The sequence below is a fragment of the Streptomyces sp. NPDC005866 genome (assembly GCF_040629895.1).
Taxonomy (GTDB): Bacteria; Actinomycetota; Actinomycetes; order Streptomycetales; family Streptomycetaceae; genus Streptomyces.
Window position 1 is genome coordinate 133385 of record NZ_JBEXWP010000010.1, and the last position, 55433, is coordinate 188817.

The 55433-nt window shown below is 71.5% G+C and carries 55 protein-coding genes and 1 pseudogene (2 of these 56 running past the window's edge); 35 read left to right on the forward strand and 21 right to left on the reverse strand.

The features are described from left to right. The 3 genes in view from ABZ396_RS17150 to ABZ396_RS17160 are tightly spaced (at most 38 nt apart) and all read right to left on the reverse strand, a layout consistent with a single transcriptional unit that may run on beyond the window. Positions 1-1012, reverse strand: the 5' portion of a protein-coding gene (locus tag ABZ396_RS17150; RefSeq protein WP_358918307.1) for a low specificity L-threonine aldolase. The gene continues 59 nt to the left of window position 1, outside the view; 1012 of the gene's 1071 nt are visible here — the first part of the coding sequence; it begins with the start codon at positions 1010-1012; the stop codon falls past the left edge of the window. After that, a complete protein-coding gene (locus ABZ396_RS17155) occupies positions 1009-1758 on the reverse strand; it encodes an SDR family oxidoreductase (protein ID WP_358918309.1) in 750 nt (249 codons plus the stop codon). The genes ABZ396_RS17150 and ABZ396_RS17155 overlap by 4 nt, the downstream gene beginning before the upstream one ends. Positions 1759-1796: 38 nt before the next feature. Continuing rightward, complete coding sequence (locus ABZ396_RS17160; protein ID WP_358918311.1) at positions 1797-3194, reverse strand: DUF6421 family protein; 1398 nt, start codon at positions 3192-3194, stop codon at positions 1797-1799. A gap of 412 nt (positions 3195-3606) precedes the next feature. Between ABZ396_RS17160 and ABZ396_RS17165 the strand changes: the two genes are divergently transcribed. After that, positions 3607-4290: a glycerophosphodiester phosphodiesterase family protein gene (locus tag ABZ396_RS17165; RefSeq protein ID WP_358918313.1), complete on the forward strand. Its 684-nt coding sequence runs from the start codon at positions 3607-3609 to the stop codon at positions 4288-4290. 22 nt (positions 4291-4312) lie between these two features. Here the strand turns inward: ABZ396_RS17165 and ABZ396_RS17170 are convergent, their stop codons facing one another. Then, complete coding sequence (locus tag ABZ396_RS17170) at positions 4313-4852, reverse strand: N-acetyltransferase (protein ID WP_358918315.1); 540 nt, start codon at positions 4850-4852, stop codon at positions 4313-4315. A 107-nt stretch (positions 4853-4959) separates the two neighbouring features. Between ABZ396_RS17170 and ABZ396_RS17175 the strand changes: the two genes are divergently transcribed. Beyond that, positions 4960-5352, forward strand: coding sequence for a VOC family protein (locus tag ABZ396_RS17175; RefSeq protein WP_358918316.1), 393 nt, complete (start codon positions 4960-4962; stop codon positions 5350-5352). 76 nt (positions 5353-5428) lie between these two features. Then, positions 5429-6193 (forward strand): VOC family protein, encoded by a 765-nt coding sequence (locus tag ABZ396_RS17180; protein WP_358918318.1) that lies wholly within the window; start codon positions 5429-5431, stop codon positions 6191-6193. 171 nt (positions 6194-6364) lie between these two features. Here the strand turns inward: ABZ396_RS17180 and ABZ396_RS17185 are convergent, their stop codons facing one another. Then, positions 6365-6925 (reverse strand): MarR family transcriptional regulator, encoded by a 561-nt coding sequence (locus ABZ396_RS17185; RefSeq protein ID WP_358918319.1) that lies wholly within the window; start codon positions 6923-6925, stop codon positions 6365-6367. Next, a complete protein-coding gene (locus ABZ396_RS17190) occupies positions 6922-8577 on the reverse strand; it encodes an FUSC family protein (protein ID WP_359184898.1) in 1656 nt (551 codons plus the stop codon). The genes ABZ396_RS17185 and ABZ396_RS17190 overlap by 4 nt, the downstream gene beginning before the upstream one ends. Before the next feature lie 207 nt (positions 8578-8784). Between ABZ396_RS17190 and ABZ396_RS17195 the strand changes: the two genes are divergently transcribed. The 5 genes from ABZ396_RS17195 to ABZ396_RS17215 all read left to right on the forward strand — a co-directional run bounded on the left by ABZ396_RS17195 (position 8785) and on the right by ABZ396_RS17215 (position 12865). Continuing rightward, positions 8785-9327, forward strand: coding sequence for a DUF5134 domain-containing protein (locus ABZ396_RS17195; RefSeq protein WP_358926977.1), 543 nt, complete (start codon positions 8785-8787; stop codon positions 9325-9327). A 97-nt stretch (positions 9328-9424) separates the two neighbouring features. Further along, positions 9425-10360, forward strand: a complete 936-nt coding sequence (locus tag ABZ396_RS17200) for a M56 family metallopeptidase (protein ID WP_358926976.1) — start codon at positions 9425-9427, stop codon at positions 10358-10360. 56 nt (positions 10361-10416) lie between these two features. Then, on the forward strand, positions 10417-11085 hold the full coding sequence (locus ABZ396_RS17205) for a phosphatase PAP2 family protein (protein WP_358926975.1): 669 nt from the start codon (positions 10417-10419) through the stop codon (positions 11083-11085). Positions 11086-11343: 258 nt separating this feature from the next. Next, a complete protein-coding gene (locus ABZ396_RS17210) occupies positions 11344-12066 on the forward strand; it encodes an HAD-IA family hydrolase (RefSeq protein WP_358926974.1) in 723 nt (240 codons plus the stop codon). 136 nt (positions 12067-12202) lie between these two features. Beyond that, complete coding sequence (locus ABZ396_RS17215; RefSeq protein WP_358926973.1) at positions 12203-12865, forward strand: helix-turn-helix domain-containing protein; 663 nt, start codon at positions 12203-12205, stop codon at positions 12863-12865. Here the strand turns inward: ABZ396_RS17215 and ABZ396_RS17220 are convergent, their stop codons facing one another. Then, complete coding sequence (locus ABZ396_RS17220) at positions 12866-13375, reverse strand: DUF6214 family protein (RefSeq protein WP_358926972.1); 510 nt, start codon at positions 13373-13375, stop codon at positions 12866-12868. It lies immediately after the preceding gene. 186 nt (positions 13376-13561) lie between these two features. Here ABZ396_RS17220 and ABZ396_RS17225 point away from each other — a divergent pair, with 186 nt between their 5' ends. The 3 genes from ABZ396_RS17225 to ABZ396_RS17235 all read left to right on the forward strand — a co-directional run bounded on the left by ABZ396_RS17225 (position 13562) and on the right by ABZ396_RS17235 (position 17530). Beyond that, positions 13562-14908, forward strand: coding sequence for an FAD-dependent oxidoreductase (locus ABZ396_RS17225; protein WP_358926971.1), 1347 nt, complete (start codon positions 13562-13564; stop codon positions 14906-14908). 136 nt (positions 14909-15044) lie between these two features. Further along, entirely contained in the window at positions 15045-16403 is a 1359-nt protein-coding gene (locus ABZ396_RS17230) for a nucleobase:cation symporter-2 family protein (RefSeq protein ID WP_358926970.1), read from the forward strand. Between the two features lie 341 nt (positions 16404-16744). Beyond that, on the forward strand, positions 16745-17530 hold the full coding sequence (locus ABZ396_RS17235) for a DUF5995 family protein (RefSeq protein ID WP_358926969.1): 786 nt from the start codon (positions 16745-16747) through the stop codon (positions 17528-17530). 159 nt (positions 17531-17689) lie between these two features. On the opposite strand, the gene ABZ396_RS17240 is transcribed toward ABZ396_RS17235, so the two are convergent. Continuing rightward, the gene (locus ABZ396_RS17240) at positions 17690-18445 is read right to left on the reverse strand and encodes a PaaX family transcriptional regulator C-terminal domain-containing protein (protein ID WP_358926968.1); all 756 of its coding nucleotides are present in this window, start codon (positions 18443-18445) and stop codon (positions 17690-17692) included. Positions 18446-18516: 71 nt separating this feature from the next. On the opposite strand from ABZ396_RS17240, the gene ABZ396_RS17245 reads away from it, so the two are divergent. Then, a complete protein-coding gene (locus ABZ396_RS17245; protein WP_358926967.1) occupies positions 18517-20178 on the forward strand; it encodes an acyl-CoA dehydrogenase family protein in 1662 nt (553 codons plus the stop codon). A 127-nt stretch (positions 20179-20305) separates the two neighbouring features. After that, positions 20306-22285: a HEAT repeat domain-containing protein gene (locus ABZ396_RS17250; RefSeq protein WP_359184905.1), complete on the forward strand. Its 1980-nt coding sequence runs from the start codon at positions 20306-20308 to the stop codon at positions 22283-22285. Positions 22286-22314: 29 nt separating this feature from the next. Here ABZ396_RS17250 and ABZ396_RS17255 read toward each other — a convergent pair whose 3' ends face one another. Then, positions 22315-22908 (reverse strand): hypothetical protein, encoded by a 594-nt coding sequence (locus ABZ396_RS17255; RefSeq protein WP_358921885.1) that lies wholly within the window; start codon positions 22906-22908, stop codon positions 22315-22317. Between the two features lie 274 nt (positions 22909-23182). Between ABZ396_RS17255 and ABZ396_RS17260 the strand changes: the two genes are divergently transcribed. After that, complete coding sequence (locus ABZ396_RS17260) at positions 23183-24271, forward strand: exo-alpha-sialidase (protein ID WP_358921887.1); 1089 nt, start codon at positions 23183-23185, stop codon at positions 24269-24271. 75 nt (positions 24272-24346) lie between these two features. Here ABZ396_RS17260 and ABZ396_RS17265 read toward each other — a convergent pair whose 3' ends face one another. The 4 genes from ABZ396_RS17265 to ABZ396_RS17280 form a co-directional block, all read right to left on the reverse strand. Next, positions 24347-24553 (reverse strand): hypothetical protein, encoded by a 207-nt coding sequence (locus ABZ396_RS17265; protein ID WP_358921889.1) that lies wholly within the window; start codon positions 24551-24553, stop codon positions 24347-24349. A gap of 39 nt (positions 24554-24592) precedes the next feature. After that, positions 24593-25468, reverse strand: coding sequence for a glycoside hydrolase family 76 protein (locus ABZ396_RS17270; RefSeq protein WP_358921891.1), 876 nt, complete (start codon positions 25466-25468; stop codon positions 24593-24595). Further along, complete coding sequence (locus tag ABZ396_RS17275) at positions 25452-25598, reverse strand: hypothetical protein (protein ID WP_358921893.1); 147 nt, start codon at positions 25596-25598, stop codon at positions 25452-25454. Before ABZ396_RS17275 ends, ABZ396_RS17270 begins: the two co-directional genes overlap by 17 nt. 108 nt (positions 25599-25706) lie before the next feature. Beyond that, positions 25707-27218, reverse strand: coding sequence for a glycoside hydrolase family 3 N-terminal domain-containing protein (locus ABZ396_RS17280; protein ID WP_358921895.1), 1512 nt, complete (start codon positions 27216-27218; stop codon positions 25707-25709). 282 nt (positions 27219-27500) lie between these two features. Between ABZ396_RS17280 and ABZ396_RS17285 the strand changes: the two genes are divergently transcribed. The 6 genes from ABZ396_RS17285 to ABZ396_RS17310 all read left to right on the forward strand — a co-directional run bounded on the left by ABZ396_RS17285 (position 27501) and on the right by ABZ396_RS17310 (position 33341). Further along, entirely contained in the window at positions 27501-28601 is a 1101-nt protein-coding gene (locus ABZ396_RS17285; protein ID WP_358921897.1) for a phytanoyl-CoA dioxygenase family protein, read from the forward strand. Next, the gene (locus tag ABZ396_RS17290; protein WP_358921899.1) at positions 28583-29902 is read left to right on the forward strand and encodes a DUF6271 family protein; all 1320 of its coding nucleotides are present in this window, start codon (positions 28583-28585) and stop codon (positions 29900-29902) included. The genes ABZ396_RS17285 and ABZ396_RS17290 overlap by 19 nt, the downstream gene beginning before the upstream one ends. 8 nt (positions 29903-29910) lie before the next feature. Next, a complete protein-coding gene (locus ABZ396_RS17295; RefSeq protein WP_358921901.1) occupies positions 29911-31068 on the forward strand; it encodes a type III PLP-dependent enzyme in 1158 nt (385 codons plus the stop codon). Next, positions 31065-31601, forward strand: coding sequence for a GNAT family N-acetyltransferase (locus ABZ396_RS17300; RefSeq protein WP_358921905.1), 537 nt, complete (start codon positions 31065-31067; stop codon positions 31599-31601). Before ABZ396_RS17295 ends, ABZ396_RS17300 begins: the two co-directional genes overlap by 4 nt. Further along, entirely contained in the window at positions 31601-32773 is a 1173-nt protein-coding gene (locus ABZ396_RS17305) for an MFS transporter (protein WP_358921906.1), read from the forward strand. The genes ABZ396_RS17300 and ABZ396_RS17305 overlap by 1 nt, the downstream gene beginning before the upstream one ends. A gap of 208 nt (positions 32774-32981) precedes the next feature. Next, entirely contained in the window at positions 32982-33341 is a 360-nt protein-coding gene (locus tag ABZ396_RS17310) for a GTP-binding protein (RefSeq protein WP_358921908.1), read from the forward strand. A gap of 7 nt (positions 33342-33348) precedes the next feature. Here ABZ396_RS17310 and ABZ396_RS17315 read toward each other — a convergent pair whose 3' ends face one another. The 4 genes from ABZ396_RS17315 to ABZ396_RS17330 are packed head-to-tail and all read right to left on the reverse strand — an operon-like array spanning position 33349 to position 36855. After that, on the reverse strand, positions 33349-34176 hold the full coding sequence (locus ABZ396_RS17315; RefSeq protein WP_358921910.1) for a metal ABC transporter permease: 828 nt from the start codon (positions 34174-34176) through the stop codon (positions 33349-33351). Continuing rightward, positions 34173-35006: a metal ABC transporter permease gene (locus ABZ396_RS17320; protein WP_358921911.1), complete on the reverse strand. Its 834-nt coding sequence runs from the start codon at positions 35004-35006 to the stop codon at positions 34173-34175. Before ABZ396_RS17320 ends, ABZ396_RS17315 begins: the two co-directional genes overlap by 4 nt. Continuing rightward, positions 35003-35878, reverse strand: a complete 876-nt coding sequence (locus ABZ396_RS17325; protein ID WP_358921912.1) for a metal ABC transporter ATP-binding protein — start codon at positions 35876-35878, stop codon at positions 35003-35005. Before ABZ396_RS17325 ends, ABZ396_RS17320 begins: the two co-directional genes overlap by 4 nt. Then, positions 35875-36855, reverse strand: coding sequence for a zinc ABC transporter substrate-binding protein (locus ABZ396_RS17330; RefSeq protein ID WP_358921913.1), 981 nt, complete (start codon positions 36853-36855; stop codon positions 35875-35877). Before ABZ396_RS17330 ends, ABZ396_RS17325 begins: the two co-directional genes overlap by 4 nt. A 98-nt stretch (positions 36856-36953) precedes the next feature. Here ABZ396_RS17330 and rpmF point away from each other — a divergent pair, with 98 nt between their 5' ends. The 3 genes from rpmF to ABZ396_RS17345 all read left to right on the forward strand — a co-directional run bounded on the left by rpmF (position 36954) and on the right by ABZ396_RS17345 (position 38972). Continuing rightward, positions 36954-37124: a 50S ribosomal protein L32 gene (rpmF, locus tag ABZ396_RS17335; RefSeq protein WP_181658604.1), complete on the forward strand. Its 171-nt coding sequence runs from the start codon at positions 36954-36956 to the stop codon at positions 37122-37124. A gap of 5 nt (positions 37125-37129) precedes the next feature. Beyond that, the gene (locus ABZ396_RS17340; RefSeq protein ID WP_358921914.1) at positions 37130-38311 is read left to right on the forward strand and encodes a GTP-binding protein; all 1182 of its coding nucleotides are present in this window, start codon (positions 37130-37132) and stop codon (positions 38309-38311) included. 100 nt (positions 38312-38411) lie between these two features. Then, entirely contained in the window at positions 38412-38972 is a 561-nt protein-coding gene (locus ABZ396_RS17345; protein WP_358921915.1) for a GNAT family N-acetyltransferase, read from the forward strand. A gap of 114 nt (positions 38973-39086) precedes the next feature. On the opposite strand, the pseudogene ABZ396_RS17350 reads toward ABZ396_RS17345, so the two are convergent. After that, positions 39087-40478: pseudogene (locus tag ABZ396_RS17350) on the reverse strand (alanine racemase); the annotation flags it as partial. A gap of 165 nt (positions 40479-40643) precedes the next feature. Here ABZ396_RS17350 and ABZ396_RS17355 point away from each other — a divergent pair. The 7 genes from ABZ396_RS17355 (at position 40644) to ABZ396_RS17385 (ending at position 45962) form a co-directional block, all read left to right on the forward strand. Next, the gene (locus ABZ396_RS17355; RefSeq protein ID WP_358921917.1) at positions 40644-40946 is read left to right on the forward strand and encodes a hypothetical protein; all 303 of its coding nucleotides are present in this window, start codon (positions 40644-40646) and stop codon (positions 40944-40946) included. Between the two features lie 71 nt (positions 40947-41017). Continuing rightward, on the forward strand, positions 41018-41338 hold the full coding sequence (locus ABZ396_RS17360; protein WP_358921918.1) for a metalloregulator ArsR/SmtB family transcription factor: 321 nt from the start codon (positions 41018-41020) through the stop codon (positions 41336-41338). A 189-nt stretch (positions 41339-41527) separates the two neighbouring features. Beyond that, entirely contained in the window at positions 41528-42412 is an 885-nt protein-coding gene (locus tag ABZ396_RS17365) for a DUF1684 domain-containing protein (protein WP_358921920.1), read from the forward strand. 175 nt (positions 42413-42587) lie between these two features. Further along, positions 42588-43076, forward strand: coding sequence for a transcriptional repressor (locus ABZ396_RS17370; protein WP_358921922.1), 489 nt, complete (start codon positions 42588-42590; stop codon positions 43074-43076). Positions 43077-43252: 176 nt separating this feature from the next. Beyond that, complete coding sequence (locus tag ABZ396_RS17375; RefSeq protein ID WP_358921923.1) at positions 43253-44191, forward strand: zinc ABC transporter substrate-binding protein; 939 nt, start codon at positions 43253-43255, stop codon at positions 44189-44191. A gap of 74 nt (positions 44192-44265) precedes the next feature. Beyond that, positions 44266-45084: an ATP-binding cassette domain-containing protein gene (locus ABZ396_RS17380; RefSeq protein ID WP_358922012.1), complete on the forward strand. Its 819-nt coding sequence runs from the start codon at positions 44266-44268 to the stop codon at positions 45082-45084. Next, the gene (locus ABZ396_RS17385; protein ID WP_358921925.1) at positions 45081-45962 is read left to right on the forward strand and encodes a metal ABC transporter permease; all 882 of its coding nucleotides are present in this window, start codon (positions 45081-45083) and stop codon (positions 45960-45962) included. Before ABZ396_RS17380 ends, ABZ396_RS17385 begins: the two co-directional genes overlap by 4 nt. Before the next feature lie 111 nt (positions 45963-46073). Here ABZ396_RS17385 and ABZ396_RS17390 read toward each other — a convergent pair whose 3' ends face one another. Then, on the reverse strand, positions 46074-46751 hold the full coding sequence (locus tag ABZ396_RS17390) for a uracil-DNA glycosylase (protein ID WP_358921927.1): 678 nt from the start codon (positions 46749-46751) through the stop codon (positions 46074-46076). A 371-nt stretch (positions 46752-47122) separates the two neighbouring features. Here ABZ396_RS17390 and ABZ396_RS17395 point away from each other — a divergent pair, with 371 nt between their 5' ends. After that, the gene (locus ABZ396_RS17395) at positions 47123-48052 is read left to right on the forward strand and encodes a BadF/BadG/BcrA/BcrD ATPase family protein (RefSeq protein ID WP_358922014.1); all 930 of its coding nucleotides are present in this window, start codon (positions 47123-47125) and stop codon (positions 48050-48052) included. Positions 48053-48194: 142 nt separating this feature from the next. Next, positions 48195-49121, forward strand: coding sequence for a hypothetical protein (locus tag ABZ396_RS17400; protein WP_358921929.1), 927 nt, complete (start codon positions 48195-48197; stop codon positions 49119-49121). Between the two features lie 163 nt (positions 49122-49284). Here ABZ396_RS17400 and ABZ396_RS17405 read toward each other — a convergent pair whose 3' ends face one another. Then, complete coding sequence (locus ABZ396_RS17405) at positions 49285-50316, reverse strand: lactonase family protein (protein WP_358921931.1); 1032 nt, start codon at positions 50314-50316, stop codon at positions 49285-49287. A 100-nt stretch (positions 50317-50416) separates the two neighbouring features. Next, positions 50417-51904, reverse strand: a complete 1488-nt coding sequence (locus tag ABZ396_RS17410; protein ID WP_358921933.1) for an FUSC family protein — start codon at positions 51902-51904, stop codon at positions 50417-50419. 228 nt (positions 51905-52132) lie between these two features. Here ABZ396_RS17410 and ABZ396_RS17415 point away from each other — a divergent pair, with 228 nt between their 5' ends. From ABZ396_RS17415 to ABZ396_RS17425, 3 genes are all read left to right on the forward strand, one after another. After that, entirely contained in the window at positions 52133-52609 is a 477-nt protein-coding gene (locus ABZ396_RS17415) for an Lrp/AsnC family transcriptional regulator (RefSeq protein WP_358921935.1), read from the forward strand. Positions 52610-52624: 15 nt separating this feature from the next. Next, entirely contained in the window at positions 52625-53308 is a 684-nt protein-coding gene (locus ABZ396_RS17420) for an HAD family phosphatase (RefSeq protein ID WP_358921936.1), read from the forward strand. Between the two features lie 101 nt (positions 53309-53409). Beyond that, on the forward strand, positions 53410-55433 hold the 5' portion of the coding sequence (locus tag ABZ396_RS17425) for a beta-L-arabinofuranosidase domain-containing protein (RefSeq protein WP_358921938.1). Its footprint extends 760 nt past the window's final position; only the first 2024 of its 2784 coding nucleotides appear in the window; it begins with the start codon at positions 53410-53412; its stop codon lies beyond the right edge, outside the window.

Below are 55433 nucleotides of genomic sequence, written 5' to 3' on the forward strand. Positions count from 1 at the left end.
TGTCGAAGGCACACATCCAGCGGACGTCTCCGGCGGCCTCGTCCCAGAAGTAGAACCGGAAGCGCTGCTGGAGACGCAGGCTCACGTCGTGCGGCAGCCGCGCGAAGACCCCGTTGGCCTGGACCGGGTAGAGGATCTCCACGCCGTGCACCGCACGGACGCCCTCGGCGAGCCGCTGGGCCATCTCGTTGGCGTGCCGGGCGTTGCGCAGCCACAGGTCCCTGGCGAGCAGGGCCTCCAGCTGTACCGACACGAAGCGCATCTTGGAGGCGAGCTGCATGGACAGCTTACGCAGGTGCTTCATGTGGCTGACGGCGTCCTGGTTGATCACCACGACCGCCTCGCCGAACACGGCACCGTTCTTGGTGCCGCCCAGGGAGAGGATGTCGACGCCGACGGCGTTGGTGAAGGTGCGCATGGGGACGTTCAGGGAGGCCGCCGCGTTGGCTATCCGGGAGCCGTCCAGGTGCACCTTCATGCCATGCGCGTGGGCGTGCTCGCAGATCGCGCGGACCTCGTCCGGCGTGTAGAGGGTGCCCAGCTCGGTGCTCTGGGTGATCGAGACGACCTGCGGCATCGCGCGGTGCTCGTCCTCCCAGCCGTGCGCCTGCCGGTCGATGAGCTCCGGGGTGAGCTTGCCGTCGGGCGTGGGCACGGTGAGCAGCTTGAGGCCGCCCATGCGCTCGGGGGCGCCGCCCTCGTCGACGTTGATGTGCGCGCTCTCGGCGCAGATCACCGCACCCCAGCGGTCGGTGACCGCCTGGAGCGCGACGACGTTGGCGCCGGTGCCGTTGAAGACCGGGAAGGCCTCCGCGGTCGCGCCGAAGTGGCTGCGGATGATCCGCTGGAGGTTCTCGGTGTAATCGTCCTCGCCGTACGCCACCTGATGGCCGCCGTTGGCCAGGGCCAGGGCGGCCAGCACCTCGGGGTGGGCTCCGGCGTAGTTGTCACTGGCGAAACCGCGGACCTCCGGGTCGTGGTGGCGACGCGCGTCGGTCTTCGGAGGGTTCACGGCTTCTCGGTCAGCCACAGACGGTTTCCGTTCACTTCGGGGGCGGGCCTGCTCCAGACGCCCTCGACCGCCTCTGCCAGGTCCTTGACGTCCGTGAAGCCCGCGAACTTCGCGTTGGGCCGCTCGGCGCGCATTGCGTCGTGCACCAACGCCTTCACCACCAGGATGGCAGCAGCGGAGGTCGGGCCCTCCTCGCCCCCGGCCTTGCGGAAGCCGTCGGCCATGGCGAGGGTCCAGGCCTCGGCGGCGGCCTTGGCGGCGGAGTACGCGGCGTTCCCGGCGGTGGGCTTCGACGCGCCGGCGGCGCTGATCAGCACGTACCGCCCCCGGTCGCTGCGCTGCAGGCCGTCGTAGAAGGCCAGGGACGTGTGCTGGACGGTGCGGATCAGCAGCTTCTCCAGCAGGTCCCAGTCGGCCAAGTCGGTCTCGGCGAAGTTGGCGCTGCCGCGCCAGCCGCCGACCAGGTGGACGAGGCCGTCGATCCGGCCGTGGTCCTTCTCGATATGGTCGGCCCACGCCCGGGTCGAGTCCAGGTTGAGCAGGTCGACCGTCTCACCGGTGACCACGGCACCGCCGCCCGCGTAGCGGGCCGCGTCCACGGCCTCCGCCAGGCGCTCGGGATTGTTGTCGGCGCCGACCACGGTCGCGCCCGCCTCCGCGAGCCTGACCAGGGTCGCGTGCCCGGCGGGTCCGCCCGCCCCGGCCACCGCGATCACCGCACCATTGAGAGACCCGTTGCCCGCCATGTGCTTCCCCTCTTGAGCAGTGTCCCGGCGACGGTCGCTCACGCGGCGACCGGCTCGGCGCTGTCCGCCGTGATGCCCTTGGTCTCGGCGATCACGTTCTTCAGTTTCTTGGACAGGGCCTCGTAGAACATGCTGAGCGGAAACTCGTCCGGAAGCACGTCGTCTACGAGCTTTCGCGGCGGCAGGGTCAGGTCCAGGGCGTCGGGGCCCTTGGCCCACTTGGAGCCCGGGTGCGGGGCGAGATAGGTGGCGACCAGTTCGTAGCCGGCGAACCAGTGGACGAGCTTCGGGCGGTCGATGCCGTCCCGGTAGAGCTTCTCGATCTCGGCGCACAGCTGGTTGGTGACCTGCGGGGCGCGCTCCCAGTCGAGGGAGAGCTTGTTGTCGGTCCAGCGGACCACGTCGTGCTTGTGCAGGTAGGCGAAGAGCAGCTGGCCGCCGAGCCCGTCGTAGTTGCGGACGCGGTCGCCGGTGACCGGGAAGCGGAACATGCGGTCGAAGAGCACCGCGTACTGCACGTCACGAGCCTGCGGGATGCCGTCGGCCGCCAGCTTCACGGCCTCCTTGAAAGCGGTGAGGTCACAGCGCAGCTCCTCCAGGCCGTACATCCAGAACGGCTGGCGCTGCTTGATCATGAACGGGTCGAACGGCAGGTCGCCGTGGCTGTGGGTGCGGTCGTGGACCATGTCCCACAGCACGAAGGCCTCCTCGCAGCGCTTCTGGTCGTGGACCATCGCCGCGATGTCCTCGGGAAGTTCGAGGCCGAGGAGGTCCACGGCGGCGTCGGTGACCCGGCGGAAGCGGGCGGCCTCGCGGTCACAGAAGATGCCACCCCAGGAGAATCGTTTCGGCGCCTCGCGTACAGCGATCGTCTCGGGGAAGAGGACGGCGGAGTTGGTGTCGTAGCCGGCCGTGAAGTCCTCGAACGTGATGCCGCAGAACAGCGGGTTGTCGTAGCGGGTGCGCTCCAGCTCGGCCAGCCAGTCCGGCCAGACCATGCGCAGCACGACCGCCTCCAGGTTGCGGTCCGGGTTGCCGTTCTGCGTGTACATCGGGAAGACGACCAGGTGCTGGAGCCCGTGCGCGCGACTCGCCGCGGGCTGGAAGGCCAGCAGCGAGTCGAGGAAGTCGGGCACCTGGAAGCCGCCGACGGCCCAGCGCCGCAGGTCGGTCACCAGGGCACGGTGGTAGCCGGCGTCGTGCGGGAGCAGCGGGGACAGCTCCTCGACGGCGGCGATCACCGCGTCGACGGCCCGCTCGGCGTCGGCACGCCCGGGGGCGCCCTCGGCGTCGAAGTCGACCGACCCGTCCTTGGACTGCCATGGCCGGATCCGCTCCACGCCATCCTTGAGCACGAGCCATGCCGGGTGCTCGACCACCCTGGCCATGAGAGGAACCTGCTCCTCCGAGCCCACCTGCACAAGAATTTCCGTCATGACCCATCCTCCACGGGAGAACCTCGCGTATGGACACCGTATGCATATGGGCTTTCTCCCAGCAAGGGGGACCTCGGGAAATTATCCTGCGGCACTCCGACTTCACCGCACTTTTTCCTGTCTGAAACCGTGAGGGCGCTCACATTCACTACCTCCAGTGATGAGGTGCCAGCTCCCGGGCGGCGCACGGATCCGGCCGGTCAATACGCGGCGGGACGCGCCCACCCCCGAGTGACCGCCGAGGGGGCACGAGCCAGGCACCGGGCGCCCGGCGCACCAATCCCCCGTGTACGCACGGGTTCATCGCGACGGGCGGCCATTAGGCTGCGCCCAGCCGCGTGGACAGCGACGTCCGTCGTACGGGTCCGCGCGCGTGCATCCACCGCCGCCGTCGACGGAAGCGAGTTGAATCTTGAACTTCCTTACCATCGGTCACCGCGGAGTCATGGGCGTCGAGCCCGAGAACACCCTCCGTTCCTTCGTCGCCGCCCAGCAGGCCGGCCTCGACCTGATCGAACTCGATCTGCACCTCAGCAAGGACGGCGCCCTGGTCGTCATGCACGACCCGGAGGTTGACCGCACGACCGACGGCACCGGCCCGATCGCCGAGAAGACCCTGGAGGAGCTGCGCACCCTGGACGCGGGCCGCGGCGAGCGGGTGCCGGTGTTCGAGGAGGTCCTGGACGCGGTACGGACGCCGTTGCAGGCCGAGATCAAGGACGTGGCGGCGGCCCGTGCGCTGGCCGAGCTGATGCAGCGGCGGGACCTGGTGTCCCGGGTGGAGGTGTCCTCGTTCCATGACGAGGCCGTCGCCGAGATCGGCCGGCTGGTGCCGGGGGTGCGCACCGCGCTGATCGCCAGCCGCTACGGCACCGACGTGGTGGAGCGGGCCCGGGAGGCGGGGGCGGCGACCCTCTGTCTCAACATCCGGCGGCTGACCCTGGAGGTGGTCCAGCACGCCCGCAAGGCGGACCTCAGGGTGATCGGCTGGGTGGTGAACACCCAGGATGACCTGCGGCTGGTGCGCGCCCTCCAGCTGGACGGCGCGACGACCGACTACCCGGAGATCAAGCGCACCGCCCGCTTCACCGCATGAGCCGTCACACCGGCGGTGGGTGTCACACCAGTGGCTTGACCAGCAGCTCGAACCGCAGGTCGGCGCGTTGTGGGATGCCGAAGCGCTCGTCGCCGTACGGGAACGGCGTCGTCTTTCCCGTACGGCGGTAGCCGCGCCGCTCGTACCAGGCGATCAGGTCGTCGCGCACGGAGATCACCGTCATGTGCATCTCCGTGGCACCCCAGTCCTGCCGGGCCTGGCGCTCCGCCTCGGCTATGACGACCTTGCCGAGGCCGGCGCCCTGGAGGGCCGGGCTGACCGCGAACATGCCGAAGTAGCCGTGGGTGCCGCGGTGTTCCAGCTGGCAGCAGGCGACGACCCGGCCGTCCCGCTCGACGGTGAGCAGCTTGCTGTCCGGCGCCTTGATGACTTCGAGGACGCCCTCCGGGTCGGTCCGCTGCCCCTCCAGGATGTCCGCCTCGGTGGTCCACCCGGCCCGGCTGGCGTCGCCCCGGTACGCCGATTCGATCAGCGCGACCAGCACGTCCACGTCGGCGTCGGTGGCGTCGCGGAAGGTCAGTGCGGTGGCGGCGTTCTCCATGGGCGGGTTCTCCGATCTCGGGCAGGCTGAGCCAGGCACGAGCCTAACGCCGCCGGTCGGCCACCGGTCCCGGGTACCGGGGCCAGGGGGCACTACGCTCCGGTCGCATGGTGCACGTGCTGAGCAGTCGTACTCTTGTCCACCCCACCGATCCCGAGCGCTCCCGCGCCTTCTACGGCAAGGAACTCGGCCTCCCGGTCTACCGCGAGTTCGGCACGGGCCCCGAGCGCGGCACGGTCTACTTCCTGGGCGGCGGTTTCCTGGAGGTCTCGGGTCGCGCGGACGCGCCCGCCTCCCCCGCCGTGCAGCTGTGGCTGCAGGTCGCGGACGCCGCCGTGACACACGAGGAGCTGGTGGCGAAGGGCGTCGAGATCGTGCGTCCGCCGGTGAAGGAGCCGTGGGGCCTGGTCGAGATGTGGATCACGGATCCGGACGGCATCAGGATCGTGCTGGTGGAGGTGCCGGCCGACCATCCACTGCGGTACCGGCCGGGGATCTGAGGGCGCGAGCGTCCGATGGCCGCTGTCAGTGGCGGGGTCTAGCGTTCGGAGGAGGGATCCCTCTGGAGGAGTGGCCATGGAGTTCGACAAGCCGGTGACGGGCGGCCCCTGCTGGACGGAGCTGGGGACCGACGACCTGGAGGGCGCCAAGCGGTTCTACGCGGAGCTGTTCGGCTGGCGTCCGGAGACGGATCCGCGGCAGGAGGCCGGCGGCTACACCATGGCGCATCTCGGGGACGCGGCGGTCGCGGCGCTCACCCCGCTCTACCAGGACTCCCAACCGGTCGCGTGGAGCGTGTCGTTCGCGGTGACGGACGCGGACGCGACCGCGCGGCTGGTGGAGGAGGCCGGCGGCACGGTGGTCGTCGGCCCGATGGACATCTTCGACGTGGGCCGCTTCTCGGTCGCCCTCGACCCCACCGGCGCCGCCTTCCAGCTGTGGGAGGCGCGGGCCTTCCCGGGCGCCGGGCTGTTCAACGCGCCGGGTGCGCTCGGCTGGGTGGAGCTGGCGACCCGGGACACCGGCCGCGCCAGGAGCTTCTACAGCACGGTCTTCGGATGGAGCGCCGAGGCCTCGGAGTCGTACACGGAGTTCGCCGTCGGCGGGCAGGCGTTCGGCGGGATGGCCGACATGGGCGACCGGTTCCCGCCCGAGGTGCCGTCGCACTGGCTGCCGTACTTCGCGGTCGAGGACGTGGACACGACGACCGAGGCGGCGGTCGCGGCGGGCGGCACCGTGCAGGCCGAGCCGATGACGGTGCCGGACGGCCCCCGTATCGCCGTACTGACCGATCCGCGGGGTGCGGTGTTCGGCGTCTTCCGGGCCGACGAGGAGGGCTGAGCCGGCGGCCGGCTCGCCCAGTGCACACGATCCGTTCGGGCGGGAACCGGTAAGGAGGAGACGGGGACCGGTAAGGAAGGCCAGCATCGCGGTGCGGCTGGACGCGGACGCGGTGGCGCGGCCCGGCTACGGCTCTCCACCCCTCGCCGGAGCGTCCGCGACATCCTCTGGTCAGGCCCGCAACGCGCCCATCCTGCCTTCCAGCCGCCCCAGCAACTCGGCGAGCAGACCGGCCAGTTCGTTCTGTCCGTCGGGGGCGAGGACGGACAGCACGGCCCTCTCGTAGGCGAGTTGCTCCGGCAGGATGCCGTCGACCAGGTCGCGGCCCGCGTCAGTGAGGCGGAGGTGGGCGACGCGCCGGTCCCGGGCGTCGCCGCGCCGCTCGACGAGGCCCCGCTCGGTGAGCTGCTTGAGGCGTTTGGTGACGGCGGCGCCGGAGGAGAAGGTCTCCTTGGCGAGCTCGCTCGGGGTCAGTTCGTGGCCGGTGCGGCGCAGCGCCCCGAGCAGGTCGAACTCGGGACGGCTGAGGCCCGCCCGGCGCAGCGGGGCGTCCTCGGCCTGCTGGAGGAGGGCGGCGCAGCGGTTGATCCGGCCGATGACCTCCATGGGCGCGGTTTCCAGCTCGGGATGGACGGCCCGCCACTGCCGGACCACGGCGGCGACCGTGTCGTTCCTGCCGGCTTCTCTGCCCGCGTCGCTGTCGGCCGCCGGTCGTCCATTGGTCGCCGTCATGGCCGTACGTCCTCCGTAGTCCTCGTGCCGTCCCAGGAGTGCGGTCCCTGGCGTCGTACCGTCGCGGCGAGCGTACGGTGTCCCGACTGCTCGGCGAGCACGACCCGCTCCTGGGGCAGCGCACGCTGCCACCACTCGCCGGACGCGGCGTCGGCCGTGACGCGCAGCTCTGCCAGGGCGGCGGACAGGGTACGGCGGGCGGCTTCCAGGCGGCGCGGGGCCGGGTGCGGCTCGGCCAGCAGGCGGGCGGCCTCCTCGCGGGCCCGCTCGACGGCGGACAGGGCGTGTTCGATGCGGTCGCCGGCCCGGCGGTTGGTGACCACAACGGCGGCGACGAAGCCGACGAGCGCGCCGACCATGGTGTCCAGGACCCGCTCGGTGATCAGCTGCCCGGAGTCCTGGGTGCGGGCGAACTCGGTGATGAGCAGGGCCATCGGGGTGACGCAGACGCTGCCGAGCCAATAGTTGCGGCTGATCAGCGCCTCGGCGCCGAAGTTGAAGGCGAGGCAGCTCAGCACCAGGACGGCCGGGTGCAGGTGGGCTAGGGGCACGACGGCGGCGAAGACCAGGACGCCGAGGAGGTTGCCGACGACACGCTGGATGCCGCGGCTCCAGGTGAGGGTGACATTGGCCTGGTAGAGGGAGGCGGCGGTGACCACCGCCCAGTAGGGGCGCCCGACGCCAAGGGCCAGGGAGGCGTATCCGGCGAGGGCGCAGCCCAGCGCGGTGCGGGCGGCGAGAGGGGCGAGCGGGCCGAGCCGGCGCCACAACGGGCGGTGCGGCGCGGCGCGTTCGGCGTCGAAGCCGAGGAGTTCGTCGTCGGCCCCGGCCACCCGCGGGACGCGTCCGGTGCCGCGCAGCTCACGCGCCCAGCCGCGCAGCCGCTCGGAGTCGGCGTCTGCGGGGGCGGCGAGGGCGACCTCAGCACGGACGACGAGGTGTTCCAGGGCACGGCGGGTGCGGTCGGTGCGGGCCCCGGTGGCGAGCAGGGACTGCCAGGCGGCCTGCACGGCGGCGGCCGCGGCGGCCCGGGCCCGGGCGTGGCCCTCCCCGGCGCCCCGGGTGCCGGCGTAGGCGGCGGTGGCGTTCAGGGCCTGGGCGGTGGCCCGGCGCTCCGGGCCGTGCGGGCGCAGCAGACCGGGTGCCATGCCGACCAGCCAGGCCCAGGCGCCCGCCAGCAGGGCCAGTCCGACATGGCCGGGGACCTGGCCGAGGGTCTGCGGGGCGAACAGGGAGGCGGAGCTGATGAAGGTGAGGACCACGTTCCCGGGCGGGCCGACGCGGGTGGCGTCGCACAGCACCTTCTGTACGGCGGCCATCAGGGCGCCGACGGTGACCAGGCCGACCGCGTCCGTGGTGAGCGAGGCGGCGAGCAGGGCGACGGCGAGGCCGCCGGCCATGCCGAGGACGACCCAGGCCAGGGTGCGGGCGCGGGCGGGGTAGGGGCGGTTGTGGCCGTAGAGGGCGCACAGCGATCCGGCCATCGTGTACATCGCCAGGTCGAGGCGGCCGAGGGCCAGCAGGGTCAGGTTGGGCGGGGCGACCGCGGCGACCCCGCTGAGGGCGGGCTTGAACCAGATGTCGGAGGGCCGGCCGAGGCGCAGCACACCGGTGAGGGGCAGACGGCGGGTGGTCGGGGTCGCGGTGCTCATACCCATCAATTTAGCATGTATTTTACTCGTAAAACACACTCGCCCGGCCGCACGGCTCACGCCGACGACCGCCGGGCAAGGCTCTCTCACCTGCTGTGCTCCGCCGAGTGCTCCCCGTGTACACCTCTGCGCTCGCGTACGCGCCGTACGGGCGGGGCATCGCAACAATCGATGCGACGTCGAGACGTCGAGCGGGGAGGTGTGCGCGTGCACGGACCGGCTTCGCCCGGCTGGCTGCTGGTCGCGCTGTGCGCGGCGACCGGGGCCTACTGTCTGCTGCGGCTGCGCAGCAGCGTCGAGGAACAGCGGCGAGCCGCGGGCGGCGAGGCGCTGATGGGGTTCGGCATGGCCGCCATGGCCGTGCCCGCGACCGTCTTCACACCGCCGGTCTGGGCGTGGCCGCTGTACGCGGCGGTGTTCGGCGCGGCCGCGCTGCGCGCCCTGTGGAGCGCCCGAGGCAGCATGGACCATCTGCACCACCTGGTGGGGTCGGCGGCGATGGTCTATATGGCGGTGGTCATGGCAACCTCCCCCGGCGGCCACCACCACGGCAGTGCCGGAGCCCCGCCGGTGACCGGGCTGCTGCTCCTCTACTTCACCGGCTACGTCCTGCTGTCCGGTGCGCGTCTGGTTCCGGTCGCGGCGGCGGCCGGGACCGGGACGGTCGGATGGGGCGACCGGCCCGAGCTGGCGCGGGCGTGCCGGCTGTCGATGGGAATCGGCATGGTGGCGATGCTGCTGGCGCTGTGAGCGTGGGTGAGGGCACTCGCGGCGCACACGTTGCTTGCGTCACTTTGGCGCAAGTGGCTGTACCCCTGAGCGGTCCCCCGCTCATAGGGTGCTGGCCATGATGGTCCCCGTGGCACTGATGCTGCTCGGCACCCTGACGGCCGTGGCCGGCCCCCGGCTGCTCGCCCGGGCCGACTGGACGGACCGGGAGCCGGTGGTCGCCCTGTGGGTGTGGCAGTGCGTGGTGGCGGCCGTACTGCTGTGCTGCGCGCTGTCGATGACGCTGAGCGCGGCGGCGGCCTGGGAGGTGGCGCGGGGGCATGTGTTCGCGACGGCCCCGAGCGCGGTGGCCGACGCCTATCCGCTCGGTACGGCCGGTCCGTGGGCGGCGACGACCGCGGTGACCCTCGCCTGCGCCGGGCTGTGGAGCGGAGCCATGCTGGTGCGCGAGATCATACGGGCCAGGGTCCGGCGCCGGCAGCGGCGGGCCGAACTCCTGGTCCGCGCACCACTGTTGCCCGGCGAGGAGAGGTCCGCCGACCGCCTCGTGGTTCTTGAGGGCGAGCGCCCCGACGCCTGGTGGCTGCCCGGCTCGTCACCCGAACTCGTCGTCACCACGGCCGCGTTGCGCCGCCTGAAGGGGCGTCAGCTGGACGCGGTCCTCGCCCATGAGCGGGGGCACGCCCAGGCCCGGCACGACTGGCTGCTGCACTGCTCGGCCGCGCTGGCGGGCGGGTTTCCGCGGATCCCGGTGTTCGCCGCGTTCCGCGACGAGATGCACCGGCTGGTCGAACTGGCCGCGGACGACATGGCGTCCCGGCGGCACGGCCGCCTCACCACCGCGCTCGCCCTGGTCGAACTCAACGAGGACCGGGGCGTGTTCGGGCCCGGACCGGCCCCGCACGCCCATCTCCCGCAGCGCGTCCACCGGTTGCTCACCGCCCCGGACCGGCTTCCCGCACGGCACCGGCTGCGCCTGACCGCGACCGCCGCCCTGGTCCCCGTGATCCCGGTGCTGGTGGCCCTCGTGCCGGGCCTGCGCGCACTCGGGTAAAGCCGTAACCATCAGGGGAATTGCCCTACGGGCAATGACTCGGCAAAGATCACGCCATGCGCCCCCCGCCCGGCAGCCACCCTGCCCCGCTCCTCGTGACCGCCGTTCTCGCCCTCTCCTCGGCGCTGCTGCTCGCCCTCGTCGCCGGCGAGTGGCCTCCCCTGGTCGCGCTGGACGAGGACATCGCCGACAACACCCATCGCTGGGCCGTCGCGGATCACGGCACCACCCATGTCCTGCGCATCCTGACCGACTGGGTCTGGGATCCGCTGACCATGCGCCTGCTGTGCGCGGCGGTCGCGGTGTGGCTGGTGTGGCGGCACTCGGCGTGGTGGACCGCCCTGTGGCTGGTCCTGACCTGCGCACTCGGCACAGTCGTCCAGCAGTCCCTGAAGGCCGCCGTCGACCGCCCCCGCCCGGAGTGGCCCGACCCGGTCGACTCCGCCCACTACGCCGCGTTCCCCTCCGGGCACGCCATGACGGCCACGGTGGTCTGCAGCCTGCTGCTGTGGCTGCTGCACCGCTGCGGCACCGGCCGCGCGCTGTGGCGTACGGCCCTGGCCGTGGCCGGGATCTCGGTGGTCGGCGTCGGCCTGACCCGGGTGTGGCTCGGCGTCCACTGGCCCTCGGACGTGCTGGGCGGATGGCTGCTCGGGGCCCTGGTGGTGGCACTGGCGGTGGTGGCTTACGAGTGGGGGCGCGGCGGCCGGGGGCACCCCCACTAGCGGACGATCTCGTTCAGGGCAGGACAGCCGTCACCGCCGCCCGCGATCGCCGGGCGGCCTCGGACGACTCCCGCTCGGCCGCTGAAGGAGGGGTGCTTTCTCCAGCAATTCCGGACGGTCCTGCTCGGCTACCCGGGGACGGGCGCGGCGGGCGCGGTGGTCTGGCGGCCGGCCATCCCGTTCTCGGCCCGATACCCGCCAAGCTGAACTGAGCCGGCAGCCCCCCGGCTCGACAGCTGCCCGGGTAAAGTCCAGCGCATGGCTGCCGTGCTCTTCGACTTCTCGGGGACCCTCTTCCGTATCGAGTCCACCCAATCCTGGCTGCGGGCGGTGCTCGCCGGCTCCGAAACGGCTCTCGCCGAGGCGGAGTTGACGGAGGCCGCGCGGGCGCTGGAGGAGGCCGGGGCACAGCCCGGCGGGGCGGACCCGGTGGAACTGCCGGAGGAAATGGCCGGGTTGTGGGCGGTGCGCGACAAGAGCGCGGAACTGCACCGGGCCGCTTACACCGGCCTGTCCCGCCGGGTGCAGCTGCCGGACCCGGCGCTGCACGACGCGCTGTACGAGCGGCACATGACCCCGGCCGCCTGGACGCCGTACCCGGACGCCGCCGAGGTGCTGCGGACGCTGCGCGCGCACGGGACCGGGGTCGGTGTGGTCAGCAACATCGGCTGGGACCCGCGCCCGGTCTTCCGCACGCACGGGCTCGACGCGTACGTGGACGCCTACGTCCTGTCGTACGAACACGGTGTGCAGAAGCCGGACCCGCGGCTCTTCACGGTCGCTCTGGAGGCGCTCGGGGCCGCGCCCGCCGAGACGCTGATGGTCGGGGACAGCAGGCCCGCCGACGGCGGGGCGGCGGCGCTGGGGTGCCGGGTGCACTTCGTGGACCATCTGCCGGTGACCGAACGGCCGGACGCGCTGCTGCCGGTGCTCGGCCTGGCGGGCGTGGCCCGCCGAACGGCCACGTCCACGCAGGCCTGAGCTGTCGCGCCGTCCGCCCGAGACACTCCCCCGTGTCGCCCCGGACGGACGGCAGCCCTGAACAGGCCCCGCGCAGAGCGGTGCCCACTGCGTCGATTATAGTTGGCTGGCAGCCAGTCAACGCAGGAGTTCCAGCATGTCCCCTCGAAGCGCCGCGGTCAATGAAGAGTTGCGGAGGCGTTCCCGGGAGCGACTGCTGCAGGCCGCGGTCGAGCTGGTCGACGAGCACGGTTTTGAAGCCACCACACTGGGCTCCATCGCCGATCGGGCCGGGTCGGCGCGCGGGTTGGTGTCGTACTACTTCCCGGGCAAGCGCCAACTGGTCCAGTCCGCCGTGCACCGGCTGATGCACCGCACGCTGGAGGACGGACTGGAGCGCGAGCCGCGCACGGAGGACGGCAGGGAGCGGCTGGCCCGGGCCATCGACGCGATCCTGGGTCTCGCGCGCGACCGGCCGGTGCTGATGCGTCAGCACATGGCGGGACTGCTCCAGGCGGAGGGCTTCGTGCAGTGCCCGGAGCAGCGCCGGCTGTCGGAGCTGCTGGGCGACACCGTCGCCCGCTACGGCTCGCAGGACGTCACGGCCGACTACCCGATGCTGCGCGCCGTGCTGATGGGGGCGGTGTACTCGGCCCTGGTGCCGGGGGTGCCGATGCCGGTCCCGGCGCTGCGGGCGGAGTTGTTCGAGCGCTACGGGCTCGACTGGGAGCTGGGCGTTCCTCCGGAGTCCACACCCGAGCCCCAGGACCTGTCCCGGTTCTTCGCGACGGAGGACCGGACCGAGCCCGGACCGCCGTAGTCAGCGAGGTGCGTGACGCGGCGTCAGAAAACCCGCGTCGCACGCCTGCGCGATGAGCCGGAGCGATCGCCGGCGGCTGTGCCCGGTCGCCCACATCACGGCGAGGACGGGGTCGATGCCCTCCTCCTGCGCGGCCCGGTACTCCTGGGCGACCAGCCACCGCCCCTCGATGCCCCGCGGCCAGGCGGGCCGGGCGCGCCGCGGGCCGACGGCCTCCGCACCCTCCGCCTCCTCGCTGCCGTCTTCGCGATCCTCTCCGGCGGGCTCCTCCTCCTGGTACGACTCCATCCCGCACGTCCTGAACAGCGGCTCCTCGATCCAGTCGGCGAGCACCGTCAGATCGGCCAGGGACAGTGCGGGCCGCGCCTTGACGTCCTCGATGGACACCCGGCCACCGGCCACCACGGCGAGCGCGTCGACCCGCGCGCCGTCCTCGAAGGCCAGGCTGACCTGGAACCAGGACGTGGCCCCCGTGTGCTCCTGCACTTCCCAGGCGGGCGACACGGACACCGTGCCGTCCTCCGCACGCCGATCAGAAAGATTAAGACAAGATGCTTCTAACACACACGAAACGTAACCACATGATCACACTCCATACGGAAGGACACGCGTCCGCTTCACCCCAGCGGCCCCTGTCGAGGCGGCCGCGCCGGTGGGATGCTGGAGGCACGAGCCCCTCGGGCAAGGAGTCCTCCTGTGTTGCGTGTCGCCGTCGTCGGCTCTGGGCCGAGCGGGTGCTACACCGCCCAGAGCCTCGTCCAGCTCGACCCCACGGTGGTCGTGGACGTCCTGGACCGGTTGCCGTGCCCGTACGGACTGGTGCGGTACGGAGTCGCCCCGGACCACGAGAAGATCAAGTCGCTGCAGGGCAATCTGCGTACGGTCCTCGAACACGAGCGGGTGCGGTTCCTCGGCGGGATCCGGATCGGCGGCGGTCCCGGCGAACTTCCGGTGGAACGGCTGCGCGAGCTGTACCACGCGGTGGTGTACTGCGTGGGCGCCGCCGGCGACCGGCGTCTCGGCATCCCGGGTGAGGAGCTGCCGGGCAGCTGGTCGGCGACCGAGTTCGTGTCGTGGTACAGCGCGCATCCGGACGCGATCGACGCCGGTTTCGTGCGCGACGCCCGCTCGGCGGTGGTCATCGGCGTCGGCAATGTCGCGGTGGACGTGGCCCGCATGCTGGCCCGGGGCGTGGCGGAGCTGAGCCCGACCGACATGCCGCAGGCGGCGCTGACCGCGCTGACGGCGAGCCGGATAAAAGAGGTCCACGTGGTGGGCCGGCGCGGCCCGTCCCAGGCCCGCTTCACCACCAAGGAGCTGCGCGAGCTGGGCGCCCTGCCGGACACCGAGGTCCGGGTGGATCCGGCCGAGCTGGCACTCGACCCGGCGTACGCCGACCCGTCCGCGCTGCCCGCCGCGCAGCGCCGCAACGTGGAGGTGCTGCGCGGCTGGGGCGAGGCCGGCGCACGTGGTGCGGAGCGCGGCATCTGGCTGCGGTTCTTCCTGCGCCCGGTCGAACTGCTCGCGGACGGCGGGCGGGTGGGCGCGGTGCGCTTCGAGCGGACGGAGCCGGACGAGCAGGGCGGCGTGCGGGGCACCGGGCGGTACGAGACCATCGACACGCAGCTGGTACTGCGTTCGGTGGGCTATCGCGGAGTACCGGTGGACGGGCTCCCCTTCGACGCCGGCACCGGCACCGTGCCCCACGCGGCGGGCCGTGTCCTGCACGGCCCGGCCGGAGTGCCTGGCGACTACGTGGCCGGCTGGATCAAACGCGGGCCGACCGGCGTCATCGGCACCAACCGGCCCGATGCCAAGGAAACCGTGATGTCCCTCCTGGAGGACGCGCCCATGCTGCTCGGCAGGGACGTGCCGGACGACCCGGTCACCGCCCTGCGCTCGCTGGGCATCCAGCCGGTCGAGTGGTCGGGCTGGCAGGCGATCGAACGGGCCGAGGCGGCGCTCGGCGCACAGCTGGGCCGCAGCGTGGTCAAACTGGCCGACTGGGACACGCTGCTGACGGCGGCGCGGTCGGGCTCGTAGCGGGGTCATAGCGGAGTCGACCGCGGCCAGGTGGGCAGGACACGTAGCGGCAACACCACGGAAATCAACAAACTGTTCAAGCCGCTTACGGTCTCGTCCTGACCGGTTGTCGTCCCCCGCCGCCCCTGGAGTCCCCGTGTCCACGACCACTGCCCCCGTCCATCCCGTCGACGAGGTCCCACCCGTACGGCAGCTGGCCGCCTTCGGCCTGCAGCATGTGCTCGCGATGTACGCCGGTGCCGTGGCCGTCCCGCTGATCGTGGGCGGTGCGATGAAGCTCTCGCCCGCCGACCTGGCGTATCTGATCACCGCCGACCTGCTGGTGTGCGGGGTCGCGACGCTCATCCAGTGCGTGGGCTTCTGGCGCTTCGGCGCCCGGCTGCCGATCATGCAGGGCTGCACGTTCGCGGCGGTGTCGCCGATGGTCCTCATCGGTACGACGGGCGGCGGACTGCCCGCGATCTACGGCTCGGTGATCGTCGCGGGTCTGGCGATCATGCTGCTGGCCCCGGTCTTCGGAAAGCTGCTGCGCTTCTTCCCGCCTCTGGTCACCGGCACGGTGATCCTGATCATCGGGCTGTCACTGCTGCCGGTCGCGGGCAACTGGGCGGCGGGCGGCGCCGGTGCGAAGGACTTCGGGGAGCCGAAGAACCTGGCGCTGGCGGCCTTCGTGCTGGCGGTGGTGATAGGCGTGCAGCGGTTCGCACCGGCTTATCTGGCCCGGATCGCGGTCCTGATCGGCATCGCGGTCGGCCTGGCCGTGGCGGTCCCCTTCGGGTTCACGCACTTCGGGGGGGTCGGCGACGCCGACTGGCTGGGCATCAGCACGCCGTTCCACTTCGGCACGCCGGCGTTCGAGGCGTCGGCGATCATCTCCATGCTGGTGGTGGCCCTGGTCACCATGACGGAGACGACCGGTGACCTGATCGCGGTCGGCGAGATGACCGGCCGCAAGGTCGAGCCGCGCTCCCTCTCCGACGGTCTGCGTGCCGACGGCCTGTCGACCGTCCTGGGCGGTGTCTTCAACACGTTCCCCTACACGGCGTTCGCGCAGAACGTGGGCCTGGTCGGCATGACCCGGGTGCGCAGCCGCTGGGTGGTCGCGGCGGCCGGCGGCATCCTGGTACTGCTCGGCCTGCTGCCCAAGCTGGGCGCGGTGGTCGCGGCCATTCCGGCCCCGGTTCTCGGCGGCGCGGGCCTGGTGATGTTCGGAACGGTCGCGGCGAGCGGCCTGCGCACGCTCGCGACCGTCGACTTCAAGGGCAACAACAATCTGACGGTGGTGGCCGTCTCGGTGGCGGTCGGCCTGCTGCCGGTGGGTGTGCCGACGGTCTACGAGAAGTTCCCCGACTGGTTCCAGACCGTGATGAACAGCGGTATCAGCGCGGGCTGTCTGACGGCGATCGTGCTGAACCTGCTCTTCAACCACCCTCCCACGAGGGAGGGTTCCGCGCCGCCGGCCAAGGACGTACCGGCCGGGGCCGGACCCGCCTAGGCTCTGCCGGAAGGGCGCTGGTCACGGCAGGAACTCATGCGGACGGCCGGGCCGGACTCCAGCGCCGGATCACTTCGTGTCGAACAACGCCGTGGGCACCGCGCGGCGCCAGCACCCCGTACCCGGCACAAAAAGACCGTGCCGAGCTCGGACATCACCTACAAGTGACCCTGGGCGGTGGGGCCGTCGCCGGGCCGGGCCGGTCCCACCGCGGAGGGGTCCCGTTTCCTGCCGGGCGGGTTCCCTCCCCGGTGTGCGGTGGTAGGACAGGGCTGTAGTCGGCACTACGGACGACAGCCCGTGTCCGGGCCGAACGAGGGGACGGGGAGAGGGAGTTGGGCATGGCGGCAGAGAACATCGACGATGTCGTGGACAGGCTCGCCGGGATCGTGCGGGAGGCCGGCCGCGGCGGTGACCGGGTCGGGTACTTCGCTGCGCTGTACCGGCAGGTGACCGTCGAGGTCCGCACGGCCATCCACGGTGGGCTGTTCGACGACGGCGTCCGAATGGACCGCTTCGACACACACTTCGGCAACCGCTACTTCGAGGCGTACGACGCCTGGCGTCGTGACCGGAGCGGGCCGCGCTGCTGGCGTGAGGCGTTCGGGCTGCTCGACGACGCCGACACCATCATCGTCCAGCACTTGCTACTCGGCGTGAACGCGCACATCAACCTCGACCTGGCCGTCGCCGCCGCGCGGACCAGCCCGGGCTCGGCCATCCAGGAGTTGCGGCACGACTTTCTGCTGATCAACGACATCCTTGCGCGGGTGGTGCTGGCGGTGCAGGACTCGGTCGACGCTCTGTCGCCGTTCATGTCGCTGCTGGATCAGGTCGGAGGCCGCACCGACGAGCGGATCCTCGACTTCAGTGTCCGTCAGTCCCGCGAGGAGGCGTGGTACAACGCCGTTCTGCTCGCCGGCCAGAGCGAAGCAGAGCGCGCGGCCACCATCGAGCGGCTCGACGTCCGGGCCGCCGTGCTCGCACGGCTCATCGCACGGCCGGGCGGCCTGGTCCGGCCGGCCCTGGAACTCATCCGGGGAACGGAGAGTGGCGACGTACCGGCCGTCATCACGCATCTGGACAACGCCATGGAGCGTCCCGCCGCCCGCCAGGGGACGGGGTGAGGCCCGGCGGGGTGTGTTGACAGGTCAGTCCCGCACACCCGGTCCGTCACGAACCGGAAGTAACGGGGTGGCGGGCCCAGAGGGCGGCGGCGCTCCGCCGCCTCTCCCCCACCGCACACCTGATCGGCCCGATGGGCCTCTGCAAGCGGCCCGGTGACCTCAGTCGGCCAAGTCTCCCGCCGCCTCCCCCAGTTCCGTCCGGTAGGCGGCGTAGGCGGTGCGCAGATCGTCGCCCGGCCAGTCGGCGGGCAGGAGTTCCGGCGGCAGGACAGGATCCGTCAGCAAGTGGCGTACGGCCGCCGCGAAGACCGTGAAGCGGTCGGGTGGGCGGTGGGATTGGGCCGCGTGGGTCAGGAGGGCGCGGGCGGTGGCGGCCCAGGTGGTCAACGGCCAGAGGTGGGCGGCCAGTTCGGGTGCGGGGCGGGACGGACGGGCCGTGCAGGGCTCGGCGATCTCCAGCACGTCGCCGGGGAGGGGCCTGGCCAGGTTCGCCGGGCGGAGCCAGACGCCCTCGCGGAGTTCGGCCAGGCGGAGGGAGGTCAAGCGGGTGCGCTGGTCCGCGCGTTCGGCGGGGCCGCGGCCCGTGGTCGTGATGACCAGCATCTCCCAGTCGCCGTGCCACGCGCGCGTGCGGGGCCGTACCGCCTCGTCCTGGCGGCGCTGGCGGGCCAGCAGCCGGTCGCTCAGGCCGTACACGGCGTCGTCGGACCGGCGCAGGTCGCCGGCCGCCGTCATACGGCTGAGCGCGGCCCGGAGTGCGGAGCCGCCGACCCCGAACGGCTCCACGAGGCGGATCAGGTCCTTCACCGGCAGCTGTGGCGGATGCGTGCCCAGCAGCAGGCTCAGCACGACCGACCGGGCGGACAGCGGCCGCAGGTCGAGGTCGGCGGGCTGGGCGGACACGTTCATGCGCATGGTCACGTACTGTACGTGCGGCTTGATATTGCGTCATTGCTACAGCCGCAGCGAGAGTGCAACATGGGGGCATGGACTCCACCGCCGCGCTTCCGCAGCCGCAGTACGTCACTCACGACGTCACCAATCAGGCGCCGCCGCTCGTCCCGTACGACGCCTCCGACGACCCAGCGCTCCTTGAGGGGCTGCGCCGGGAGGGCGCCGAGTGGGCCGAGGAGGGGATCCGGCGGCTCGGGGTGCGGGCCGGGAGCGCGGAGGCACAGGAGTGGGGCGAACTGGCCAACCGGCACGAGCCGGAGCTGCGCACCCACGACCGGTACGGCAACCGGATCGACGAGGTCGACTTCCACCCCAGCTGGCATCACCTGATGCGGGTGGCCGTGGCCGAGGGGCTGGCGGGGGCGGCCTGGGCGGACGACCGGCCCGGCGCCCACGTCGCGCGGACGGCCGGCGGGCTGGTGTGGGGACACACCGAATCCGGCCACGGTTGTCCCACCTCGATGACCTATGCGGCCGTCCCCGCGCTGCGCGCCACGCCGGAGCTGGCCAAGGTGTACGAACCGCTGCTGACCAGCCGGGAGTACGACCACCAGCTGCGCCTGCCGACCGAGAAGCCGGGACTGCTCGCCGGGATGGGGATGACCGAGAAGCAGGGCGGTTCGGACGTACGGACGAACACGACGGCCGCCACGCCCACCGCCGAGCCGGGCGTCTACACCCTGCGCGGGCACAAGTGGTTCACGTCGGCGCCGATGTGCGACGTCTTCCTGGTGCTGGCGCAGGCGCCGGGCGGGCTGTCGTGCTTCCTCGTCCCGCGCGTGCTGCCGGACGGCAGCCGCAACGCCTTCCGCATCCAGCGGCTCAAGGACAAGCTCGGCAACCGGTCGAACGCCTCCTCCGAGCCGGAGTTCGACGGCACCGTGGCCTGGCTCGTCGGGCCCGAGGGGCGGGGTGTGAAGACCATCATCGAGATGGTCAACTGCACCCGGCTGGACTGTGTGATGAACTCGGCGACCCTGATGCGCAAGACGCTCGTCGAGGCGGGTCATCATGTCCGCCACCGCAGCGCGTTCGGCGCGCGGCTGGTCGACCAACCGCTGATGCGGAACGTCCTGGCCGATCTGGCGCTGGAGTCGGAGGCCGCGACCACGCTCACGCTGCGGCTGGCGGGGGCGGCGGACCGCGCTGTGCGCGGGGACGAGCGGGAGCGGGCCTTCCGGCGGATCGCGACCGGCGTCGGCAAGTACTGGGTCACCAAGCGCGGCCCGGCCTTCACGGCCGAGGCCCTGGAGTGCCTGGGCGGCAACGGCTACGTCGAGGACTCCGGTATGCCCCGCCACTACCGCGAGGCACCCCTGCTGTCGATCTGGGAGGGCTCCGGGAACGTCAACGCGCTCGACGTGCTGCGGGCGCTCGTGCGCGAACCCGGCGCCGCCGACGCCCTGTTCGGGGAGCTCGCCCACGCGCGCGGGGCGGATACCCGGCTGGACGCCACCGTGACCCGGCTGAAGACCGAGTTGACGGAAACCGATCAGGTGGGCGCCCGCCGGCTGGTCGAGCGGATGGCGCTCGCCCTCCAGGCGTCCCTGCTGGTCCGGTATGCCCCCGCCGCCGTCGCGGACGCCTTCTGCGCGACCCGGCTCGGCGGCGACTGGGGGCACGCGTTCGGCACGCTGCCCGCCGGAGCCGGGCTCGACGCGATCCTGGAGAGGGCGCTGCCTGGCGGGAACTGATCCGTCCGCGGGCCGCCTTGGCCCGTGAGCGTCGACAGATCGCACACAGTCGTCGTCCGATTCCGCATCGTTGTCAGTGCCGTGGTGCAAACTCCGGATCAGGTGGTACTTGCCTGGGGAGGACAACGTGTTCACGGGGATCGACGAGGTCGACTGGCCCTCGCTGCGGCACGCGTACGGCAGCGCGGAGGACGTGCCCGGTCTGCTGCGGGGACTGGCCTCGGCGGACGTGGCCGAACGGGAAGTCGCGCTCGACGGGATGTATGGCTCGGTGCACCACCAGGGGAACGTGTACGACTCGACGCTCGCCTGCGTCCCGTTCCTCTTCGCGCTCGCTTCCCGCGCGGAGGTGCGGGACCGGGGCGCCATAGTCGAACTGCTGGTCAGCATCGGGGCGGAGAGCGCCGGTCCGCCCGCCCGGGCCGCCGTGCGCGCGGGTGCCGAGGCCTTCGTGCCGTTGGCCGACGACCCGTGCCCCGGGGTGCGGCGGGCGGCTGCCGGTGCCCTGGTGCGGTTCCTCGACGAGCCGGCGCGGGTGCTGGAGCTGCTGCGTCGGCGGACCATTGTGGAGCGCGACGAGCAGGTGCTGCCGACCCTGGCTGCGGCCCTCGGCCTGTTCGTACGACGCCATCCCGACGAAGCGGCCGGGGCGGTGAACCTGCTCGCCGCGCAGAGCGAGCCGCCGCACTCCCCGGCGATGCGGCTCGCCGCACTCGGCCAGCTGGCCCTCGGCGCGCCGGAGCGGCTGCCCGCCGATCTGGTGCCGACGGCGGTCCGGCTGCTCAGAGAGCGGTCCGAGCGGCGCGCGACGGGTCCGGACCGGGTGGACCCGGACACGCTCGTCGGCCGGATACGGCGGCTGCGGCCGTCGGACGAGGAGGGCTCGTATCTGCTGCGTACCCTGCACCGGGCGCTGGACGACCGGGTGGCCGACCGGATCGCCCTGCTGGTCGGCCAGTTGGGCAGTCCGGACCCGATGGACCGGTGCAACGGGGTGTGGATGTCGGCCCGGCTGTTCCGTGAGTGGCGGGCGGACTTCACCGCGCCCGTCTCACTGATCGGCGCCCAACTGGGCAGCGAAGAGGACCATTTGCGTGACGCGGCCGTCTCGGTGATCGCGGAGCTGTTCTGGCTGGCCGCGCCCGCCACCGACGAACTGCACGCGCTGGTGATCGCGCGGCCCGACCTGTGGGTGCACACCTGGGAGCGCGGCAGACCCTCGCTGGGCGGGCCGCTCAAGGGGCTGGCCAGAAGCGGTGATCAGCGTGCGGTCCCGGTCCTGGCGCAGTTACTGGCGGGCCCGGTGGTTCCGGCCGGCCTGGGCTTCGAGGTGGTCCATCTGGGCCCGGCGGCGGCTCCGCTCGCCCCCGCGCTGCGGCACCGGCTCGGCCAGGTCCCGCTGGACGCGCCCGAGGCCGCCGAACTGGCCGCTCCGCTGCTGGCGGCGCTCACCGCACTCAAGGACCCGGCGGCGGTACCGGAGGTGCTGCGACTGCTGCGCGGCGCACCGGACGGGCTCGGGGCACGGGAGGCCCTCGTCGGGCAGGCGGTGCGGGCGCTCGACGCCCTGGGGACGGTGGCCCGGGCGGCGGCGCCGGTGCTGCGCCGGCTCCTGGACACCCGGCACGCGGCCCTGGCGGCGGGGGCCCTGTGGTCGGCGGAGGGCGACGCGGACGCCGTACTTCCCGCACTGTTACGGGAGCTGAGGTACGGCCGCGGCCGCAGTGCCAGGACCGCGGCCGAGCAACTGGGGCGGCTCGGGCCCGCCGCACGGGACGCGCTGCCCGCGCTGCGGGGGCTGGCCGGATCCGGCCGGGTGTGGGAACGGACCACGGCGGCACGGGCGTTGTGGCGCATCGAGGGGGATCCGGGTCCCGTGCTGCCGGTGTTCCGGGCCGCCTGGTCGGAGAACCCGTACGCCCGCGCAACGATCGCCAAGTGCCTGGCCACGATGGGCCCGGCGGGCGCACCGCTGCGCGACCTGGTGGCGGCCGAACTCGCCACCGCCCGACGGCACACGGCACGGCCGGGCGGGTACGGCAGCCACGACATCGCCCAGGACGAGCGGCTGCTCGCCAACTGCCGGGAGGCGCTGGCCAGTCAGTGACCTCGGAGCCCCCGGGACGGGCGACGGCCTCAGCCGGTCGTACGCCCCCACTGCGGCCCGAGCCGCGACCACTCCGCGTCCCAGCGATCCATCCGCCGCCGTTCCAGCCGGCCGCGCACCACGAGCCCTGCGACGAAGGGGACGGCGGCCGCGCTCAGCCCGACCAGACCGCCGATCAGCGCGGAGCGGAAGTGGGCCTCGGAGGCGGTGGCGGGCCGGGTGACTAGATGCCCCTGGGGGTCCGACCAGAGGGTGACCGGAGTGCCGACCCTGCTGCCGGCCGAGACCCGGGCCTGGCCGGTGTGCGCGGAGCCGTCGGTGACGGTCCAGCCCACCCTCGCCCAGACCCGTTCGCCGCCGGAGGAGTCGGACTTCGGTCCGGACCCTCCTGGGGCCTTGTCCATGACATGGGCCACGACCGGGTGCCATTCGACACGCTCGCGGGCCAGGCCGTCCTCGACCGACCGGGCCGCCTCGAGGCCGCCGAGCACCCCGGCCAGGACGGTGAACAGCCAGGCGCCGAGCACCACCCAGGCCTCCATCGTGTCGGCTCGGCGCTTCAGCGGGTTGCGCCGCCAGCGCCACAACCAGACCTTCGGACCACGGAACGCCTTCAAAGGCATCCTCCTCACGCGCGCACGGACAGCCCGGACCGCCCTCCCATACGGGAGAGGCCGTTCCGTTGCTCACAGCGAACCTCCGAGGCGACGGTCGCACGACTGACCCCGATCGCGCAGGCGTCTTCCGGAACGAGTTCCGCCCGCTTGTTTCGATCAGCCGACACGACGACCCTGAGCTGCGAAAACGAACGGTCCTGAGGTCGCTGTCAGTGGCGGGGTGCAGACTGGCCGATATCTGAAGGTGGGTTGTGACAAAGACGTCATGGAGGTGATGGGCATGGCCGAGGTACTGCTCGCCGTGGGCACCCGCAAGGGTCTGTTCCTCGGGCGGCGGCGAGGTGGCAGCGCCTGGGAGTTCGACGAGAGTCCGTACTTCAACGCACAGGCGATCTACTCGGTCGCCATCGACACCCGGGGCGAGCGGCCCCGGCTGCTGGCGGGCGGCGACAGCGCGCACTGGGGGCCGTCGGTGTTCCACTCCGACGACCTGGGCCGCACCTGGACCGAACCGGCCCGGCCCGCCGTGAAGTTCCCCAAGGACACCCAGGCCTCGCTGGAGCGGGTCTGGCAGCTGCACCCGGCCGCCGCCGAACCGGACGTGGTGTACGCGGGCACGGAACCGGCCGCGCTGTACCGCTCCGAGGACCGCGGGGAGAGCTTCGATCTCGTCCGGCCGCTGTGGGAGCACCCCACACGCGACCAGTGGGTGCCGGGCGGCGGCGGTGAGGGCCTGCACACCGTCGTCACGGACCAGCGGGACCCCAAGTCGGTGACGGTGGCCGTCTCGACGGCCGGGGTGTTCCGCACCACCGACGGCGGCGCGAGCTGGACACCGTCCAACTCCGGTGTCTCCGCGGTGTTCCTGCCGGACCCCGACCCGGAGTTCGGCCAGTGCGTGCACAAGGTCGCCCAGGACGCGGGCAGTCCGGACCGGCTGTATCTGCAGAACCACTGGGGGGTGTACCGAAGCGACGACGCGGGGGCGCACTGGACCGACATCGGCGCGGGACTGCCGTCCACCTTCGGCTTCGCGGTGGCCGCCCATCCGCACCGCGCGGAGACGGCGTATGTGTTCCCGATCAACGCCGACGCGGACCGGGTGCCCGCCCAGCACCGCTGCCGGGTCTTCCGTACGTCCGACGCGGGCGACACCTGGGAGCCGCTGTCGGCGGGGCTGCCGGCGGAGGACCACTACGGCACGGTGCTGCGCGACGCGCTCTGCACGGACGACGCGGATCCGGCCGGGGTGTACTTCGGCAATCGCAACGGCGAGGTGTTCGCATCGGCCGACGACGGCGACAGCTGGCGCCAGTTGGCCTCCCATCTGCCGGACGTGCTGTGCGTGCGGGCGGCGGTCGTCGCCTGAGCTGAACGCCCTGTGGTTCGGGCCCGCAGTGCCGGTAATGCGGGCCCGGATCACCAGCGCCGTGGATGCAGACGCTCACAGACCGTCCGCCGCCGTGAGCGCCCCGAGCGCACTGGCCTGGGTTCGCCAGTCCAGCTGGTTCGGGGTGGCGCCGGACCAGCGTTGGCCGAGCCGGTTCAGGGGGTCGCGGTCGGTGGTCCAGACCGAGTCGGCCTGTTGGGTGATGTACGCCCGGTAGGTGGCGGAGCCGGTGCCGTTCGCCAGGTCGGCGAAGTGCCGCATGAAGATGCCCTTGAACTGCTTCTGATTGTCGTCGCAGGATTAGCCGGTGTCGCATGACTCGGTCAGGACGCCGTCGCGGGTCAGCGCCGGCGAGGCGATCGCGGCGTCCGCCAGGCGCCTGGCGGTGTCCAGGTACCGGCTCTGGCCGGTGGAGCGCCACAGCTCGGTGAAGGCGCCGATGGCGAGACCCTGGTTGTAACTCCAGACGGTCTGCCAGTTGTTGGCGCAGTTCGTGGTGAGGCCGTCGTTGACCAGGCCGGCCGAGTTGATCATTCCGGCGGCGAGGTACCAGTCCGCCGCCGTGGTCGCGCGGGTGCCCCACACGGTGTCGCCGCTGATCCGCTGGTGCAGGGACGTGGTGAGCCACAGATAGGGGCCGTTGGTCACGGCGTTCTTGTAGGTGCGCTCCCGGTCCCACCACACGCCGCCGCCGCACGTCCCGGTGTCCCAGTACTGGTGGACGTAGTCGGTGATGGTGATCGCCTCGTCCAGATACCGCTGCTCGTGCGTGTGGTCGTATGCGGCCAGCCAGGCCACGGCCCACCATGCCGAGTCGTCGATGGCGCGGCTGATGAAGTCCCCCTCGACGGGGTCGGAGCTTCGCGTGCCCGCGGCGAAGGTGCCCCGGTTCTGTTCGAAGGTGCGGGCGATCATCCGGTCGTAGTCGTGCCGGCCGGTTCGTTTCGCGAAGTCGATGAGCGCGGTGAGGGAGGCGGCGGAGTTCCACCAGCTGCTGCGCCACCAGCCCTCGTAGGGGTTGTAGGACGCCGCCAGTGCCTCCGCCGCCGCGCGCGCCCGGGTCGGCGAGGGCCGGACCCAGGCGGTGCAACTGCCTTGGTTGTGGCTCGCCTCGCGACCGCAGGCTCGGACCGCGCCGCCGAACAGCAGGCCGCGCGGGTCACGGGTGGCGGACATGGAGGTACGTGTAGAGGTCGCACCGGAGGCTCGGGGGTGCCGGCGGGACGAGGACGGCGAGCAGCGCCGGGGCGAGTGCGGCCGTGATGCGGGGAAGGCGGCGCCGTCGTGGTCTCTGTATGGGGGTCATGGGGCCTGCCTGCTCTGGCGAGGGATATGAGAGCGCTCCCAGAAGGTAGGAAAGAGCCGTGGCCGCGTCAACGTTGCGCGCGGATACGGTTGTTGAACTGTCCGGGCGCTAATGGACCCCCGCCAGGACTTCCGCGGCGGCCACTCCGGAGGCGGCGGTGGCACCGTGTGTGAACATCTGGGCGGCCGCGGGGACAGGGGCGCCCGGCAGGCCCATCTCCACGACGATCGCGTCGGGGCGAGCGGCGATGAGCTCGGCGAGGGCGTGCGCCATCCATCCGTGCCGGGAGGCGTCCCTGACGACCACTACCAGCGGGCGTCCCGCGGCGGGTGTCAGGGCGTGCGTCTTCAGGGTGGCGGTGCGTGACCGCAGGTCCTCCTGGCACACCCGGACGGAGGTCGTTCCGGGCAGTCGCTCGACCAGCGGGGCGGCCACGCCCCAGGGGGTCTCCTTGCCGATGGCCAGGTTGGTGGTGGGCACCAGCTCCACCACGTGCGGTGCGGCGGACAGGGGTACCGAGTCCTGCACGGCGCCGGTCAGCCGGATGGCCCGGCGGGCGGCCGCGATGCCGATGCGGGTGCCGTTCGTGCCGGCAGGGCCGGCCGGGCGCAGGCCTGCCGACCACGCCGCGAACTCCCGCACGCGATCGCTCGCGTCGGCGAGCCGCACCTCCGGGAGGTCCCCGGACACGACGGCGTCGACCAGGGCGTCGGCGAGCAGTCCGACGGTGGCCTCCTCGGCGTTCTCACCGCCGACGCAGACGGCGTCGGCACCGGCGGCGACGGCTCGCACGGTGGCCCCGCCGATGCCGTAGCGATCGGCGACGGCACCCATCTCGATGGCGTCGGTGACGACCATGCCGTCGAACCCGAGCTCCTGACGGAGCAGTCCGTCCAGGATGCGCCGGCTGAGCGTGGCGGGCAGGTCGGTGTCGTAGGCGGGGACCAGCAGGTGGCCGGTCATCACCGCGCGCACGCCGGCGTCCAGGGCGGCGCGGAACGGCGGCAGGGCCTGGGCGGCGATCTGTTCGCGGTCGGCGCCGTAGGTGGGCAGCCCGTGGTGGGAGTCGACGGCGACATCGCCATGGCCGGGGAAGTGCTTGGCGCAGGCGGCGACCCCGGCCGACTGAAGGCCCCGGATCCATGCGCCGGTGTGCCGGGACACCACTGTCGGGTCGACGCCGAAGGATCTGACCCCGATGATCGGGTTGTCGGGGTTGGAGTTGACGTCCGCGCTGGGCGCGTAGTCGAGGCTGATGCCGGCGGCGCGCAGCTGTCGGCCCAGGTCGGCGGCGACGGCCTCGGTGAGCTCGGTGTCGTCGACGGTGCCGAGGGCGAAGTTGCCGGGCCGGGTGGAGCCGGTCGCGGACTCGATCCGGGTGACGTCGCCGGCCTCCTCGTCGATCGCGATGACCAACTCGGGGTTCTCCGCGCGTAGTCGGCCGGTCAGCCGGGCGACCTGGTCGATCGAGACGATGTTGCGGGCGAAGAGCACGACCGAGGCCAGCCCGTCACCGATCTCACGCAGCACCCAGTCCGGCGCGTCGGTGCCCACGAACCCCGGCTGCAGGACGGAGAGCGCAAGTCGTCGCAAGTCCTTGCCGTGTGTGCTGGAGACCATCGAGCGTGCCCTTCAGTTGGTACAGACCAATGAGTCTCCGCTTAGGCTAGCCGCTCCTGTCAAGTGGGTCCGATTTCCGCCTTCTTGACGAAAACACGGCCTCAACTGCCATGTTTGACACGACGAGTTGGTCTAGTCCAAGTTAGGGCTGCGCGAGTTCGAACCGGGGCTGGTGTGTCACGTGGTGCAGTGATCCTGCGGGAACAACCACCGCCCTCGCTCCGCGCATCTGGCGACCCGATCGGGGTCGCCGCAACCTGAGATCGAGGTCTGGAGCACCGCATGCCCACGACTGACCGTTATCTCCATCGAGCCCCGTCGAACCTCCCCTACTTCAGTTCGGACGGCGAGACCTATCTCGCCCCGACACCCCTGCGGGACCTGCACAAGACCCGCCCCCTCCGAGTCCTCTCCGAGGAGGACTTCGCCTTCTGGCAGACCTACGGATACGTCGTGGTGAAGGAGGCGATCCCCGCCTCGTCGGCCCGCCGGCTGCTGGACTTCGCCTGGGAGTTCCAGGGTCTGCACCCCGGTCGCCCGGAGACCTGGTACGAGGACCGCGAATACCGCTCGGACCTGGACCGGCAACTGCACATCTACGGCTTCGTCGAGGCCTACCACCACCAGCTCCTGTGGGACAGCCGCCAGACGCAGCGGGTCTACGACGCGTTCGTGGACGTGTGGGACTGCGAAGAGCTGTGGGTGACGCTCGACCGGCTCAACCTGAACCCGCCGAACGTCAAGAATCGCGACCGGGCCCTGATCCCGGGCACGCAGGAGGGGTTCGACATCGAGCTCCACTGGGATGTCGACACCACCCTCGGAGTCCTGCCGCAACGGGTCCAGGGGATCATCGCCCTGACCGACACCCGGCCGGAACTCGGCGGATTCCAGTGTTGCCCCGAGCTGTTCAAGCGGTTCGACCAGTGGAAGGCGTTCCAGCCCGACGACCGCGACCCGATCCGGCCCAGGATCGACCGCGCGGAGTTCCCCGTGGTGCGACCGGAACTCGAGGCCGGCGATCTGCTGATCTTCAACGGCCTGCTGGCGCACGGCGTGGCGCCCAACACCTCCGACGGGGCGGTGCGTGCGGCCCAGTACCTCTCGATGATGCCGGCGCTGGAGTCCCACCAGGCGCTCAGGCGTTCCCGGATCGAGTCATGGCGCACGCTCAGTACGCCGGACTGGAACGCGACGCTGCTCGGCGACGCCACCCGACACGAGTCCTTGCGGTACGGCAGGGCCGACCTCACCGAACTGGGGGCGAAGTTGCTGGGCCTCAAGTCCTGGAACGGGGCGGACCTCGACGAGGCCCTCGAGCCGGTTGAGCGGGTCGGAGGAGAGATACCGGTCGGAGAAGAGACATGCGCCGAATCTGTCTGACCCTGCCCACCAACAGGCCCTGCTCCGCGACGATCGCCGCCGTTGCCGAGGAAGCGGCTTACGCGGCCGATCACTTCGGCACCGAGGTGCATCTTCTGATCCTGGACTCCTGCTCCGCACCGGTCCATGCGGAACACGCCGAGGCCGTGCGCCGCATCCCGGGCGATCCGCGGATCGTCGTACACCATCTCGACGAGGAGCAGCAGCGGGAGTTTCTGCGGCGGGTGATCGACCGGGCCGGAGTCATGAAGCCCGATCTGCTGCTGGACCTGATGCTCCCGCCCGGCGTCTCCTATGGCGCCTGCACCAACCGCGCGTTCCTCATCGCCGCCGCGCTCGGATGCGAGTCGGTCCACCGCAGGGACTCCGACAGCCGCTACCAGGTGGTGAACGGGGACAACGTTTTCCCCGTCCATCACGAACTCATGTCCCTTGGCAGGCGCGCGGCCGACGCCGCCCACGACGTCACCGAGAACGCACTGGCCACCGACCACATGAGCAGACGGGTCGCGATGGTGGGCAGCTCGTTCGTGGGTGAACTGTCCGTGGACATCGGCGAGATACTCCGGATCGACCTCGCCGTCTACCACGACATGGTCGGTCTGTGGGCGCCCGGCCACTGGTCCGACGAGCAGAAGAGACAACTCGTCGACGAGTCCTTCCGCGGCGCGGGCTCGGACGCCTTCACCACGGATCACTCCACGCTGGCCCTGGTCGACCCCATGCGCGTGGACATGTGCAACATCAGCTTCCACGGAGTACACGAGCGCGTGCCGTTGCCGCCCGCGACCGACACGATCGGCAGCGACTACTTCCTGATCCACCTGGTCCACGACGCCGCACTGCCGGGCGTTCTGCACAACCGGAACATCGTCAACTTCTACACGGGTGAGCGCAAGACCGACTCCGGTCTGATCGCGTACCAGCTGCGCTTCGTCAAGTTCCTGCTGTCCATGCTCTACTTCAACTTCATCTACGCCGAAATGGCCCGCGGAGACGCGCGGTTGCTCGACGGCGAGGGGCAGGTGCGCGCGTCCGCCGTCGTCCGGCTGGCGAGGGAGAGCGCGCGGCTCGACCCGGGCGAGAACGTCCGGCGGCTGGACGTCCTCGACTCGGCCTACCGGAAACTGGGCGGCAGATACGCCGAGTTCGCCGATCTCCTGTGGCAGCGCCGCGAACGCCTCCTCGACGAAGCCCGCGGCGACATCGAGGACTTCGCCCTGCTGACGGAGGTGTGGGAACCGCTGGTGCGTGCGGCGAGGCTCACCTCCGTACCTGCGACGCCCGGGCAGCAGCGGTGAGATCGCACATGATCACCGTACTGGAGGGCTCCACCGAGGACCGGATCATCTTCGACCTGACCGGAATCGAGGACGGCTACGACCGGCTGCGGCGTGAACTGCCCGGCGTCGACGTCCGTTTCGCCATGAAGGCCTGCCCGGTGGACGAGGTGCTCGCGTGCCTCGCCGGGAAGGGCGCCGGAGTCGACGGGGCAAGCCCCCGCGAACTGGAGCAGGCGCTGCGCGCGGGCGTGCCGGTCGGCCGGATGCACTACGGCAACACCGTCAAGTCGGACCGGGACATCGCCGAAGCCCACCGGCTCGGGGTCCGGGACTTCGCCACCGACAGCCTGGAGGACATGGCGGCGATCGCGGCCCACGCTCCGGGAGCCCGGGTGTTCGTCAGGCTGGCGACCGACGGTGAAGGGGCACTGTGGGGGCTCAGCGACAAGTTCGGCTGCGCGCCGGCGGACGCGGTGCGCATCCTCGAGGCGGCACGGGTGAAGGGACTGACCCCCTCCGGGCTGTCCGTGCACGTCGGCTCCCAGCAGATGACGGCCGACGCCTGGCACAGTGCCGTCGAGCGCCTGGCGGACGTCCTGACCGCCCTGGGCCGGCGCGGGATCCTGCTGGACCATGTCAACCTCGGCGGCGGTCTGCCGGCCCTCGGATACCTCGACCGGTACGGCACACCGCTGGACCCCCCGCTGGACAAGATCTTCGCCGTGATCCGCGAGGGCGTGCGCCAGCTCAGGAAGGTCCACGGCGAACACCTCGGGTTCGTCATGGAGCCGGGGCGCCATCTCGTCGCCGATCACGGGGTCATCCGGGCCCATGTGGCGAGGCTGTCGAAACGGCGGCGGTCCGACGGCGAGCCGCAGTACTGGCTCTACCTGAGCTGCGGCAAGTTCAACGGCCTGTACGAGATGGACGCGTTGCAGTACCGGCTCGTCTTCCCCACGCACCGTGACGCCGAGTCCGTTCCGGCCGTCGTCGCGGGTCCCACCTGCGACAGCGACGACGCCTACCCCCATGAGCACGGTCTTGTGCAGGTCCCCGCGGATCTGTCGTCGGGAGATCCGGTCTGGGTACTGTCCAGCGGCGCCTACGCGGTCAGCTACACGACCCAGGGGTTCAACGGCTTCGACCCGCTCCCGTACGTCTGCACGGGCGGGGGACGACCATGAGCCGCGACCACGTACACATACGCCACATCACCGACGCCGACTGGGACACCATCGTCGCGATGGAGTCCCGTGCCTACACGGCACTCGGCCTGTCGGAGGGGCGCGCGGAGCTGCGGTCCCGAGCGGACGCCTCGCCGGACACCTGTTTCGTCCTGGACGTCGGCTCAGGGCCGGCCGGGTACGTGCTGGCACTGCCGTATCCGTCCTTCGGATATCCGGACCTCGGACGGACCGAGGCGCCTGCGCTCCCCTCGCGCTCCGCACGCAATCTGCACCTGCACGACATCGTGGTCACGGAGCGGCTGCGCGGCAGGGGACTGGGCCAGCGTCTCCTGAACCACCTGACACTGACCGCCTGTTCGCGCGGGTTCGAGCGGATCTCGCTGATCGCCGTCGGCGGCAGCGAGCCGTTCTGGTCGGCGCGCGGATTCACCGCGCACCCGGGGATCGCCCCGGGCGGTTACGGCACGAACGCCGTCTACATGTCCCGTCTCCATGCCCAAGGCGACGGCCGAGTCGACCAAGCGAGTTGATGTGCGTGTTCCGTGTCCATGATCCCTTTCACCGCGCCCAGTTGGCCATCGCCGCACTGTTCTGTTCGCTCGGTTTCCAGTACGCGACCTGGGCCTCGCGGATTCCCGCCCTCAAGGCGGACCTCGGTCTGACAGCGGCCGAGGTGGGGGTGCTGCTGATGGCCGCGGGCCTTGGTGCCGTGGCGTCGTTCCCGCTGGTGCCGGTGCTCATGAAAAGGCTGGGCTCGGCCCGGCTGGCGCTGCTGTCGGCCCTCTGTCTGACACTGTTGCTCGTCGCACTGGCCGCAGCGCCGGACTATCCCGTCGCCCTGCTGGTCATGGTGGCCGACGGGGTGTTCGTGGGATGCCTGAACGTGGCCATGAACGCGCAGGGAGCGGCCCTGGAGACCCGGTACGAACGCAACGCCATGGCCAGGCTGCACGCGACGTTCAGCGCCGGCTCCCTGCTCGCGGCCCTCCTCGCCTCCGGCATGAACGCGGCGACCTCGTCGGTGGCGGTGCACTTCGGCGTGGCCGCCGTGTTGCTCGTCCTGCTGTCCGCCGTGGCGCGCCCCGGTCTGCTCGACGAGGAGGCGTCCGCCGACGAGAAGCCTGCCAAGGAGAAGAAGAGCGGCGGCGCATGGAGCCTGCCGTCCCGTATGACGCTCTGGATGTGCTGCGCCATGGCGTTCGGCACGGTGACCGAGGGTGCCATGAACGACTGGTCCGCCCTCTACCTGAGGGAAGTCGCCGATGCCTCAGCGGAGTTGGCGCCGGCGGGCATCGCCGTGGTGTCGGGCATGATGGTGGTGGCCCGCCTCTTCGCCGATGGCTGGCGCAGCCGCTGGGGCGACGGGCGGGTCGTCCTGTCGGGCAGTGCGCTGGCCGCCGCCGGGCTGGCCTTCGCCCTGGTGAGCGGGGGTGTGGCGGCGGCCCTGGTCGGGTTCGCCTGCGTCGGGCTGGGCTGTGCGGCCGTCACCCCGTGCGTCTACGTGGCCGCGGCGAAGCAGGGCTCGGAGGCGCTGGCCCTGGTCGCCGCGATGGGCACGACGGGTCTGCTCGCCGGGCCACCGGTCATCGGGTTCGTGGCGAACTCGAGCAGCCTGGTGTGGGGGCTGGCGGTCGTCGCGGCAGCGGCGCTCGTGGTCTCGCTGGCCAGTACGCGGATCCGCTGGACGCCGGCCGGCGGCTGACCGGCGGATGCGTCGACGTCACCGAAGCCGGGCAAGGTACGGCAGACCCCGCACGCGTCGACCACCGGCATCAGCCGAGGGCGGGGATTTGACGCCCTGCCTGCGTTACTACGAAGACCAGGGGTTGCTCAGCAGTTCCCGCAGTGTCAGCGGGCAGCGGCACTAGGGGGAGGGCCGCGTGGATACCTCGTGCTGGTAGCCCTGGCCGGTGAACAACGGCTGCATCTGCTGCACCGTCCGAGGAGATCTCATCCGCATCCTGGGCGCGTTGATGCGTCGCCGCGAGAAGTTCGACCACATCCTCATCGAGACCACCGGCCTGGCCGACCCGGCGCCCGTGGCGCACACCTTCTTCATGGACGACGAAATCGCCGCCCAGCTGCGCCTGGACGCCATTGTCACCCTCGTCGACGCCGCCCATGTGCTCCAGCAACTGGACGAGGTCAAGCCCGAGGGCGTGGAGAACGAGGCCGTCGAGCAGATCGCCTTCGCCGACCGGGTGGTGCTCAACAAGACCGACCTGGCCGACGACGAGACGATCACGGAGGTCGTCCGCCGGATTCGCTGAGCCGATGTCACACCACCGCACCCCGGCGAGGTCGCACGGCGATCGCCGTCACCGCGTACACGGCCGTCGCCGTCGCCAGGATGGCGAAGCTCGGCGGCAGTACCGGCACGGCATAGCTGAGCGCCAGCCCCGTCCACATCTCGGCAACCGCGAGTCCCGGCGACAACAGCAGGGCGTGGTAAGGCCGTTGCACGAGTCTGTGTGCGGCTCCCGCGGGCGCGGCGAGCAGGCCGAGCAGCAGCAGTGAGCCGACCGCCTGGGTGGCCTGCGCCGTGCAGGCTCCGACCAGGACGAGGAAGGCGATGCCGACAGCCCGGACGGGTACTCCGCGGGCCGCCGCCACCGCCTCGTCGACCGAGGCGAACAGCAGCGGGCGGGCCAGCAGCAGGACGGCCCCGCAGATCCCGGCGCCCGTCGCGGCGGCGGTCCACGCCTGGCCTCCCGACAGCCCGAAGACCGAGCCGAACAGGACGCTCACGCCCGCCGTACCGTGCGTGGCGCCCCGTGAGGTCGTGTACAGGGTGAGGAAGAAGGCGCCCAGGCCCAGCAGCCAGGAGAAGACGCTTCCGATGACCACGTCGTCGGCACGTCCCCGCCGCCCGACGGCCCCGGTCAGGACGGCCACGGCGATGGTGCCGGCGAACAGTCCCAGCCGTGGGTGCACTCCCGCCGCGAGGGCGCCCAACGCGCCCGTGAACGCGACATGGCCGAGCGCGTCGCCGGTGAAGATCTGGGCGCGCAGCACCAGGAAGTAGCCGACCAGCCCGGCGGCCGCCGCGATGCCGGTGCCGGCGAGCAGGGCATGGACGAAGAAGGGATGCTCGAAGGCACTCATGCGGTGCTGCCTTCCTGGGCGCGGCCCAGGAGCCGGCCGAGCCGGGTCAGCACGTACGCGGCGAAGGCGAACGTCGTCACGTAGAACCCGATCGGATACGGCGAGTAGTAGGCGGCCACCAGAGCGGCCCACACCGCCGAGACCGCGATCAGCACGGACAGCAGAAGGCTCATCACCGGTCGTGCGGTGAGCTGTTGAGCCGTCGCCGCCGGCATGACGAGCAGCGCGAAGACGAGCAGACTGCCGGTGATCTGGCTGGCGCCCGCCGTGGCCAGGCCCAGCAGGACCAGGAACGCCGCCGACAACGCCCGTACCGGAACGCGCCCTGCCGCGGCGACCGCCTCGTCGACGGAGGCGAACAGCAACGGCCGCCCGATGACCGCCAGCACGCAAAGCGCGGCGACCGCGATCACGGCCAGGGTCAGCACCTGTGCGTCGGTGATCCCCAGGAAGCTCCCGAACAGCAGGGAGTTGATCCCGCCGAGGAAGCCCTTGTACAGGGCGACGAACAGATACCCGCAGGCCAGCAGGAACGCCTGCACGGTCCCGGTCAGCGCGGCGTCCTGTCCGGCCTCGCGCCGGGACACGGCCGCGAGGACCACGGCCGCGCCCACACAGAACGCGAAGTAGCCGAAGGCCGCGCTGATCCCGAGCAGCGTCGCGAACGCGGCGCCGGGGAAGCTCACCATGGCGAGGGTGTGGCCGGCGAAACTCTGCCGCCGCAGGACCATGAACCAGCCCATGACGGCGGCCAGTACGGCCACGATCGTGCCGGCGCGGAAGGCGTGGACCATGAACGGGTACGCCCACAACTCGCTGATGACAGTCACGAGGCGTGCCGATCGCTGTGCACGGCGGGCGGCTCGGGGGCGCCGACCACGACCAGCCGCCCGTCCGTCGCGCGCAGTACCTCCACGGGGGCGCCGTACAGCCGGGTCAGCGTCCGGGTCGTGATGACCTCCTCGGGCCGCCCCGCGGCCACCCCGCCGCCCGCGATGTACACGACGCGGTCGAGCCACGGCAGGATCGGGTTCACGTCGTGGGCGACCATCACCACGCTCGTCCCCCGCTGTCGGCAGATCCGCCCGACCAGCGCGGCGATGGCGCCCTGGTGTGAGAGGTCGAGGCTGTCGAGCGGCTCGTCCAGCAGCAGCAACTCCGGTTCGCGCACCAGGGCTTGGGCGATCAGCAGCCGCTGCTGCTCGCCGCCCGAGCAGGCGCCGATCGGCCGGTGCGCGTACGACGTGGCGCCGACCAACTCGACGGCGTCCGCGACCCGTTCGTGCTGCTCACGCCGGCGTGCGCTGAAGCGGGCGGGCACCGGCAGCGGGACGCCCCAGCGGTCGCCGTCCAGACCGAGGCGCACGATGTCGATACCCCGGATCCTGAGCGACGCGTCGAAGCTGCGGCGTTGGGGCAGGTAGCCCACGCGGTCCCCGGTCCGGCCGGGCATCCCGCCCAGCACCCGCACCTCGCCCGCGGCGGGCGGCACCATCCCGAGCAGCATCTTCACCAGGGTCGACTTTCCGGCCCCGTTCGGACCGAGCACCGCCGCGAACTCCCCCGCACCGACCGTGAGATCCACGTCCGACCACAGGATTCGCCTGCCCACCCGCGCCGCCGCACCCCGCAGGGAGACCACCGGCGCGTCCGCACCCGACCGCTGCGTCGGCACGAGTGCCCGTACGGCCTCGGAACTCATCGCCTGCCCGCCGCCTCGGCCAGCGTCGCCTTCAGCGCAGTCAACTGCCGTACCTGCCAGTCCTGGAAGGACGCCGTGGCCGGGGTGGGCGTCTCGGTGACGGTGACCACCGGAATGCCCGCCGCCTTGGCTGCCTTGACCTGGGCCTGCACGTCCGGGGTGGAGTTCTGGCTGTTGTAGACGTAGACCTTGATCTTCCTGCCCGCGATCTGTCCGTCGATCGTGGACTTGTCCTTGGCCGTCGGATCCGTGCCGTCATTGATCGCCTGGAGGAAGCTCCCAGGCGTGACCAATTTCAGGCCGAGGCCGTCGGCGAGCGGAGTGACGATGGACTCCGAGGCTCCGATCGGGGTGCCGGCGTAGGTCTTCCTGATGCTCGATATGAGCTGGTTGTAGGGCGCGAGGGTCCTGTTCTCGAAGGTCTTCGCGCGGGCGTCGAAGTACGTGGAGTGGTCCGGGTCGATCTTCTTATAGTCGGCGGTGATCTTCTCGATGACCTGGTGGACGTCGTCCGGGAAGAACCAGCGGTGCGGGTTGTCGCCGGGCTTGAGGCCGACCAGGTCGCCGACCTTCAACTCGGTGCGGCCCGAGTCCGGGTTGGCGGCGAGCAGCTTGTCGGCCCAGGCGTCGTAACCGATGCCGTTGACGATGGCGTAGCGGGCGCTGGCGACCTTGCGGCCGTCGGCGGCGGTGGGCTCGTAGTCGTGCGGGTCGGCGTTCGGGTTGCTGATGACGCTGGTGACCTTGACGTGGCTGCCGCCGAGTTGCTGGGCGATGGAGCCCCAGAAGTTCTCCGCGGCCACCACCGGGATCGGGCCGTCGGACGAGGTGGCGGTGCCCGAGGAGGCCGCCGTGGAACAGGCACTCGCACCGGCGCTGAGCAGGACGGCCGTGAGGACGGCGACGGGACGACGGGACAGGGCGGGGCGCATGACGGGGATCTCCTCCGGGAAGCCACTAATGAAAATGGTTTTCACGACCATACGACACAGACCTCCCTGCCGTCATTAGTAATGGGATCCATTTTCATGTAGCGTTTGGCCCCCGCCCACCGGCTCACCAAGGAGGACCCCCCATGGCAGTGCCCAAGCGAAAGATGTCCCGCAGCAACACCCGCCACCGCCGCGCGCAGTGGAAGGCCACCACACCGCAGCTCGTACCGGTCACCGTCGACGGCGTCCCCTACCTGGTTCCGCAGCGGCTGGCCAAGGCGTACGAGCGCGGACTCCTGCGCCCCGAAGGCTGAGCGCCGTGCCGTACGACTGCACCGACCGGCTGCCGGTCACCGTCCTGTCCGGCTTCCTGGGCGCCGGCAAGACCACCCTCCTCAACCACGTTCTCGGCAACCGGGAGGGCCTGCGCGTCGCCGTCATCGTCAACGACATGAGCGAGATCAACATTGACGCCGACCTGGTGCGCGGCGGCGAGGCCGCCCTGTCGCGCACCGAGGAGCGGCTGGTGGAGATGACCAACGGGTGTATCTGCTGCACCCTGCGCGACGATCTTCTGGAAGAGGTCGACCGGCTGGCCCGCGAGGGCCGCTTCGACTACCTCCTCATCGAGTCGTCCGGCATATCCGAACCCATGCCCGTGGCCGCCACGTTCGCCTTCGCCCGCGACGACGGGGCGACGCTCGACGACCTCGCCCGGCTGGACACCATGGTGACCGTCGTTGACGCGGCGAACTTCCTGGCCGAACTGGCAAGCGGAGATGAGCTCGTGGAGCGCGGCCTGGACCAGTACGAGGACGACGAACGCACCGTCAGCGACCTGTTGATGGACCAGATCGAGTTCGCCGACGTGATCGTCCTCAACAAGCTGGACCTCGTGGACGAGGAGACCGCCGACACACTTCGGGCGACGCTCGTCCGTCTCAATCCGGCGGCCCGGATCGTCCCCGCCGTTCACGGCCGGGTGAGGGTCGGCGATGTGCTCGGCACCCGGCTGTTCGACCTGGAGCGCGCCCAGCAGGCCCCCGGCTGGGTCAGGGAACTGAACGGCGACCATGTGCCCGAGACGGAGGAGTACGGCATCTCGTCGACCGTGTTCCGCTCCGAAGCGCCCTTCCACCCGGGCCGGTTGTGGACGTTCGTGACCGAGGAGCTCGACAGCGGGGCCTACGGACGCATCCTGCGGTCCAAGGGCTTCTTCACCCTGGCCAACCGCCCGCACGTGACCGGCCTGTGGTCGCAGGCCGGCTCCGTGGCCCGCTTCGAGCCCTCCGCCGCCCACGACGACGAGAGCGCCGAACGTCAGGAACTGGTCTTCATCGGCACGGACCTGCACGCGGAAGCGCTGACGGCGGCCCTGACCGACTGCCTCATGGCGGACCGCGAGAGCCTGCCGCCCGTCGACCCGTTCCCCGCCTGGGAGACCTACGGCATCGACGACACCTGCGAACACGAGCACCCCGCACTCCCGGCGGGAACCTGAGACCCCGGGCCGGGCGGTGGACGCAGCCACGGCACCGCCCGGCCCGGTACGGACACCGACCGGGCCGTCCCGCGGCGGCTCCTCTGGCAGGGTGATCGCCATGGCAGCGCACGTGACGGGTAAGACTCCCGAGTTCACACAGGTCACCGAGCCCTGCGAGGCCACCGCTGACCTCAGACGGGAGCTGGTCGACTGCTGGACGGCGGTGACCAACGCGGGCGGGGCGGTCATCGCCGCCGGCTTTCCGCTGCCGCCGGTGACCACGGGGGACGTGGAGCCCGAAGTCGACCGGATCGTCCGCGAACTCGGCCCGCCCCGCAGCAGACTGCTAGTCGCCACCGTGGAGGGCGTTCTGGCCGGCTGGCTGCTCCTGCGCCGCGATCAGCATCCGCTCGTCGCGCACTGCGGCGTGGTCAACCACGTCCAGACGCACCCCCGCTTCCGCGGGCAGGGCATCGGCGCGGCACTGATGCGCCGCGTCCCCGGCATCGCCCGCGACGAGATGGGGCTGGAACGGCTGGGGCTGTCCGCGCGGGCCGGTCTGGGTCTTGAGGACTTCTACGGCAAGCTGGGCTGGGCGGAGATCGGCCGCTGGCCAGGGGCGCTGCGGGTGGCCCCCGGCGATGACCGCGACGAGATCCTGATGAGCCTCAGCCTCTGATCCCTCCGGCGAGTTCAGTCGACGAGTCAGTCCTTGACGGCGACGAGGACGTGACTGTCGCCGAACTGCCAGACGGGGGCGACATGGCCAAAGCCCGCCTCCAGCAGCAGTTCGGCCGGCGCGCGGCAGCCGGGGCAGGAAGACGGTGCGGCGCGTGATCAGATCGGCCTCCAGGCAGAGATTGCCGACCAGGTGGACTCCCACCGGGCCCTCGTCGCTGTCCGGTTCGGGTGCCGGGCGGGGCAGGAGGACGGGGTCGACGAGCACGCCGTGCTCCTCCAGACTCACGTCCCCGGCGTTCATGCCGAGGCGCACCAGGTACTCACCCGGGCCGGAAGCATCCTCTGTACGCCGTACGTCCAGGACGCGTGCCAGGGAGAGCCCGCACTGGTCGACCAGAGCCCGGCCCGGTTCGGTGTAGAGGTCGTACAGGTGCTCCAGGAGCAGAGTGGCCGACGGGCGGCCGAGGGAGGGCGCGGACAGGGAGAGGAGCTCGTCGAGGTAGCCGGGGCCGGCGGTCGGGCGGTGCGCCGGATAGACGGCCGCCGCCCCGCGTACCGTGCCGGCCTCGTTGCGCAGCCCGTAGCCGTGTCCGCGCCAGGTCAGCGGCGGGCGGGCACCGAGCACCGCCTCGCTCAGCGCGGTGGTGTAGCGCTCCCACTCACCGGCGTCGGCGACATAGCCGGCCCCGAAGCCGCCGCCGATGTCGAGGACGCGCGGTGAAAGACCCCTGGCACGGCACTCGTCCATGACCTTCACACAGTGCTCCAGGGCACGGCCCTTCTCCGCCTGGGCGGTGGTGTCCAGGTGGTAGGCGATGCCCGTCAACTCGACGGCGTCACGGTGGCGTTCGACGGTGGAGAGCAGCTCGCCGACGTCCCCGGCCGGCGAGCCGAAGCGGCTGCGCCGCGAGAGCACGCGCACGCCCTGGAGGTCCCGTGCCGACTCGAACTCGGAGAGCCGCAGCAGCACGTCGGTTCGGGGCAGGCCGTACTTCCGTACCATTTCGGCCAGTTGGTCGAGTTCGCCGCGTGAGTCGAGGTTCACCGTCACGCCGGCGCGGGCGGCCAGCCACAGGAACTCGGGGTCCTTGGGGCCGGTGGCCATGATCCGGTCCGGGGCGAAGCCGCAGCCCAGGGCGTGTTGCAGCTCCCCCACCGAGGCCACGTCGATGCCGACCCCGGCCGGGTCCGCAGCCGCCAACCGTCGCACCAGCGCGCTGGACCGGTTCGCCTTGTGCGCGAAGTACACCCGCCCGGCGAGGTGGTGTGCACGATAGACGGCCTGGAACCGCTCGGCGTTCTCGGCGATCCGCTCCGGGAGCAGCACGTTGAGCGGTGATCCGAGCGCGCCGACGAGCGAGTGCAGGAACGGACCGGCGTCCAGCAGCGCGCTGAGCGGTGGTTCCAGTCGTGGTCGCAGATACAGGGGCACTCCCACGACAGGCACCTTCCCTTTCGGCCCGCATCGGCCGAGCGGCTCCGACGATCGTTCGGGCGTAATCATTTCCGCCTACAACCGCCATTAAGCGCTCAGGACTGGACACGTCACGACAGTCGGCGTGGCGCTGTCACACCACACATGCAAGCATTGCTATATATTCATGAAGCCACGCGTCACTTGCGGGCCCCCACCTCTCAACCGACCCCAGAGCACAACCAGGAGCACGAGATGACCAGTGCCACCGAGCACCGCACGCACGACGAGCACGCGCACACGCACGGCGAGGGCTGCGGGCACGTCGCCATCCCGCACGGCGACCACACCGACTTCGCGCACGACGGCCACCTCCACCGCGCCCACGGGGACCACATCGACGAGTGCGCGAATGCCGGCCACGCCCGCCACGAGGACCACGGCCACCAGCACGGCGAGGGCTGCGGGCACGTGGCCGTACCCCACGAAGACCACGTCGACTACGTGCACGAGGGCCACCGCCACGCGGCACACGAGGGGCACTGGGACGACCACTGAGCCGGCCCGGCGTTCAGTAGCGAGAAGACGAAGGCGAACCGACAATCATTGCCACATGCTAATGTCTGCATGTGGCAACCGTTCCCCCTTCTCCGGCGACCCCTACGGACGAGCCGATACGCTCCCTGCAGGCGGCCAGTGACCTCCTGAAGGCACTGGCCTCCCCGGTGCGCCTAGGCATCGTGCGCGAACTGTCCGAGGGCGCGAAGTACGTCCATGAACTGGTCACCGCCCTCGGGGTGAGTCAGCCGCTGGTCTCCCAGCACCTCCGGATCCTGCGCACCTCCCGCATCGTGACCGCACACCGGGAGGCCCGGGAGATCCGGTACGGCCTCACCGACGACCACGTCGCCCACATTGTGCTGGACGCCATCCGGCACGCCCAGGAGTAGCCCGGCGCCTCCGCGATCCGGTGACGGCGCCAGGCCCTCCGCGACGGTGCGCCCGACACGTACTCCCGGCCATCGCCACGCTTGCGCAGAGCGTTCGCCGTCGAACAGTGCCGGAGCCCAGGACGCCCGCCCACGCTGCGGCGAGCACGGCCCACAGTCCTCGCACATTTGCCGTTCCCGCAAGCTCAGTTGCCGATTTCGCGCGGCCCGCGCACGGTGGGCCCCTCGGAACCGGATCAACGAGAAAGCGGGTGCCGCACGAGGGCGTACGGCCGGGACATCGCTGGTGAACGATTCACGCTGGACTGGCCCGCATGGCGGGCTGATTGGGAGCAGTGGCTCGTCGCACCGCACGGCTGGCTGTCGGCGCCATCCCTGTACTGGCTGGACACCACCCTCCGCCACTACCCGGGGCTGCCGGGCCTCTGGTCCGAGGACCACGGCGAGGTGGTCATCGACCCGGAAGAAGCGACGATGTCGTTCGGGGGCGAGAGTTTCGGCATGGTGAAGCGGCTCCCGCAGGCCGCCGCCCCCCGACGACCAGCGGGTGACGGCAGGCGAACTGGAGATCGGCATCACCTACCGCGACGCCTACATGATCTGGTCTACGACCCGGACGCGCCGACGCGACGGAACTTCCGTGGGGTCCCCACCTTCGGGCCCGACCCCAACTGGGTGCTCACCGGCCACTACGAGCCGTACGAGTCGCCCAGCCCGGTCAAACTCGGCTCCGTCGGACCGGAGTTGAGCGAGCGCACCTGCGACTCCCCCCGGCTTGTCCGCTTCCAGCACGCCCGACACACCTACACCCTGCGGGTGCTGGGCTCCGGCGGCACGCTGCACACCGTGTTCGCCGACGGCACCAGCGGCGTCTCCACCTACAGCGCGGGCCGCTCACTGGTGATCTCCGATGTGGACGAGGACGGCCAGGTGCGCCTGGACTTCAATCGGGCGGTGAACCTGCCGTGCGCGTTCAGCGACAACTTCCCCGTCTGCCCAGTGCCTCCGCCGGACAACCGGCTGCCCTTCGCCGTCGAGGCGGGCGAGCGGACACCGCGAGAGAAGACCGGCTGACGCCGCAGCCACCCGGCATACAGCCCACCGCCGCGACGGCAGCGCCCCAATCGCCCCCATGCAACCCGCGGAGGCCCCTCGGGCGACCCTCGGGTGACCTAACACTCGCTTATGGAAATCGTGTTCACTTACCGTGGGAGGGGAATCGGCCCAAGCATCCCGGGAGGTCCGCCCCATGTACGACTCGTCGGCCGAGCAGTCGTCTCCGGCCTGGCGCACGACCCGGCAACGCATCGCGGTCATGGGCGCGTTGCACGACTGCTCCGGCTTCTCGTCCGCGAGGGAACTGCATGCGGCACTCGAAGCCGACGGCGTCAGGGTCGGGTTGACCACGGTGTACCGGACCCTCCGGACACTGGAGCGTACCGGGCACGTCGACGTCGTACGGGAGCGGACCGGCGAGCGGCTGTACCGGCCGCGCCCCACCGATGGACACCGGCACTACCTCGTCTGCCGTCGATGCGGCGTCAGCCGGCCCGTGGACGCCGACGCGGTCGAGCGATGGGCGGACGGCGTGGCGGCGGCCACGGGATTCGCCGAGGTCGAACACACCGTGGAGCTGACGGGTATCTGCGATCGCTGCCGGCCGGCGGGGCCGGCCCCGGGCCCGCCCGTCCGGGAGCGAGACACACCCCTTCCGCCGGCCGGCGATGGCGGTCCGTAGTGGAGCGCGTCGTACGCGTAGCCGTCATGTCAAGCCTTGGCAACGATTGTCATATCGATGGCGGCCAGCCATGGTCCTGACATTCATTTCCACCTAGCGTGGTAAGTGACCCGGCTTCGGCCCGGCCGCTCCACCACTCGCGAAGACTCCCGCTCCAACCCCGTCGCGGAGGAACCATGCCCTCGTCCCCGTCCCGCCGTCGCCTGGCGCTGATCACCGGCGCCTCCCTGGCCCTGCTGGCAGGCTGCGGCAGCTCGTCGGACTCCGGAAGCAACGGGAGTTCCGCGTCGGACTCGGCCTCGTCTTCCAAGATCACGGTTGTCGCCTCGACGAACGTCTACGGCGACATCGTCGGGCAGATAGGCGGCGACCATGTCGACGTCACCTCGCTCATCAGCGACCCCGGCCAGGACCCGCACTCCTACGAGGCCGACACCCAGAACCAGTTGACCCTGTCCAAGGCCAAGGTCGTCGTCGAGAACGGCGGCGGCTACGACGACTTCATCGACCGGATGCTGAAGAGCAGCAACTCCACCGCCGAAGTGATCAACGCCGTCAAGGTCTCCGGCAAGACCGCGCCCAAGGGCGGCGGGCTCAACGAGCACGTCTGGTACGACTTCCCCACCGTCGCCAAGATCGCCGACAGCATCTCCACCGCGCTGGGCAAGGCCGACCCCGGCAACGCCGCCACCTTCACCAAGAACGCCGAGACCTTCAAGTCGAAGCTCACTCCGCTGGAGTCGAAGGAAGCGCAGATCAAGAAGGACCACAGCGGTGAGGGCATAGGCATCACCGAGCCGGTGCCGCTGTACATGACCGAGGCGAGCGGTCTGGTGAACAAGACGCCTGAGGAGTTCAGCGCGGCCATCGAGGAAGGCAGCGACGTCTCCCCGAAGGTCCTTCAGACGACGCTGGCCCTGTACAGCGACAAGAAGGTCAAGGCGCTGGTCTACAACGCGCAGACCTCCGGCCCGCAGACGGAGAAGGTCCAGAACGCGGCCAAGGCGGCCGGCATCGCCGTCGTACCCGTGACCGAGACCCTGCCCAAGGGCAAGGACTACCTCGGCTGGATGACGTCGAACGTCGACGCGCTCGCGAGCGCGCTGGCCAAGTGAGGCGAGTGGCGGTGATCCCCGTACCCAAGTCCCGCCAGGGCGACCCGGAGACCGGCGGCAGCGGCACCGCGCCGGTGCTCGGTCTGCGCGGCGCCGCCGTGTCCTACGGCGAGCGTGTGGTGTGGCAGGGCCTCGATCTCGACGTGCGGCCCGGGGAGTTCCTCGCCGTCCTCGGGCCGAACGGCTCGGGCAAGACCAGTCTCGTGCGTGCCCTGCTGGGCCGGCAGCCGCTGTCCGCCGGGACGCTGACGGTGCTCGGCCGGCCCGCGCACAAGGGCGGCCGGCACATCGGGTACGTCCCGCAGCAGGCGGCCCTGTCCGCCTACGCGATGCTGCGCGCCCGCGACCTCGTGCGGTTCGGGATCGACGGGCACCGCTTCGGGCCGAGGCTGCGCACGGGTGCCGTCCGCCGCCGGGTGGACGGGATCCTGGAGGCGGTCGGTGCCTCGGCGTACGCCGATGTCCCGCTCGGCCTGCTGTCCGGAGGCGAACGCCAGCGTGTGCGCATCGGGCAGGCCCTGGCGACCGATCCGCGGATCCTGCTGTGCGACGAGCCGCTGCTGTCCCTCGACCTGAACCACCAGCGGGCCGTCACCGAACTGGTGGACGCCCGACGCCGCTCCCACGGCACTGCGGTGGTCTTCGTCACCCACGAGATCAACCCGATCCTCGGGCTGGTGGACCGGGTGCTGTACCTGGCCAGGGGCGGCTACCGGATCGGGACACCGGACGAGGTCCTGACGTCCGAATCGCTGTCCCAGTTGTACGGCACCCAGGTGGACGTCGTCCGCGTGCACGGCCGGGTCGTGGTCGTCGGAGCACCCGACGAGGTCGCCGCACCGGCTCACCACCCCGTCCAGGAAGCCCACGAGTCCGACGGAGTCCGCTCATGACACTCGCCGACTCGATCTGGCAGCAGATCTTCGCCTTCGACAACTACGGCGAACTCCTGACGCTGGTCCGCAACTCCCTCATCGTCGGCGCCGCGCTCGGCCTGGTCGGCGGCCTGGCCGGGGTGTTCGTCATCATGCGCGATCTGCCCTTCGCGGTGCACGGGATCAGCGAGCTGTCCTTCGCGGGTGCCTCCGCGGCGCTGCTGCTGGAGCTCAACATCGTGGCGGGTTCCATCATCGGCTCGCTGGTCGCGGCCGGCGCGATCGGTGTGCTGGGGGCGCGCGCCCGGGACCGCAACTCGGTGATCGGGATTCTCATGCCCTTCGGCCTGGGGCTCGGCGTGCTGTTCCTGGCCCTCTACAAGGGCCGGGCGGCCAACAAGTTCGGCTTGCTCACCGGGCAGATCGTCGCCGTCGACACCCCGCAGATGACCTGGCTGATCGGCACCTCCGCGCTGGTCCTCGTCGTCCTCGCGGTCATCTGGCGCCCTCTGGCCTTCGCCAGCGCCGACCCGGACGTCGCCGAGGCCCGCGGGGTGCCGGTGCGGTCGCTGTCCTTCGCCTTCATGCTCGTGCTCGGCCTGACCGTCGCCCTGTCGGTGCAGGTCGTCGGCGCTCTGCTGGTCCTCACGCTCGTCGTCACGCCGGCCGCCGCCGCCGCCCGCGTCACCGCGTCACCGGTTCTGCTTCCCCTGCTCAGCGTGGCCTTCGCCGTGGTCTCGATCGAGGGCGGGATCCTGCTCGCCCTGGGCAGCAGCATCCCCATCAGCCCCTACGTCACGACCATCTCGTTCACCATCTACGTCGTCTGCCGGCTGGCGGGCCGCTACCGCACCCGACGGTGGGGGGCCAGAAGGTCGATCGCACAATCCGCGTGAACCGCGGGAGCGCCGGCCGGCACGGGGGCGGGCGTCCACAAGCCCGCCCCCGTGCCGTGGTCCGCAGTCCGAGGAGCAAACGGCCGCCCCACTTTGGGCTGTCACCACGGCCTACGGCAGACGCCAGTCCACCGGCTGACCGCCTTGCCGCACCAGCAGGTCATTGGCCCGGCTGAACGGACGCGAACCAAAGAACCCGCGGTCCGCGGACATCGGCGAGGGATGCGCGGACTCGATCGCCGGCAGATCCCCGAGCAGCGGCCGCAGATTGCGCGCGTCACGCCCCCAGAGGATGGACACCAGGGGCTTACCACGCGCCGCCAGCGCCCGGATGGCCTGCTCGGTGACCTCCTCCCAACCCTTGCCCCGGTGTGCGGCCGGACTGCGCGGAGCGGTGGTGAGTGCCCTGTTCAGCAGGAGCACCCCCTGCTCCGTCCATGGCGTGAGGTCACCGTTGGACGGCCTGGGCAGCCCCAGGTCGGAGTGCAGCTCCCGGAAGATGTTCTCCAGACTGCCCGGCAGCGAACGCACCTCGGGCGAGACCGCGAAGCTCAATCCGATGGCCATCCCCGGCGTGGGATACGGGTCCTGGCCGACGATCAGGACGCGGACGTCGTCGAAGGGCTGCTGGAAGGCCCGCAGGACATTCGCTCCGGACGGGAGGTAGGTCCGGCCGGCCGCTATCTCGGCCCGCAGGAAGTCCCCCATCGCGGCGATGCGTTCGGCCGCAGGTTCCAGAGCCTTCGCCCAGCCCGCTTCAACAAGTTCATGCAAGGGTCGTGGTGCCACAGCGCGTCACCCTACTGGCACCCACCGGGGTTGCGCACAGGCGCCGGAGCACCCCACGCACGGACGCCGTCCTCGGCGCTACTCTTCCTCCTCATCGAGGTCATCGAGCCGGTCCGGCAGATCGCGCGGTCGGTCACCGGGAAGGAGGGGAGCCTGTTGCATCCAGTGACTCCCGTACACGCGGTGGGCTTGTCGTCTTCGGTCGCGCCCGAGGTACGCCCGCTGACGACGCTCCTCGGCCGGTCGCCGGCGGTGGGCAGGCGCCGGCCGTGAGCGGAAAGGGCGGCGGCTCCCATGGCGCGGAGAATCCCGCCGTCGACTCAGGGGGCTCCGGGCCCGGCTTTCTCGCCGTCGACTCCGGCGGCTCCGGGCTGCGGGCCGTCGTAGGCGTACCCGGGCGGGAGCCATCGGTGCCGCGGGAGTCCGGGGAGCCGGTGCGTACGGGTGCGCGAGGCATCGACCCCGGGCATCTGCTGGAGCAACTCCTGCCCATGGCACGGGCGCTGATCGCCGAGTACGGGCTGGACGGGGTGACGACGGTCGTCGTCGGCGCCGCCGGGCTGGCCAGTCTCGGCGACGCCCTGCGGGCCGAGCTGCCGGACGCGCTGGCCCGTGAGCTCGGCGTGCGGACGGTCGGGTTGGCCGCCGACGCCGTGACGGCGTACGTCGGCGCCCTGGGCCCGCGCCCGGGCGCGGTGGTCGCCGCCGGTACGGGGCTGATCGCCGTCGGCACCGATCTGACCGGGTGGCGGCGGGCCGACGGCTGGGGGCATCTGCTGGGCGACTGCGGCGGTGGCGCCTGGATCGGCCGGGCGGGCCTGGAGGCGGCGCTGCGCTCCTTCGACGGGCGGGACGGCGGCTCGGCCGCGTTGCGGGCCCGCGCCGAGGAGCGGTTCGGGCCGCCGGCCGGGCTGCCCGGGCAGCTGTATCCGCGCGCCGACCGGCCCGCCGTACTGGCCTCCTTCGCCCCGCAGGTCGCGGACTGCGCCGCGCACGACCCGGTCGCGGCCGGGATCCTGCGCGCGGCGGCCCGGCACATGGCCGAGTCGGCCGCCGCCGTCTGCCCCACGGCAGGTGAGCCCCGAGTCGCTCTCACCGGCGGCCTGTTCAAGCTGGGCGATCCGCTTCTCGTACCGCTGGCCGAGGAGTTGACGAGCCTGCTGCCGCAGGCGCGGCAGGTTCCGGCGGAGGGCGATCCACTGCACGGAGCGGTACGCGTCGCGCGTGACCTGATCACCGGTCGGCTCACTCTGCCGGGTGATGGACGGCTGCTCTCCGTAGTGCACACAAAGGGGGACTGATCCCACTGAGACATGAAGTGTCCGACAGATGGCGAGATCACCTCCGAATCAGGCGTAACTCATCAGACAAAACCGGACGGATACCGCTCACCTGCACCCTCCCCGAACAGGGGAGCCCAATAAGCCAGTAACATGCGGCGCCATGAGCTCCCCCACTGGGCCCGCGTCCGGCCTGCCAGTACGAATGCCGCGACCCCGCCAGCCCGGACGGCATCGCCGCCCCGAACCGCTGGTGGCTCCCGAGGACGCGCCCGCGTTCGTCCTCGCGGTGCCGGGTACACCCAGTTCGGCCACGCGCGGCCTCGCCGAGGAGGTCGTGAGCATCGCCCGTTCCGAGTTGCCCGGCCTGGACGCCCGGATCGGGTACCTGGACGGGGACGACGGGGAGTTCCCCACCCTTCAGTCCGTGCTCGCCCGTGCCGCCGAGGAGCGCGCCGCCCGCTACGAGCAGGCCGTCGCCGCCGGTGCCGAGGGCGTCAAGGCGCCCGACGGTCCGGTCGCGGTCGTCGTGCCGCTGCTGGCCGGCCCGGACAGCGCGCTGCTGCGCCAGGTCCGCCAGGCGGTCATGGAGAGCAGGGTCGCCGCCGACCTGACCGACGTCCTCGGCCCGCACCCGCTGCTTGCCGAGGCGCTGCACGTGCGCCTCTCGGAGGCCGGTCTGGCCCGCGCCGACCGTGCCCGCCTGTTCACCGTGGCAACGGCGGCCGACGGCATCATCCTCGCCTCGGTGGGCGGCGAGGAGGCCGTGCAGGCCGCCGGGATCACCGGCATGCTGCTGGCAGCGCGCCTGGCCGTGCCGGTGATGGCCGCGGCGCTGGACCAGGAGGGTTCGATCGCCTCCGTCGCGGAGCAGCTGCGTGCCTCGGGTTCGCAGCAGCTGGCGCTGGCGCCGTATCTGATCGGTCCCGAGATCGACGCGGGCCTGCTGGCAGCGGCCGCCGAGGAGGCGGGTTGCGCCACGGCCGAGCCGCTGGGGCCGTATCCGGCGATCGGCAAGCTGGCGCTGGCCAAGTACACGACGACGCTGGGGATCGCTCCGCAGCAGCCGCAGGGTGCGCCGGTGCGCTGAGATCGGCATGCGCTTCGACGGGCCCCTTCTCGGAAGGGGCCGTCGGTTTTTCTGGGGTGGTGCGGAGGTTGTCGGCCGGCCGCCGGTGGGGGTTCATCGCGCACACGCGGTGGAGTGGATTTGACACAGCCCCGCGCCCATTGGGGCCGCGTTGCGGGGCCTGTCAGTCGAAGACCACGCAGGAGGCTGCCGGGACCTCCACCGAGCCGTCGTAGCGCGGCACGCCCGTCTCGCGCTCCACGGCGAACCATGTGATGTCCCCGGAGCGTTCGTTCGCCGAGTACAGGTAGCCGCCCGACTCCGTGAGGGCCCGCGGCCAGTGGCCCCCGCACGGGACCGTCGCCGTCAGGTGCAGTTGGTCCTCGTCGACCGCGAACGTCGTCAGGACGTCCTCGCCCCGGGTCGCCGTCCAGACGAAGCGGCCGTCGGGCGATACGACGATGCCGGAGGGGTAGGCGTCGCCAACCGGGGCGCCGGGCAGTACCGGGGTTTCGGCCAGTGGCTTCAGGGCGCCGGTGTCGGCGTCCCAGCGGCAGACCGTGACGGTCGGGGTGAGTTCGTTGACCACGTAGGCGTACCGGCCGCCGGGGTGGAAGGCCAGGTGGCGGGGGCCGGAGCCGGGCCGCAGGGCGTACTCGCGGTGGACGGCGAGGACGCCGCCGTTCAGGGTGCAGACCCGGACCGAGTCGGTGCCGAGGTCGACGCTGACCGCCCAGCGGCCGCTGGGATCCGGCTGTACCTGGTGCGCGTGCGGGCCGCGCTGGCGGCGCTCGTGCGGGCCCGAGCCGGTGTGCTGGAGCACCCCGGAGGCGACCCCGGCGAGGGTGCCGTCGGGGCGGACGGGCACGGCGCTGACACTGCCGGAGCCGTAGTTGGCGGTCAGCACGTGACCGTCGAAGACGCTGAGGTGGGTGGGGCCGCTGGCGTCGACCGGGACCGGCGGTCCGGCGAGCCGTGGCTTGTCGTCGTGGACGTGGTACGCGGCCACCGCGCCGTCGGCGGTCTCGCTGACCGCGTACAGGGTGTGTCCACCGCGCGCGAGCGCGAGATAGGACGGATCGGGGACGCCGTCGACGCTCTCCAGGAGGGCCAGGGCGCCGCTGTGCGGGTGGACCGCCGCCGTGACGACCCCCGGCCCGCCCGCCGCCGTGAACGACCCGATGAACGCCCTGCGCCGTCTGCCACCGTCTGTCACCGCTGTCCCCTCTCGATACGAGCCGGTACGAGTCAGTACGAGCCGGTCCGGGGCCGACGGTAGCAGTCGGTCTAGACCAAGGCGTCCGGTGCGGCGCGTCTCAGGCGCCGACCAGGGGCGAGCCGGAGGAGGCGCGCAACGGCTCGGCGAGTTCGGCCAGGGCGCGCTCCAGGCCGTGCAGATGGGCGAGGGCGGGCTCGGTGGGCGGTTCGTCGGGGCCGGTGATGTGTTGGGAGCCCTGGGTGAGTGCCTCGACGGCCGCCTCGACGCGCCAGCAGGCGGTGGCCAGCCGGGCGTCGTGGGAGGCCTCGGTATCGGCGGCGACGGCGACCAGACCGCGGATCTCCCGGGCGCAGTCGTCCAGCAGGGTGAGGACCCGGCGGGCGCGGCGCTTGCGGCCGGGCATCGGGGTGAGCGGGTGGACGAGGGGTGCGACCGAGAACCGTACCCGGCCAAGCAGCTGCTCCAGTTCGGCCACCCGGGGTGCCGGGTCGACGGTGGCGGATCCGGCGAGCCGGGCGGCGGCCTCGGCCGTGCAGGCGTGGACACAGCGCAGGGCGCGCTGGATCCAGGCGTCGGTGGCGAGGTGGGTGGTGACCGGCAGCACGAACAGCGCGGCGAGTCCGGCGCCGAGGGCGCCCACGCCGGTCTCGGTGAGCCGGAGCGCCAGCAGGCCGGGGGTGAGGACGCCGAGGAGGCCGTAGAGCAGTTCGGCGAGGAAGGTCACCCAGAGCATCATCCAGGTGTAGGAGACGGCGGCCGTGTAGAAGATGCCGAAGACGGCGACCGCGGCCAGGACGGCGGTGGGGACGGGGGCGCCGTGCACGGGGACGGCGACGAGCAGACCGAGTGCGATGCCGATGGCCGTGCCGAGGACCCGGCGGAAGCCCCGGACCAGCGTGTCGCCGCGCGAGGCGGTGTTGACGAAGATCCACCAGGTGGCACCGACCGCCCAGTACCAGCGCTGGCCCGACACCGACTGGCCGACGACCAGCGCGAAACCCGCGCCCGCGGTCGCCTGGACGGCCTGCCGGGTGGTCACCCGGGCCAGGCCGGTGCCGGCGGGCGGGGCGGGTGCCGGCGCCGGGGGCAGCCGGCGCTCGTAACACCACAGGCCGAAGCGCACGGTGGCCGCACTGAGCACGGAGAGCAGCACAGCCACGTACAGCTCGGGCAGCTGCCCGGGCGTGGTGTGCAGGAACTGGGCCGCGAAGTACGTCATGAACGCGAACACGCCGAGACTGTGGCCGCGCGGCCCCCAGCGGCGGGCGTAGACGCCCGCGCCGACCACGGCGAGGAAGACCAGGTCCCGTGCGACGGGCACGTCGTGCAGTTCGGCCGCCGCGGCGAGCACGGGAAGGCCCACGGCGGGCAGCAGCGCGGTGGTGACGGCCTGCCCGCGCACGGTGGCGTCCGCGACCGTGAACAGGGCGAGCAGCGCGGCGAGCCCGCCGGTGACGGCGCCCGTGAGGGAGTGTCCGGCCAGCCCACAGAGCACGACGGCGAGGCCGATGCCCAGCACGGCCCGCGCGGCGAAGCGCAGCCGCACCCGCCCCGGGTCCGGAGCCGCGAACACCCTCTTCAGCACTGCTTCCCCTCCTACGGACGGCACAGAAAGGACGGCACAGAAATGGCGCCGCGGGGATCCGCAGCGCCATCGACACACACATGAGAGCATCGCCGACGCGACCGGCTCAAGTGTCTCCGGTTTCACTGAGCCATTGGCCCAGCTTCGGCGGGCGCCACCATCCGGCCCAAAGGCCGATGGTCCAGGTCGACAGGAAGTCGCCATGAGCCATTGGTACAGTCGTATGCCATGACCGTGGACGAGCTCGACACCCGCATTCTGCGGCTGCTGCTGGAGCAGCCGCGCACCAGCGTGCGCGAGTACGCCCGCGTCCTCGGTGTCGCCCGGGGCACCCTGCAGGCCCGCCTGGACCGGCTGGAGCGCGATGGCGTGATCATCGGCGGCGGCCCCTCCCTCTCCCCCGCCGCACTCGGCCACCCGGTGCTGGCCTTTGTGCACATCGAGGTCACGCAGGGCCATCTCGACGACGTGGGGGACGCGCTGGCCGCCGTGCCGGAGATCGTGGAGGCGTTCTCGATCACGGGCGGCGGGGATCTGCTGACCCGGGTGGTGGCGCGGGACAACGCGCACCTGGAGGATGTGATCCAGAAACTGATCAGCCTGCCGGGCGTGGTGCGCACCCGCACGGAGGTGGCCCTGCGCGAACGCGTTCCGCACCGGCTGCTGCCGCTGGTGGAGTCCATCGGCCGGGCGGCACGCACGTAACGGCATCCTGGTCCTATGTGCGATCTCGGCAGCCTCTCGGTCATCTTCGATCTCGACGGAACCCTCGTGGACAGCGAGCCGAACTACTACGAGGCGACCCGGCAGACCCTGGCGGCACACGGCGTTACGGACTTCACCTGGGCGGAGCACGAGAGCTTCGTCGGCATCAGCACCCTGGAGACGGTGGCTCTGCTCCGGGAGCGCCACGGACTCCGGCCCTCGGTGGCCGAGTTGCTCACGGAGACGAACAGGCATTACCTGGCACTGGCCCGCACCCATACACACCCGTACCCGGAGATGCGGACGTTCGTGGAGCTGCTCGCTGCCGAGGGCGTGTCCATGGCGGTGGCCTCCGGCTCCTCTCCCCCGGCGATCGAGGCGATCCTGGCCGGCACGGGCCTGGGCGCGTACCTGCGCACGGTCGTCTCGGCCGACGCGGTGCCCCACGGCAAGCCGGCACCGGACGTGTTCCTGGAGGCGGCCCGGCGCCTCGGGGCCGCCCCGGCCGACTGTGTGGTCCTGGAGGACGCCGTCCCGGGAGCGGCAGCGGCGCACGCGGCCGGGATGCGCTGCATCGCGATCCCGTACGTCGCCGCGCAGGCCGACGCGCCCGAGTTCGCCGCGGCCGGTCTGTTGCTGCGGGGCGGCCAGGCGGAGTTCACGGCACGCGCGGCCCACGACTGGCTCACCGGCGCCTGAACTCCTTTACCCGTCAGTACCGTTGACGCTCTCGCGCCTCTTCTCTATTTTCTGGACGAATTCCCGAACGCCGTCCGAAATCTCAAACAGATGAGGTGCACATGGCGCAGCCTTTCTCCCGAAGGACCCTCCTCCAGGTGACGGCTATGGTCGCCGCCGCCGGCGGGACCGGCGTCACGGTCGGCGGGAAGGCGGCCGCGGGGCAACCGGCTTGGACGGTACGGCCGTTCGGGCTGGGGGATGTGACGCTGGAGCCCGGGCTGTTCGCGGAGAAGCGGGCGTTGCTGCTCGACCATGCGCGCGGCTACGACGTGAACCGGCTGTTGCAGGTGTTCCGGGCCAACGCGGGGCTGGACACGGGCGGTGCGGTCGCGCCCGGTGGCTGGGAGGGCCTGGACGGGGAGGCCAACGGGAATCTGCGCGGGCATTACACCGGGCATTTCCTGACCATGCTGGCGCAGGCGTACGCGAGCACCGGTGAGGACGTGTTCGCGGCGAAGATCCGCACCATGGTGGGGGCGTTGGGCGAGGTGCGCGACGCCCTGCGACACGAGCCCTCCGTGCTGAGCGTGGCCGGGGTGCTCGGTGGGCGGGCCGCCGAGAACGGCCGGGGGTCCTACCAGTACGCCGAGTTGCCGGCCGGTGTGCTCGGGGACGCCTCCGCCGTCACCTTGTCCGCCTGGGTGAAACCCGGTCATCAGGACGCCTGGGCGAGGGTGTTCGACTTCGGGAACGACACCACCCGGTACCTCTACCTCGCCGCCCGCAACGCGCACGGAGTGCCCCGGTTCGCGATCACCACCGGCGGAGCGGGCGCCGAGCAGGCGATGGACGGCACCGCCGCACTGCCCCTCGACCGGTGGAGCCACCTCGCGGTGACGATCGCCGACGGCACCGGCACGCTGTACGTCAACGGCACGGCCGTGGCCCGCAACACGGCCATGTCCCTCACCCCGGCCGCCCTCGGCGCCCTCGCCCACCACTGGCTCGGCCGCTCCCACTACCCCGCCGACCCCGTCTTCGCGGGCGCCTTCGGTGGCTTCGACATGTGGTCACGGGCGTTGAGCGCCGACGAGACAGCCGGGTTGCAGAGCGCACGGGCGAGCGGCGACCTGGTCTCGTACGCCTTCGCCGAGACGTCGGGTTCGACGTTCGCGGACGCCTCGGGGCGCGGCCTCGACGCCAGCCTGCGCCGGACCTGGGGCGGGCCCAGCCACCCGGGGTTCCTCGCGGCCTATCCGGAGACGCAGTTCATCCTGCTGGAGTCGATGACCGGCAGCGACTACACGAAGGTGTGGGCGCCGTACTACACCGCGCACAAGATCCTCCGGGGGCTGCTGGACGCGTACACCGCCATCGGTGACGAGCGGGCGCTGGATCTCGCGTCCGGCATGGGCGACTGGATGTACGCGCGGCTGTCCGTGCTGCCCGCCGCCACGCTCCAGCGGATGTGGGGGATCTTCTCCAGCGGTGAGTTCGGCGGGATCGCCGAGGCGGTCTGCGACCTGCACGAGCTCACCGGCAGGGCCGAACACCTCGCGCTGGCCCGGCTGTTCGACCTGGACAGCCTCATCGACGCCTGCACCGCGAACACCGACACCCTCAACGGACTGCATGCCAACCAGCACATCCCGATCTTCACCGGTCTGGTCCGGCTGTACGACGCGACCGGCGAGGAGCGTTACCTGACCGCCTCGAAGAACTTCTGGGGCATGGTCGTACCGCATCGTATGTACGGCATCGGCGGCACCAGTACGACCGAGTCCTGGAAGGCGCGGGACGTGATCGCGGGGACCATCAGCGCGACCACCGCCGAGACCTGCTGCGCGTACAACATGCTGAGACTGAGCCGGGCGCTGTTCTTCCACGAGCAGGATCCGGCGTACCTGGACTACTACGAACGGGCCCTGTACAACCAGGTGCTCGGCTCCAAGCAGGACCGGGCCGATGCCGAGAAGCCGCTGGTCACCTACTTCATCGGGCTGACGCCCGGGCATGTGCGGGACTACACGCCCAAGCAGGGCACGACCTGCTGCGAGGGCACGGGCATGGAGTCCGCCACCAAGTACCAGGACTCGGTGTACTTCGCGGCGGCCGACGGCAGCGCCCTGTACGTCAACCTCTA

Bases quoted from the DNA above. Each gene is read 5' to 3' on its own strand.
- ABZ396_RS17155 (WP_358918309.1), bottom strand. From the start codon at position 1,758: ATGGCGGGCAACGGGTCTCTCAATGGTGCGGTGATCGCGGTGGCCGGG.
- ABZ396_RS17160 (WP_358918311.1), bottom strand. From the start codon at position 3,194: ATGACGGAAATTCTTGTGCAGGTGGGCTCGGAGGAGCAGGTTCCTCTC.
- ABZ396_RS17170 (WP_358918315.1), bottom strand. From the start codon at position 4,852: ATGGAGAACGCCGCCACCGCACTGACCTTCCGCGACGCCACCGACGCC.
- ABZ396_RS17175 (WP_358918316.1), top strand. From the start codon at position 4,960: ATGGTGCACGTGCTGAGCAGTCGTACTCTTGTCCACCCCACCGATCCC.
- ABZ396_RS17180 (WP_358918318.1), top strand. From the start codon at position 5,429: ATGGAGTTCGACAAGCCGGTGACGGGCGGCCCCTGCTGGACGGAGCTG.
- ABZ396_RS17185 (WP_358918319.1), bottom strand. From the start codon at position 6,925: ATGACGGCGACCAATGGACGACCGGCGGCCGACAGCGACGCGGGCAGA.
- ABZ396_RS17190 (WP_359184898.1), bottom strand. From the start codon at position 8,577: ATGAGCACCGCGACCCCGACCACCCGCCGTCTGCCCCTCACCGGTGTG.
- ABZ396_RS17200 (WP_358926976.1), top strand. From the start codon at position 9,425: ATGATGGTCCCCGTGGCACTGATGCTGCTCGGCACCCTGACGGCCGTG.
- ABZ396_RS17205 (WP_358926975.1), top strand. From the start codon at position 10,417: ATGCGCCCCCCGCCCGGCAGCCACCCTGCCCCGCTCCTCGTGACCGCC.
- ABZ396_RS17210 (WP_358926974.1), top strand. From the start codon at position 11,344: ATGGCTGCCGTGCTCTTCGACTTCTCGGGGACCCTCTTCCGTATCGAG.
- ABZ396_RS17215 (WP_358926973.1), top strand. From the start codon at position 12,203: ATGTCCCCTCGAAGCGCCGCGGTCAATGAAGAGTTGCGGAGGCGTTCC.
- ABZ396_RS17235 (WP_358926969.1), top strand. From the start codon at position 16,745: ATGGCGGCAGAGAACATCGACGATGTCGTGGACAGGCTCGCCGGGATC.
- ABZ396_RS17240 (WP_358926968.1), bottom strand. From the start codon at position 18,445: ATGCGCATGAACGTGTCCGCCCAGCCCGCCGACCTCGACCTGCGGCCG.
- ABZ396_RS17245 (WP_358926967.1), top strand. From the start codon at position 18,517: ATGGACTCCACCGCCGCGCTTCCGCAGCCGCAGTACGTCACTCACGAC.
- ABZ396_RS17255 (WP_358921885.1), bottom strand. From the start codon at position 22,908: ATGCCTTTGAAGGCGTTCCGTGGTCCGAAGGTCTGGTTGTGGCGCTGG.
- ABZ396_RS17260 (WP_358921887.1), top strand. From the start codon at position 23,183: ATGGCCGAGGTACTGCTCGCCGTGGGCACCCGCAAGGGTCTGTTCCTC.
- ABZ396_RS17265 (WP_358921889.1), bottom strand. From the start codon at position 24,553: ATGCGGCACTTCGCCGACCTGGCGAACGGCACCGGCTCCGCCACCTAC.
- ABZ396_RS17270 (WP_358921891.1), bottom strand. From the start codon at position 25,468: ATGTCCGCCACCCGTGACCCGCGCGGCCTGCTGTTCGGCGGCGCGGTC.
- ABZ396_RS17275 (WP_358921893.1), bottom strand. From the start codon at position 25,598: ATGACCCCCATACAGAGACCACGACGGCGCCGCCTTCCCCGCATCACG.
- ABZ396_RS17280 (WP_358921895.1), bottom strand. From the start codon at position 27,218: ATGGTCTCCAGCACACACGGCAAGGACTTGCGACGACTTGCGCTCTCC.
- ABZ396_RS17285 (WP_358921897.1), top strand. From the start codon at position 27,501: ATGCCCACGACTGACCGTTATCTCCATCGAGCCCCGTCGAACCTCCCC.
- ABZ396_RS17290 (WP_358921899.1), top strand. From the start codon at position 28,583: ATGCGCCGAATCTGTCTGACCCTGCCCACCAACAGGCCCTGCTCCGCG.
- ABZ396_RS17295 (WP_358921901.1), top strand. From the start codon at position 29,911: ATGATCACCGTACTGGAGGGCTCCACCGAGGACCGGATCATCTTCGAC.
- ABZ396_RS17300 (WP_358921905.1), top strand. From the start codon at position 31,065: ATGAGCCGCGACCACGTACACATACGCCACATCACCGACGCCGACTGG.
- ABZ396_RS17305 (WP_358921906.1), top strand. From the start codon at position 31,601: ATGTGCGTGTTCCGTGTCCATGATCCCTTTCACCGCGCCCAGTTGGCC.
- ABZ396_RS17315 (WP_358921910.1), bottom strand. From the start codon at position 34,176: ATGAGTGCCTTCGAGCATCCCTTCTTCGTCCATGCCCTGCTCGCCGGC.
- ABZ396_RS17325 (WP_358921912.1), bottom strand. From the start codon at position 35,878: ATGAGTTCCGAGGCCGTACGGGCACTCGTGCCGACGCAGCGGTCGGGT.
- rpmF (WP_181658604.1), top strand. From the start codon at position 36,954: ATGGCAGTGCCCAAGCGAAAGATGTCCCGCAGCAACACCCGCCACCGC.
- ABZ396_RS17345 (WP_358921915.1), top strand. From the start codon at position 38,412: ATGGCAGCGCACGTGACGGGTAAGACTCCCGAGTTCACACAGGTCACC.
- ABZ396_RS17355 (WP_358921917.1), top strand. From the start codon at position 40,644: ATGACCAGTGCCACCGAGCACCGCACGCACGACGAGCACGCGCACACG.
- ABZ396_RS17370 (WP_358921922.1), top strand. From the start codon at position 42,588: ATGTACGACTCGTCGGCCGAGCAGTCGTCTCCGGCCTGGCGCACGACC.
- ABZ396_RS17375 (WP_358921923.1), top strand. From the start codon at position 43,253: ATGCCCTCGTCCCCGTCCCGCCGTCGCCTGGCGCTGATCACCGGCGCC.
- ABZ396_RS17385 (WP_358921925.1), top strand. From the start codon at position 45,081: ATGACACTCGCCGACTCGATCTGGCAGCAGATCTTCGCCTTCGACAAC.
- ABZ396_RS17400 (WP_358921929.1), top strand. From the start codon at position 48,195: ATGAGCTCCCCCACTGGGCCCGCGTCCGGCCTGCCAGTACGAATGCCG.
- ABZ396_RS17415 (WP_358921935.1), top strand. From the start codon at position 52,133: ATGACCGTGGACGAGCTCGACACCCGCATTCTGCGGCTGCTGCTGGAG.
- ABZ396_RS17420 (WP_358921936.1), top strand. From the start codon at position 52,625: ATGTGCGATCTCGGCAGCCTCTCGGTCATCTTCGATCTCGACGGAACC.